General features: G+C 45.4%; 62 protein-coding genes (1 of these 62 cut by a window edge). 23 read left to right on the top strand and 39 right to left on the bottom strand.

Translation table 11 applies throughout. The features are described from left to right. The 17 genes from rpsE to rplC all read right to left on the bottom strand — a co-directional run. Positions 1–132, bottom strand: the start of a protein-coding gene (gene rpsE, locus NG796_RS21100; RefSeq protein WP_261209067.1) for a 30S ribosomal protein S5. It extends 393 nt beyond the left edge of the window; 132 of the gene's 525 nt are visible here — the first part of the coding sequence; the start codon lies at positions 130–132; its stop codon lies off the left edge, out of view. A 147-nt stretch (positions 133–279) separates the two neighbouring features. Next, positions 280–642: a 50S ribosomal protein L18 gene (gene rplR, locus NG796_RS21095; RefSeq protein WP_261200417.1), complete on the bottom strand. Its 363-nt coding sequence runs from the start codon at positions 640–642 to the stop codon at positions 280–282. A gap of 3 nt (positions 643–645) precedes the next feature. After that, a complete protein-coding gene (gene rplF / locus NG796_RS21090; RefSeq protein WP_261200418.1) occupies positions 646–1,185 on the bottom strand; it encodes a 50S ribosomal protein L6 in 540 nt (179 codons plus the stop codon). Between the two features lie 116 nt (positions 1,186–1,301). Then, on the bottom strand, positions 1,302–1,703 hold the full coding sequence (rpsH, locus tag NG796_RS21085; RefSeq protein WP_015148983.1) for a 30S ribosomal protein S8: 402 nt from the start codon (positions 1,701–1,703) through the stop codon (positions 1,302–1,304). A gap of 25 nt (positions 1,704–1,728) precedes the next feature. Then, entirely contained in the window at positions 1,729–2,274 is a 546-nt protein-coding gene (rplE, locus tag NG796_RS21080; RefSeq protein ID WP_261209066.1) for a 50S ribosomal protein L5, read from the bottom strand. Positions 2,275–2,377: 103 nt separating this feature from the next. Beyond that, entirely contained in the window at positions 2,378–2,728 is a 351-nt protein-coding gene (gene rplX, locus NG796_RS21075) for a 50S ribosomal protein L24 (RefSeq protein WP_261209065.1), read from the bottom strand. Continuing rightward, a complete protein-coding gene (rplN, locus tag NG796_RS21070; protein ID WP_015148980.1) occupies positions 2,729–3,094 on the bottom strand; it encodes a 50S ribosomal protein L14 in 366 nt (121 codons plus the stop codon). An 18-nt stretch (positions 3,095–3,112) separates the two neighbouring features. Beyond that, entirely contained in the window at positions 3,113–3,364 is a 252-nt protein-coding gene (gene rpsQ / locus NG796_RS21065) for a 30S ribosomal protein S17 (RefSeq protein ID WP_261209064.1), read from the bottom strand. A 13-nt stretch (positions 3,365–3,377) separates the two neighbouring features. Continuing rightward, a complete protein-coding gene (gene rpmC, locus NG796_RS21060; RefSeq protein WP_261209063.1) occupies positions 3,378–3,599 on the bottom strand; it encodes a 50S ribosomal protein L29 in 222 nt (73 codons plus the stop codon). Between the two features lie 4 nt (positions 3,600–3,603). Continuing rightward, the gene (rplP, locus tag NG796_RS21055; protein ID WP_261200424.1) at positions 3,604–4,017 is read right to left on the bottom strand and encodes a 50S ribosomal protein L16; all 414 of its coding nucleotides are present in this window, start codon (positions 4,015–4,017) and stop codon (positions 3,604–3,606) included. Positions 4,018–4,127: 110 nt separating this feature from the next. After that, entirely contained in the window at positions 4,128–4,862 is a 735-nt protein-coding gene (gene rpsC / locus NG796_RS21050) for a 30S ribosomal protein S3 (RefSeq protein ID WP_261209062.1), read from the bottom strand. Between the two features lie 97 nt (positions 4,863–4,959). Beyond that, a complete protein-coding gene (gene rplV, locus NG796_RS21045; protein WP_015148975.1) occupies positions 4,960–5,322 on the bottom strand; it encodes a 50S ribosomal protein L22 in 363 nt (120 codons plus the stop codon). Positions 5,323–5,424: 102 nt separating this feature from the next. Further along, on the bottom strand, positions 5,425–5,706 hold the full coding sequence (gene rpsS / locus NG796_RS21040) for a 30S ribosomal protein S19 (RefSeq protein ID WP_261200427.1): 282 nt from the start codon (positions 5,704–5,706) through the stop codon (positions 5,425–5,427). 89 nt (positions 5,707–5,795) lie between these two features. Next, positions 5,796–6,659 carry a 50S ribosomal protein L2 gene (rplB, locus tag NG796_RS21035; RefSeq protein ID WP_261209060.1) on the bottom strand — a complete coding sequence of 288 codons (864 nt, stop codon included), beginning with the start codon at positions 6,657–6,659 and terminating at the stop codon, positions 5,796–5,798. A 109-nt stretch (positions 6,660–6,768) separates the two neighbouring features. Next, complete coding sequence (locus NG796_RS21030; RefSeq protein WP_015148972.1) at positions 6,769–7,077, bottom strand: 50S ribosomal protein L23; 309 nt, start codon at positions 7,075–7,077, stop codon at positions 6,769–6,771. Further along, the gene (gene rplD, locus NG796_RS21025) at positions 7,070–7,702 is read right to left on the bottom strand and encodes a 50S ribosomal protein L4 (protein ID WP_261209058.1); all 633 of its coding nucleotides are present in this window, start codon (positions 7,700–7,702) and stop codon (positions 7,070–7,072) included. The genes NG796_RS21030 and rplD overlap by 8 nt, the downstream gene beginning before the upstream one ends. A 63-nt stretch (positions 7,703–7,765) precedes the next feature. Then, entirely contained in the window at positions 7,766–8,407 is a 642-nt protein-coding gene (rplC, locus tag NG796_RS21020; protein ID WP_261209056.1) for a 50S ribosomal protein L3, read from the bottom strand. 800 nt (positions 8,408–9,207) lie between these two features. Here rplC and NG796_RS21015 point away from each other — a divergent pair. The 4 genes from NG796_RS21015 (at position 9,208) to NG796_RS21000 (ending at position 11,956) form a co-directional block, all read left to right on the top strand. Next, positions 9,208–9,672, top strand: a complete 465-nt coding sequence (locus NG796_RS21015) for an NAD(P)H-quinone oxidoreductase subunit N (RefSeq protein ID WP_261209054.1) — start codon at positions 9,208–9,210, stop codon at positions 9,670–9,672. A gap of 197 nt (positions 9,673–9,869) precedes the next feature. Continuing rightward, positions 9,870–10,475: a vWA domain-containing protein gene (locus tag NG796_RS21010; RefSeq protein WP_261209053.1), complete on the top strand. Its 606-nt coding sequence runs from the start codon at positions 9,870–9,872 to the stop codon at positions 10,473–10,475. Between the two features lie 200 nt (positions 10,476–10,675). Continuing rightward, positions 10,676–11,281: a vWA domain-containing protein gene (locus tag NG796_RS21005; RefSeq protein ID WP_261209050.1), complete on the top strand. Its 606-nt coding sequence runs from the start codon at positions 10,676–10,678 to the stop codon at positions 11,279–11,281. Between the two features lie 72 nt (positions 11,282–11,353). Next, positions 11,354–11,956, top strand: coding sequence for a vWA domain-containing protein (locus NG796_RS21000; RefSeq protein ID WP_261209049.1), 603 nt, complete (start codon positions 11,354–11,356; stop codon positions 11,954–11,956). Between the two features lie 103 nt (positions 11,957–12,059). On the opposite strand, the gene NG796_RS20995 is transcribed toward NG796_RS21000, so the two are convergent. Continuing rightward, the gene (locus tag NG796_RS20995; RefSeq protein ID WP_261209047.1) at positions 12,060–12,599 is read right to left on the bottom strand and encodes a GUN4 domain-containing protein; all 540 of its coding nucleotides are present in this window, start codon (positions 12,597–12,599) and stop codon (positions 12,060–12,062) included. Positions 12,600–12,757: 158 nt separating this feature from the next. On the opposite strand from NG796_RS20995, the gene NG796_RS20990 reads away from it, so the two are divergent. From NG796_RS20990 to NG796_RS20980, 3 genes are all read left to right on the top strand, one after another. Continuing rightward, positions 12,758–13,303, top strand: coding sequence for a salt stress protein, Slr1339 family (locus NG796_RS20990; RefSeq protein ID WP_261209046.1), 546 nt, complete (start codon positions 12,758–12,760; stop codon positions 13,301–13,303). A 209-nt stretch (positions 13,304–13,512) separates the two neighbouring features. Continuing rightward, positions 13,513–14,736, top strand: coding sequence for a circadian clock protein LdpA (ldpA, locus tag NG796_RS20985; RefSeq protein ID WP_261209045.1), 1,224 nt, complete (start codon positions 13,513–13,515; stop codon positions 14,734–14,736). Positions 14,737–14,825: 89 nt separating this feature from the next. Then, positions 14,826–16,676: a R3H domain-containing nucleic acid-binding protein gene (locus NG796_RS20980; RefSeq protein WP_261209044.1), complete on the top strand. Its 1,851-nt coding sequence runs from the start codon at positions 14,826–14,828 to the stop codon at positions 16,674–16,676. A 154-nt stretch (positions 16,677–16,830) separates the two neighbouring features. On the opposite strand, the gene NG796_RS20975 is transcribed toward NG796_RS20980, so the two are convergent. Beyond that, positions 16,831–17,073, bottom strand: coding sequence for a hypothetical protein (locus NG796_RS20975; RefSeq protein ID WP_261209043.1), 243 nt, complete (start codon positions 17,071–17,073; stop codon positions 16,831–16,833). A gap of 292 nt (positions 17,074–17,365) precedes the next feature. Here NG796_RS20975 and NG796_RS20970 point away from each other — a divergent pair, with 292 nt between their 5' ends. Then, a complete protein-coding gene (locus NG796_RS20970) occupies positions 17,366–20,530 on the top strand; it encodes a PAS domain S-box protein (RefSeq protein WP_261209042.1) in 3,165 nt (1,054 codons plus the stop codon). Positions 20,531–20,539: 9 nt separating this feature from the next. Here NG796_RS20970 and NG796_RS20965 read toward each other — a convergent pair whose 3' ends face one another. Next, on the bottom strand, positions 20,540–20,986 hold the full coding sequence (locus NG796_RS20965; RefSeq protein ID WP_261209041.1) for an SRPBCC family protein: 447 nt from the start codon (positions 20,984–20,986) through the stop codon (positions 20,540–20,542). Positions 20,987–21,005: 19 nt separating this feature from the next. After that, positions 21,006–21,194, bottom strand: a complete 189-nt coding sequence (locus tag NG796_RS20960; protein WP_261209084.1) for a CPXCG motif-containing cysteine-rich protein — start codon at positions 21,192–21,194, stop codon at positions 21,006–21,008. Positions 21,195–21,382: 188 nt separating this feature from the next. Between NG796_RS20960 and tsaB the strand changes: the two genes are divergently transcribed. Next, positions 21,383–22,027, top strand: a complete 645-nt coding sequence (tsaB, locus tag NG796_RS20955; protein ID WP_261209083.1) for a tRNA (adenosine(37)-N6)-threonylcarbamoyltransferase complex dimerization subunit type 1 TsaB — start codon at positions 21,383–21,385, stop codon at positions 22,025–22,027. Positions 22,028–22,151: 124 nt separating this feature from the next. Here the strand turns inward: tsaB and NG796_RS20950 are convergent, their stop codons facing one another. Together NG796_RS20950 and psb29 are read right to left on the bottom strand one after the other, a co-directional pair. Further along, positions 22,152–22,724, bottom strand: coding sequence for a phosphoribosyltransferase (locus NG796_RS20950; RefSeq protein ID WP_261209040.1), 573 nt, complete (start codon positions 22,722–22,724; stop codon positions 22,152–22,154). Between the two features lie 243 nt (positions 22,725–22,967). Beyond that, entirely contained in the window at positions 22,968–23,675 is a 708-nt protein-coding gene (psb29, locus tag NG796_RS20945) for a photosystem II biogenesis protein Psp29 (RefSeq protein WP_261209039.1), read from the bottom strand. Positions 23,676–23,782: 107 nt separating this feature from the next. Here psb29 and NG796_RS20940 point away from each other — a divergent pair, with 107 nt between their 5' ends. After that, positions 23,783–24,484, top strand: coding sequence for a chromophore lyase CpcT/CpeT (locus NG796_RS20940; RefSeq protein ID WP_317619336.1), 702 nt, complete (start codon positions 23,783–23,785; stop codon positions 24,482–24,484). An 83-nt stretch (positions 24,485–24,567) separates the two neighbouring features. Here NG796_RS20940 and NG796_RS20935 read toward each other — a convergent pair whose 3' ends face one another. Further along, the gene (locus tag NG796_RS20935) at positions 24,568–24,936 is read right to left on the bottom strand and encodes an STAS domain-containing protein (RefSeq protein WP_015148893.1); all 369 of its coding nucleotides are present in this window, start codon (positions 24,934–24,936) and stop codon (positions 24,568–24,570) included. 264 nt (positions 24,937–25,200) lie between these two features. After that, complete coding sequence (gene hemF, locus NG796_RS20930) at positions 25,201–26,232, bottom strand: oxygen-dependent coproporphyrinogen oxidase (RefSeq protein WP_261209038.1); 1,032 nt, start codon at positions 26,230–26,232, stop codon at positions 25,201–25,203. Positions 26,233–26,318: 86 nt separating this feature from the next. On the opposite strand from hemF, the gene NG796_RS20925 reads away from it, so the two are divergent. From NG796_RS20925 to NG796_RS20905, 5 genes are all read left to right on the top strand, one after another. Next, complete coding sequence (locus NG796_RS20925) at positions 26,319–26,588, top strand: hypothetical protein (RefSeq protein ID WP_261209036.1); 270 nt, start codon at positions 26,319–26,321, stop codon at positions 26,586–26,588. Between the two features lie 46 nt (positions 26,589–26,634). After that, positions 26,635–27,705, top strand: coding sequence for an Mrp/NBP35 family ATP-binding protein (locus NG796_RS20920; RefSeq protein WP_261209035.1), 1,071 nt, complete (start codon positions 26,635–26,637; stop codon positions 27,703–27,705). A gap of 117 nt (positions 27,706–27,822) precedes the next feature. Next, the gene (gene rodA, locus NG796_RS20915) at positions 27,823–29,082 is read left to right on the top strand and encodes a rod shape-determining protein RodA (RefSeq protein ID WP_261209034.1); all 1,260 of its coding nucleotides are present in this window, start codon (positions 27,823–27,825) and stop codon (positions 29,080–29,082) included. Between the two features lie 122 nt (positions 29,083–29,204). After that, positions 29,205–29,402: an NAD(P)H dehydrogenase subunit NdhS gene (locus NG796_RS20910; RefSeq protein WP_261209033.1), complete on the top strand. Its 198-nt coding sequence runs from the start codon at positions 29,205–29,207 to the stop codon at positions 29,400–29,402. 90 nt (positions 29,403–29,492) lie between these two features. Beyond that, on the top strand, positions 29,493–30,161 hold the full coding sequence (locus NG796_RS20905; RefSeq protein WP_261209032.1) for an HAS-barrel domain-containing protein: 669 nt from the start codon (positions 29,493–29,495) through the stop codon (positions 30,159–30,161). Between the two features lie 109 nt (positions 30,162–30,270). On the opposite strand, the gene NG796_RS20900 is transcribed toward NG796_RS20905, so the two are convergent. Then, entirely contained in the window at positions 30,271–31,161 is an 891-nt protein-coding gene (locus tag NG796_RS20900; RefSeq protein ID WP_261209031.1) for a LysR family transcriptional regulator, read from the bottom strand. Positions 31,162–31,338: 177 nt separating this feature from the next. Between NG796_RS20900 and NG796_RS20895 the strand changes: the two genes are divergently transcribed. The 6 genes from NG796_RS20895 to NG796_RS20870 all read left to right on the top strand — a co-directional run bounded on the left by NG796_RS20895 (position 31,339) and on the right by NG796_RS20870 (position 38,876). Then, positions 31,339–32,097, top strand: a complete 759-nt coding sequence (locus NG796_RS20895; RefSeq protein ID WP_261209030.1) for a MinD/ParA family protein — start codon at positions 31,339–31,341, stop codon at positions 32,095–32,097. Positions 32,098–32,102: 5 nt separating this feature from the next. After that, positions 32,103–33,134 carry a glutaminase A gene (gene glsA / locus NG796_RS20890; protein WP_261209028.1) on the top strand — a complete coding sequence of 344 codons (1,032 nt, stop codon included), beginning with the start codon at positions 32,103–32,105 and terminating at the stop codon, positions 33,132–33,134. A gap of 60 nt (positions 33,135–33,194) precedes the next feature. After that, on the top strand, positions 33,195–33,584 hold the full coding sequence (locus NG796_RS20885) for a PAS domain-containing protein (protein ID WP_261209026.1): 390 nt from the start codon (positions 33,195–33,197) through the stop codon (positions 33,582–33,584). Between the two features lie 2 nt (positions 33,585–33,586). Further along, positions 33,587–35,110: a PAS domain S-box protein gene (locus NG796_RS20880; protein WP_261209024.1), complete on the top strand. Its 1,524-nt coding sequence runs from the start codon at positions 33,587–33,589 to the stop codon at positions 35,108–35,110. A gap of 632 nt (positions 35,111–35,742) precedes the next feature. Next, positions 35,743–37,587 carry an adenylate/guanylate cyclase domain-containing protein gene (locus tag NG796_RS20875; protein ID WP_261209022.1) on the top strand — a complete coding sequence of 615 codons (1,845 nt, stop codon included), beginning with the start codon at positions 35,743–35,745 and terminating at the stop codon, positions 37,585–37,587. A 164-nt stretch (positions 37,588–37,751) separates the two neighbouring features. Continuing rightward, a complete protein-coding gene (locus NG796_RS20870) occupies positions 37,752–38,876 on the top strand; it encodes a YheT family hydrolase (RefSeq protein WP_261209021.1) in 1,125 nt (374 codons plus the stop codon). 115 nt (positions 38,877–38,991) lie between these two features. Here NG796_RS20870 and NG796_RS20865 read toward each other — a convergent pair whose 3' ends face one another. Next, positions 38,992–39,447 carry a YbjN domain-containing protein gene (locus NG796_RS20865; RefSeq protein ID WP_261209019.1) on the bottom strand — a complete coding sequence of 152 codons (456 nt, stop codon included), beginning with the start codon at positions 39,445–39,447 and terminating at the stop codon, positions 38,992–38,994. Between the two features lie 291 nt (positions 39,448–39,738). Here NG796_RS20865 and NG796_RS20860 point away from each other — a divergent pair, with 291 nt between their 5' ends. Continuing rightward, complete coding sequence (locus NG796_RS20860; RefSeq protein ID WP_261209018.1) at positions 39,739–39,999, top strand: hypothetical protein; 261 nt, start codon at positions 39,739–39,741, stop codon at positions 39,997–39,999. Positions 40,000–40,127: 128 nt separating this feature from the next. On the opposite strand, the gene NG796_RS20855 is transcribed toward NG796_RS20860, so the two are convergent. From NG796_RS20855 to NG796_RS20800, 12 genes are all read right to left on the bottom strand, one after another. Further along, positions 40,128–40,934: a WecB/TagA/CpsF family glycosyltransferase gene (locus NG796_RS20855; protein WP_261209017.1), complete on the bottom strand. Its 807-nt coding sequence runs from the start codon at positions 40,932–40,934 to the stop codon at positions 40,128–40,130. 139 nt (positions 40,935–41,073) lie between these two features. Beyond that, on the bottom strand, positions 41,074–42,144 hold the full coding sequence (locus NG796_RS20850; RefSeq protein WP_261209016.1) for an NAD-dependent epimerase/dehydratase family protein: 1,071 nt from the start codon (positions 42,142–42,144) through the stop codon (positions 41,074–41,076). A 109-nt stretch (positions 42,145–42,253) separates the two neighbouring features. Continuing rightward, positions 42,254–43,420, bottom strand: a complete 1,167-nt coding sequence (locus tag NG796_RS20845; RefSeq protein WP_261209015.1) for a glycosyltransferase family 4 protein — start codon at positions 43,418–43,420, stop codon at positions 42,254–42,256. Between the two features lie 57 nt (positions 43,421–43,477). After that, positions 43,478–44,611, bottom strand: a complete 1,134-nt coding sequence (locus tag NG796_RS20840) for a glycosyltransferase (protein ID WP_261209014.1) — start codon at positions 44,609–44,611, stop codon at positions 43,478–43,480. Positions 44,612–45,125: 514 nt separating this feature from the next. Then, positions 45,126–46,355 carry a glycosyltransferase family 4 protein gene (locus NG796_RS20835; RefSeq protein WP_261209013.1) on the bottom strand — a complete coding sequence of 410 codons (1,230 nt, stop codon included), beginning with the start codon at positions 46,353–46,355 and terminating at the stop codon, positions 45,126–45,128. Between the two features lie 812 nt (positions 46,356–47,167). Further along, entirely contained in the window at positions 47,168–48,046 is an 879-nt protein-coding gene (locus tag NG796_RS20830) for a glycosyltransferase family 2 protein (RefSeq protein ID WP_261209012.1), read from the bottom strand. An 88-nt stretch (positions 48,047–48,134) separates the two neighbouring features. Beyond that, the gene (locus NG796_RS20825; RefSeq protein WP_261209011.1) at positions 48,135–49,859 is read right to left on the bottom strand and encodes a right-handed parallel beta-helix repeat-containing protein; all 1,725 of its coding nucleotides are present in this window, start codon (positions 49,857–49,859) and stop codon (positions 48,135–48,137) included. A gap of 96 nt (positions 49,860–49,955) precedes the next feature. Next, positions 49,956–50,876 (bottom strand): glycosyltransferase, encoded by a 921-nt coding sequence (locus tag NG796_RS20820; RefSeq protein WP_261209010.1) that lies wholly within the window; start codon positions 50,874–50,876, stop codon positions 49,956–49,958. A 74-nt stretch (positions 50,877–50,950) separates the two neighbouring features. Further along, the gene (locus tag NG796_RS20815) at positions 50,951–52,207 is read right to left on the bottom strand and encodes a glycosyltransferase (RefSeq protein WP_261209009.1); all 1,257 of its coding nucleotides are present in this window, start codon (positions 52,205–52,207) and stop codon (positions 50,951–50,953) included. Between the two features lie 58 nt (positions 52,208–52,265). Further along, positions 52,266–53,177: a glycosyltransferase gene (locus tag NG796_RS20810; protein WP_261209007.1), complete on the bottom strand. Its 912-nt coding sequence runs from the start codon at positions 53,175–53,177 to the stop codon at positions 52,266–52,268. 371 nt (positions 53,178–53,548) lie between these two features. Next, the gene (locus NG796_RS20805) at positions 53,549–54,400 is read right to left on the bottom strand and encodes a sulfotransferase family protein (protein WP_261209005.1); all 852 of its coding nucleotides are present in this window, start codon (positions 54,398–54,400) and stop codon (positions 53,549–53,551) included. Positions 54,401–54,433: 33 nt separating this feature from the next. Further along, positions 54,434–55,900: an MOP flippase family protein gene (locus NG796_RS20800; protein WP_261208995.1), complete on the bottom strand. Its 1,467-nt coding sequence runs from the start codon at positions 55,898–55,900 to the stop codon at positions 54,434–54,436. 35 nt (positions 55,901–55,935) lie between these two features. Here NG796_RS20800 and NG796_RS20795 point away from each other — a divergent pair, with 35 nt between their 5' ends. After that, a complete protein-coding gene (locus NG796_RS20795; protein WP_261208992.1) occupies positions 55,936–57,210 on the top strand; it encodes a hypothetical protein in 1,275 nt (424 codons plus the stop codon). The last annotated feature ends 79 nt before the right edge of the window (positions 57,211–57,289 follow it).

Genomic DNA, 57,289 nt, shown 5'->3' with positions numbered 1-57,289 from the left:
AACGATCGCCCGGAAGCTGAGTTTTTTACCGCCTTTGACGACTTTAGTAACTCGGCGAATCTGAACGACCCGCTCTTGCCAGTCTGTTTCTTTTTCCCGAGTGCGGGCGTTTTTTTTACGACGTTCTGCCATAGTTTTTTGTCAGGAATGATTGTTGCTATTCGTTCGGTGTTGGTGCGTTGGCCGATTCGCTCGGTTTGAATCGCTCTTGTGGGACGAGATTATCCCGGGCTATAGGGCAACGCGCAACTGCCGACACTTAGGCGACTTTAGAACTTTTTAGAACTCTAAACCCGCTTCACGAGCCGCTTCTGCTAGGGCTTTTACCCGACCGTGGTACAGGTTACCGCCGCGATCAAAGACGACTTTTTGAATACCTTTTTCCCGGGCGCGATCGGCGATCAGTTTGCCGACTTTGGCTGATGCATCACAAGTGGCTCCTGTCTCTAATTCGGCTTTCAATGCCGGGTCGAGGGTGGATGCCGCCGCTAGGGTTTGGTGTTGGGTATCGTCAATCACTTGCGCATAAATATGCTGGTGAGAGCGAAATACAGATAACCGAGGACGTTCTGGGGTGCCGACGACCCGACGTCGCACGCGCCGATGACGGCGTTCAATAGATTCACTGCGAGTCAGCTTCATAGTTTATTTCTTACCTGTCTTCCCTGCCTTGCGTCTGACTTGTTCGCCTGCATAGCGAATTCCCTTACCTTTATAGGGTTCGGGGGGACGGACGTCCCTAATTTTGGCAGCGGTATTGCCAACGATTTCTTTGTTGATGCCGCTGACAATCACGTTGGTGTTGTTTTCAACGGCGACTGAAATGCCTTCGGGGGGATTAATTTCCACGGGGTTGCTATAACCAACGTTGAGAATTAGGTTGCGCCCTTGGACTTGAGCGCGATAGCCCACCCCTTGAATTTCCAGTCGTTTTTGAAATCCTTCAGAGACCCCTTGAACCATGTTGGCGACCAAGGTGCGGCACAATCCATGACGTTGACGGGCGGCCCGAGACTCGTCCCGACGGGTGATTTGGATGGTTTCGCCTTCTTGTTCAACGATGACTTCGGCGGGTAGCTCTCGGGAAAGTTCGCCTTTTGGCCCCTTAACGGAGACCTTTTGCCCATCAATGGATATAACGACTTTGGCCGGTATATTAATGGGTCGCTTACCAATACGAGACATAGTTTTCCTCTTTCTTTACTTGTCGAGATTTAAGCCGTAAGGTCAGAATTGAAGGGGGCAGGGTGCTGCTTCCCCTTGCAGTGGATTCAAGACCAATTCACGGGAAAAATCTCAAACTACCAGACATAGCAAAGCACTTCACCGCCTACACCTTGACGACGGGCGTCGCGGTCGGTCATGATGCCCGATGAGGTGGAAATGATGGCAATTCCAATGCCGCCTAAAACGCGAGGGAGTTCTTTCCGATTGGAATAGACTCGCAGACCGGGTTTACTGACCCGTTTTAAGGCTTTGATAATAGGTTGACGATTTTTGCCTTTGTATTTCAAGGCGATCGCCAGTTTTTTATCGACCCCTTCCCCAACTTCTTCAAATTCGGCAATAAAGCCTTCTTCTTGAAGAACTTTGGCGATGGAACGGGTCATGTTTGTGGATAGAACTTCTGTTTTTTGGTGCCGTGCTAGGCTTGCATTGCGGATGCGTGTAAGCATGTCTGCAATCGTGTCGTTAGCCGCCATTTTTCGCTCCTTATTCCCCTGTTAATTATCCTTCTTTGAAGGGCATTCCCATTTCTTTGAGTAAGGCGCGGCCCTCTTCATCCGTTGTTGCCGTTGTGATGATGGATATGTCCATACCCCGAATTTGGTCAATCCGGTCGTACTCTACTTCTGGAAAAATTAATTGTTCTCTGACGCCCAAGGTGTAATTACCTCGTCCGTCAAAGCTTTTGGGACTAATGCCGCGAAAGTCCCGAATCCGAGGTAGTGCTAAACTTATGAGGCGATCGAGGAAAGAATACATCCGATCGCCCCGGAGGGTGACCATCATTCCTACAGGCATTCCTTGACGAATTTTAAAGCCTGCGATCGCTTTCTTCGCCCGAGTCACCACGGGTTTTTGTCCCGCAATTGTAGCGATTTCGGCCAAAGATGATTCTAGCGCTTTCGCATTGCTAGACGCTTCCCCTAAGCCTCGGTTAATGGTGATTTTCACTACCTTTGGCACCTGATGGATATTGGTGTACTTAAACTGTTCCATCAGTTTGGGGACGATCGTTTCTTGGTACCGCGTTTTGAGTTGAGTGGTCATGAGTTTTTACATCCTTAATCCCTGGTCTTGGTCAGGGCATCCTTATGTTTGAAGATATAGAGCGGTGGGGTAGGGCAAGAATCCCTTACCCTTCGTCCCTTGCCTAATCAATAATTTCCCCGGTTTTCTTGAGCATTCTCACCTTCCGTCCATCTTCGGTAAAGGTGTAACAAATGCGGCTTGCCACTTTTTCTTTGGAAGAATAAAGCATGACATTTGAGCTATGAATTGGAGATTCAAAAGTCTCAATCCGACCTGATTCTCCTTCTTGCTGAGGTTTAACGTGCTTTGTTTTCACGTTAACGCCTTTCACAATCACTTGGCTCTTGGTCGGAAAGGTTTTCATGATTTCTCCAACCTTTCCTTTTTCTTTCCCGGCAATAATCTGCACCGTATCGCCGGTTTTGACGTGCATTTTATAGCGCGTCAGTGCAGTGTTCCGTTGTTTAGCCATTTACAGCACCTCCGGCGCTAAGGATACGATTTTGGTGTAATTTTTATCGCGCAATTCGCGAGCAACGGGGCCAAAAACGCGGGTTCCCTTGGGGTTACCGTCGGGGTTAACAATCACGGCGGCATTGTCATCAAAGCGAATGCTCATCCCACTATCGCGACGTAATCCTTTGCGGGTGCGCACCACAACAGCACGCACAACATCAGATTTTTTAATCGGCATATTGGGAATAGCATCCTTGACAACGGCAATGATCACGTCACCAACACCGGCATAGCGTCGGTTGCCCCCGAGGACGCGAATACACATTAACCGCTTAGCACCGCTATTATCGGCAACGTTGAGATACGACTCTTGTTGAATCACCTTCAGTCTCCGTGGTTCTTAGATTTGGGCGGCACTATTGAGAATCTCAATCACTTGCCAATGTTTTGTGCGACTGAGGGGGCGTGTTTCCTGGATGCGGACGCGATCGCCCTCTTGGCATTGATTCTCCTCATCATGCGCTTTGTAGCGCTTGGTTTTGACGACAATTTTGCCGTACTTGGGATGAGGGCTTCTATTTTCGATCGCCACAACAACGGTTTTATCCATCTTGTTGCTGACGACTACACCAACTCTTTCTTTAACTGCCATGTCACTTAGTTTGTTATTCGGCGGTGGATTCGGCGTTAGCCCGTTTGCGTGCGCCTTCCAGTGTGAGCAACTGAGACAGTTGGTGTCTCTTGTGCTTGAACAGGTGGGTTTTTTCCAACCGGCGCGTAGCTTTTTGCAGTCTGAGCGTAAATAATTCCCGCTTCAGGCTCAAAATCTGCTCGTTGATTTCCTCATCGCTCAAGTTGGCGATGTCTGCCATTTTGGGAAAAGCCATTTTCTTACTCCCCTTCTCGCGAAATGAACTTGGTTTTAATCGGCAGCTTATAATCCGCCAACCGCATGGCTTCCCGGGCGGTTGCTTCCGGAACGCCACCAATTTCAAACATAATGCGACCGGGTTTGACCACAGCCACCCAAAATTCGGGAGACCCCTTACCAGAACCCATCCGGGTTTCTGCTGGACGCATGGTCACGGGTTTATCTGGGAAGATGCGAATCCAGATCTTGCCACCCCGACGGATATACCGGGTCATGGCTCGACGGCTGGCTTCAATTTGGCGGGAGGTAATCCAACAAGGTTCTAACGCTTGTAGGGCGAATTCACCGAAGTTAATTTCATTACCCCGAGTTGCGAGTCCTCGCATCCGCCCGCGCTGTTGCTTGCGAAATTTCGTTCTTCTAGGACTTAACATGATGTGGTAATCGGTAATGGTTCATAGAGCGGCTAAGGGAGGCGATAGCGTGCGTTCTAGCGGTGGGATACCGCTGGGTCAAGCGTTCGCTCCCTACCCTTGCTGATCTCTTACCCTTCATTGGAGCGGTCTTCAAATTGCTGACGGCGTTTTTTGCCGCCTCGGGGCCGAGGACCTGCACCCGCTGCTGCGGTGACTTCCAGTTCTTGTCCGGGGATGATTTCTCCCTTGAAGGTCCACACTTTAACGCCGAGAATCCCATAAATGGTACTGGCGGTGCGGTAGGAGTAATCAATATCGGCGCGTAAGGTATGCAGAGGTACTCTGCCTTCGCGAGTCCATTCGGTCCGAGCAATTTCTGCCCCGTTGAGGCGTCCGCTGACTTGGACTTTGATGCCTTCAACCCCTGCTTTTTGAGCCCGTTGAATGGCTTGCCGCACGACCCGACGGAAGGAAACCCGGCGTTCGAGTTGGCTGGCGATGTATTCGGCAATCAAGGTTGCATCAGCATCCACTCGGGCCACTTCCACAACATTGATGCGGATTTGACGGTTACTGCCTAGCATTTCTTGCAGTCCGGTCCGTAAGGACTCGATGCCACTGCCACCCCGACCCACAACCACACCCGGGCGGGCGGTGCGAACTTCCAGGTCGATCTGGTCGGCTTTACGCTCGACCCGAACATCGGAAATGCCCGCGTTGTTTAAGGTGCTGTGGACATATTGGCGAATTTTGTAGTCTTCTTCTAAAAGTTCGGGGTAGCGATTGCTATCCGCGAACCACCGGGAGCGGTGTTCTTTGGTCACACCAAGCCGGAAACCCGTTGGGTGTATTTTCTGTCCCACGTTCTGTGCGTCCTCTACTTACCGTAAAAACTAACCCGTGTTTCGTAAACCGTAAAGTCAAGACTTGGGCTTACTTAGCACGTTTACGTTTGCTGTTCTATTCGTCGTCAAGCTCGGGAGCGACGGCAACGGTGATGTGACAGGTCGGCTTGCGAATCATGTAAGCCCGTCCCTGCGCCCGAGGCCGGAATCGCTTGAGAACCGGGCCACCATCGGCATAAGCTTGAGAAACCCATAAGGTAGCTGGATCAAGTCCGCTGTTATGCTCTGCGTTGGCTGCTGCCGATCGCAGAACTTTACGAATCGGATCGCAAGCACGATAGGGCATGAATTCGAGGATGATCAGCGCTTCGCGATAGGAGCGACCTCGAATTTGGTCCAGGACTCGCCGTACTTTGTACGGAGACATCCGAATATAACGCGCGATCGCTTTGACTTCTGTTGAGGTATCAATAGCCATAGTTTTCTCCGTTGTCCAAAGTCCTTTGTCGTTTGTCGTTTGTCCTTTGTTGTTATTAAAGAACGTTTAACATTAGACTCCGAACTAGCGATGCAGCTCTACTTATCGCCGTTGACTTTTTTTATCGCCTTTGGCGTGTCCCCGGAAGGTCCGAGTCGGGGCAAATTCCCCTAATTTATGTCCGATCATCTGTTCGTTGATATAGACCGGCACGTGCTGACGTCCGTTATGGACGGCGATCGTATGACCGAGCATATCAGGAATGATGGTCGAAGCTCGTGACCAAGTTTTAATGACCTGTTTGTCGCCTTTGGCATTCAATGCTTCGATTTTACTCAGCAAATGATCGGCTACAAAAGGTCCTTTTTTCAGTGAACGACTCATAAGTCAGTGATAGTTTCTCAAAAATGAACCCAGAAGAATTAAAGAATAAAGTTTTAATTCGTTTATTCTCAACTCTCTTGTCTTGATGATTAAGACTGCCGACCGCCCTTGCCGCGCTTGGAGGTTTTCCGACGCTTGCGGACGATTAAGGCGTTACTTAATTTTTTCTTCTTGCGAGTCTTCCCACCTAAAGCAGGTTTACCCCAAGGTGAAACTGGCCCACTTCTACCAATCGGTGCTCGTCCTTCACCCCCACCATGTGGGTGGTCTACCGGGTTCATGACGCTCCCTCTAACTTCGGGACGGCGACCGGACCACCGTTTACGGCCCGCTTTACCGAGGCTGATGTTTCTAACATCGATGTTGCCGACTTGTCCGATAGTGGCGTAGCACTCTTTCCGGAACATCCGAACTTCACCAGAGGGTAACTTCAGGGTGACAAAATCCCCTTCTTTGGCTTGCACCTGAGCCCCTGCACCGGCTGACCGCACGACTTGCGCTCCACGACCGGGGGTCATTTCGACGTTATGAACGACTGTACCCAAGGGCATTTTTTCCAAGGGGAGGGCGTTGCCAACTTCGATGGGCGAGTCAGGTCCGGAGACGATATGAGTACCCACTTGTAATCCTACGGGGTGTAGGATGTACCGCTTTTCACCATCCTGATAGAAGAGGAGGGCGATCCGGGCGTTACGGTTGGGGTCATATTCGATTTCAGCGACTTTGGCGGGAATATTATGTTTATCCCGACGAAAGTCGATTTGCCGATAGAGGCGTTTATGTCCGCCCCCACGATGACGGCAGGTAATTACCCCGCGATTGTTCCGTCCTTTTTTCCGGTGCTTTGACTTGGTTAGGGATTTTTCGGGAGTGTCGCGGGTGATTTCGTCAAACTCGGAGACACTGTACTGGCGTGTGCCAGGTGTGTAGGGCCGATAAGTACGGATACCCATAATTTAAAGTTTTGGTAACACTGCTTGATTTGCCATTGAATCCCAGAGGCACTTGGCGGAGTTCGAGTGGAGAGGGTGGCGATACCGCCCACTCCTAACCGGGCATCCGTTACACTTCTGGGAAGAAAATGTTTTGCAGGGAATCACCCTCGGCTAAGGTCACGATCGCTCTCTTGTAATGAGGCTTATACCCGACAAACTTCCCGACTCTGCGCTTTTTCGGGGGTCTGTGCATGGTATTGACGCTGACTACCTTAACCTCAAAGAGGTGTTCGATCGCCGCTTTGATTTGGGGTTTGGTGGATTTGGCATCCACATCAAAGACGTATTTGTTCTGCTCCATCAGCAGGGTCGCTTTTTCGGTGACGATTGGGGTCCGCACCAAATCGGCCAGCTTTCTGAGATTATCTTCAGCCACCGTAGACCTCCTGAACTTTGGCTAGTGCTGCTGCTGTGGTTATGATTTTGTCAGCGGCAACGAGGTCGTACACATTTAACTGGTTGACGGCAATCAGTTTGATGTTCTCGACGTTGCGTGCTGATAAATAAACGTTGTCGTCTCGTTGGTCAACGATTAACAATACTTTCGAGTCTGGCTCGACACCCCACCGGGCGATCGCACTGAGGAGATCTTTGGTCTTAGGACGGGGCAGCTTATCTGCAAATTCCTCGACGACGATCAGGTCTTGGCTGCGGCTGATGAGCGCGGTTCTCAGGGCGAGTCTCCGCTCTTTCCGATTCATCTTGACTTCATAATCTCTGGGTTTGGGTCCAAAGATGACGCCGCCGCCTCTCCATAAGGGAGAACGAATTGAACCAGCCCGCGCTCGGCCTGTTCCTTTTTGTCTCCAGGGCTTTCTACCCCCGCCTCTGACTTCCGCCCGGGTTTTGGTCGATGCCGTTCCCTGACGCGCCTGGGTTAGTTGCCGAGTTACCGCTCTATGAACGATATGCGAGGCGTTCTCTTCAGAGGCTACTCGCAAATCGATCGTCGCTTCGGAAACTTGTTCGCCTTCCCAGTTTCTGACTACACAATTAACCATATCTCTCTATTCCCGTTTTCTATGCTTTATGAATGGGGAATTCATTCTTTTCTCGCCGGGCTGCTATTTAGCTCGGCCTACATAATTGGCTGGCTTAATATTAAGCAGGGCACCGGGTTTTCCCGGAAGCGCTCCCTTAATCAGCAGCAGGTTCTTTTCTGCATCCACTCGCACAATTTGCAATTGACGAGTTGTGACTTGGGTTCCGCCTAAACGACCGGCCATACGCTTCCCTGGATACACGCGACCTGGAGTGGTCCCTGCACCTGTAGAACCGGGTGCACGATGGTTTTTTGAACCGTGGGACATGGGTCCGCGTTTGAAGTTATGCCGTTTTTGATATCCGGCAAACCCCCGACCGATGCTGATGCCGGTCACATCGACAATCTGGTTAGCAGTGAATCCTTCTACGGTCATTTGCTGTCCCAGTTCAAAGCTGCTGACATCATCAATACGATATTCACGCAGGTGACGCAGCGGAGGCGCTGATGATTTGACGAGATGTCCCAGTTCTGGCTTATTGATGGCCTTGGTGGTGGTTTCGCCGTATCCGACCTGAATGGCGGTGTAGCCATCGGTCTGTTTCGATTTGATCTGTGTTACGGTGCATGGTCCAGCTTGGACGACGGTGACGGGAATTGCTCTCCCTTCTTCGTCAAAGACTTGGGTCATGCCGAGTTTTGTGCCCAGAATACCGACAGCCACGGGTTTATGGTCTCCCCTTACTTAAGCACTACAAGTTTCTCGGATCGTGATGAGTTCAATTAAGAGCTCGGATCCGAATCGGGTTTCGACGCCAAACCAGTCCAAAGGTTGCCTCCAACAGCACAGCAGGAGACGGTCAGGCTTCTTTCTAGGAAGCCTTTAACTACCTTCGGGCTAGTTTGATGAGTTGGTCCGTTAGGGTGAGCGGTTGCTCGTTTGTGTTGCCTTTGACCGCACAGACTTAAGCAATGGTTTACTCAGTATCTCTGCGAGGCACTCGATCGCTTTAGCTGGTCAGACATCGTTTCGGACTGCGGACTGGCTAGGGGCGATCGCAACTAAATTTAGCTTTTCTCAACTTTCCGCTAAGGAGCAGTTGTCACTCTGTTGGTCTGGACTAACCACTATAGCGCAAAATCGGCTTTTGGGCCGCACTGGGTTTCCAATTTGAGAGCTTGGGCTTAAATTTAGCGACAATTTAATACTATAGCCGATGTTAAATACCTTGTCTAGTCCGAATTGAATAAAAATTGCCTAAAATTTTTATTTTTTTTGCAGGATCTCTGAGCCAGGGGCTGAGGGTTCTGAATCAGGGACCTATAAGAGCCCAACCCCTCACCGAATCTAATTCTAATCCCTTCTAGGCATTAAACTATACTTGGCAAAGCCTGATTGCGGTACAAAGAGAAAGTGTGGCCCGAATTTCGCCTATCGTGGCGAAGTTTCAAGGGTGCATAATCCTCGATACTCTAGGAGCGGATCACTAATCAGTCAGTATGCAGTATTAGGAGTGAATCATTATGGCATTGATTATCACGGGCAAAAAATTCATTCGCGATCTGGAACAAAATGGGTCCTTAGCGCTGTATGTGCCTTTGGAAGGGGGGTTTGAGGGTCGCTATCAACGGCGAGTTAGAGCCTCCGGTTATATCAACATTACCCTATCGGCCCGAGGATTAGGAGATTTAGCGGCCTATTTAACTGGGGTGCATGGGGTTCGTCCACCCCACCTGGGCAAAAAAGACATCCGAACTTATTTTATTCCGCCGATCGTGACGTCGCAATTGGAGGAGTTACCCCCTAAATCTAAAGGGTTGGTTGTGTGGTTGATTGATGGAATCGTTCTGTCTAATCAGGAGTTGTCCTATTTGACGGAGTTGCCGAAGATTGAACCCCGGGTGAAAGTGGTGGTGGAAGTGGGTGGCGATCGCACGGTAACTTGGAATCCCCTGAAGGATCTGTTGGTTCCGGCTCGCGCCAGCTAAGATCAGGAATCATTCACCTTGTCTTAAAAGACGCGAGCGATCGCGTCTTTTTTTTAATCCTGGGCTATTTCACCCTTTTGAAGGCTTTGAGTTAAGCTATCAACAGGAGGGGACGAGAGCGATCGCCTTGGATAACTAAGCCGATCGCAGCACTCCCAACTTAATTATCTGTTTTGCACAGACTTAGGGCTATTCTGATGCTAGATAACCGCGACTATACACTGATTATTGACAAAAGTGGCAGTATGTCCACCCCAGACCAACGCGGGGGACGAACCCGATGGCAAGAAGCACAAGAGTCTACTCTAGCATTAGCCCGAAAATGCGAAGAGTTAGACCCCGATGGCATCACCATTTACGTTTTTTCAGGCCGGTTTAAGCGCTACGACAACGTAACCGCTGCTAAAGTTGAGCAGATTTTCCAGGAAAATGAGCCTGCGGGTCGCACCGACTTAGCTGGGGTTTTACAAGATGCGCTGAATAATTACTTTAAACGAAAATCTTCGGGTCAAGCCCAAGTGAATGGAGAAACTATTTTAGCCATTACTGATGGGGAACCCGACGATCGCAAAGCGGTGATGAAAGTAATTATTGAAGCATCTCGCCGAATTGATAAAGATGAAGAACTAGCAATTTCTTTCATTCAAATTGGCAATGATCGCACCGCTACTCAATTTCTGAAAGCCCTAGATGATGATTTAATCAATGCCGGGGCTAAATTTGATATCGTGGATACTTTAACGATTGATGACATGGAAGAAATGACCTTGACTGAAGTTTTGATGAATGCCATCATCGATTAATGGATGAGCAGCTAATCCTCTGGGAAGACGGCACGGCGATCAATACCCCTGACTTAGCAAACTTTAGAGACGGTGGGAAGAGGCCGTTCTTCATCAGCCTAGTTTCTGAAAGGTTGTTAAGGCTTAGTTATCAAAAGTGAGATGTATTCTTCAGCCCAAGTCCATTCGATGCAGTTTAATTGATTCAAGCGAAAAATATCATGGTAGACAATCGCGATTATACTCTAATTATCGATAAAAGTGGCAGTATGTCTATCCCGGATCAACCGGGGGGTAAAACTCGATGGCAAGTGGCTCAGGAGTCTACTCTAGCCTTAGCCCGAAAATGTGAAGAATTTGACCCCGATGGAATTACCGTTTATTTGTTTTCTGGCCGATTTCAACGGTACGATAACGTCACAGCAGCCAAAGTCGATCAGATTTATCAAGAAAATGAGCCGATGGGACGAACCAACTTAGCAGCAGTCCTTCAAGATGCGGTAAATCAGTATTTTCAACGCAAATCATCCGGTCAAACGAAACCCAATGGGGAAACCATTCTTGTGGTAACTGATGGAGAACCCGACGATCGCAAAGCCGTGATGGAAGTGATTATTAAAGCCACCCGCCAGATGGATCGAGATGAAGAATTAGCGATTTCCATGATTCAGGTGGGGAATGATGCCCAAGCGATGCGCTTTCTCAAGGCATTAGATGATGATTTGCAAGGCGTTGGAGCCAAATTTGATATTGTAGATACGATTACGATGGAGGATATGGAAGAAACGCCTTTGAAAGAGGTTTTGTTACGGGCAGTTATTGATTAAATTGTAGTCATTACCTGGTCTGGCCGCTACGGCGGAAATTTTATTCTTGTTGAATTTAAAACACCGAAAATTATGTTGGAAAATCGAGATTATACGCTGATTGTAGATAAAAGCGGGAGTATGATGACTCCTGATGCGACCGGGGGTAAAACACGCTGGTCTTCTGCGGAAGAATCTACCTTTGCTTTATCAGCGAAATGTGAACAATTGGATCAGGATGGGATTACCGTTTATCTATTTTCCGGGCGCTTTCAACGGTATGATAATGTTACTTCAGCGAAAGTCGCGCAAATTTTCCAAGAAAATGAACCTTCTGGGAGAACTGATTTAGCATCGGTTTTACAAGATGCGGTAAATCATTATTTTAAAAAGAAAGCTTCAGGCGCGGGTAAATCTGGTGAAACGATTTTGGTGATTACTGATGGAGAACCAGACGATCGCAAGGCGGTGATGCGGGTGATTGTTGAGGCAACTCGTCAGATGGAACGGGATGAAGAGTTAGCCATTTCTCTGATTCAAGTTGGAAATGATGCCCAAGCTACTCGCTTTTTAAAAGCTTTGGATAATGAGTTAGAAGGCGTGGGGGCAAAGTTTGATATCATCGATACGATTACGATTGATGAAATGGAGGATTACACATTGTCTGAGGTGTTACTGAAGGCGATCGGGGATTAGATTGTCCTTGGGGAGGGCGTTGGCGATTGAAGAGGGGAAAATGAGGGTTTTGGTCAACCCATTGACATCGGAAAGGTAAAGGAATTAAGGCGATCGCTGCACTCTATAACTTACATTCTCCCGTTCGTTCTAGGAGCAATCGCCATCCTGCCGAAGCGAACCGCGCCAACCAATAGGCGGAAAAAGTCGTGGGCACTAACCAAGTAATGGGAAGATGGCCCACTGGCGCTGTCCGAGTAAACTTGATTTGATCCGAGTTGATCCATTGATCGCCGTTGCGCCATCCTACAATATCAGCTAACTGAGCATAGTCCCGCTCAACATCTTGATAAATCTGGTGGATGACGCTAAACCCAAAACGACCTTGACTGTGACCCCTCCACAGTCGGTCTAGGATACGCAAATCTGTACAAGGGAAGCTACGAATATCGGTTTCCGTAAGCAAACAATCGGATCGGCGATCGGCACCGGCAATTGATAGCATTAACCGTCTTGTTTCCCAGTCAGCTTCCTGCCATCTTCCTTGAGCCAATAATGGCTCTAATGTCTTATATTTAGCCAAAACATTAGCGACAAAGGCTTCATGCTGTCTGGTACGGCGCGAAATCTCGTCATTGCGTCCTTGTTCTTGATTGGAGTTCATGCCCGCAGCGTCCCTAAGAAAAAGTTGCTTAATTTTGACTATTGTATCTATTTTTAGTCTTTTTATCGCGGGGTAAAAATGTCATAATTTGGCTAGGGTCGATTGCACAATCTGGCATCTCAAATCATTGATTGTTAGTAACTACTGAAGTCAAAAATATGGATTCAATTGAAAATTTATTAGCACAAATTAAGGCAGAAAATGAAAATCCCGGGCAAAAATCTCCGGAACAAGTGGCGGCAAAACCGACATCCAACGCCGCGAATTCGCAACCGGCTAATCCTGCCAAGTTGATGTATAATTTAGACAGTTTGTTAGAGAAAGTTGAGTCGGAAGCGAAAGCGCCGAGAGTGCAGCCTTCTGTGAATGTTGAGCCGATCGCATTGGAGTCCACGTCCCGGGGATTGGGTGGACCTTTAGATCAGTTATTTGGAGATGTCAAGCAGGAGTTGGAGGCGCAAGAACAGGCGGAACAACTCAAACGAGAACAAGAACGCCAGGAAGAGGCGAAAAAGCTAGAACGTCTCAAGCAGAAACAGCGTGAAGGATTAGCCAAGCGAGCACAGGAGTGGTTGAAGAAGCTAGATCCCTATTCCGATGAAGGGTTTTGGTTCGGACAATTTGCGGAACATTATTCATCAAAGTTGGAGGCGGCGATCGCCTATTTGGAGGCAACCCCATCCGAGAAAAGGGGGGAGGGATAGAGGCATTTTGCGGGCAGATCCAGGGAATTCCTACGCTAGATATAGAGTCAAAAGAGTGAGATTTCCCTAAATCTGGAAATAAAGGCCAAGTCGCCCTCAACCTTAAGCTGCAACTAGAACAGCCTGAACCCCTTCGTGCCAACTATTCCCCTAGAAATAAATTAGTGTAAGCTATCCCCATTTGTAACCGCTCGCATTAGCATAGAGGTGTGAGCAACTTGAATGACCCGTTAACATCCTTATCTGAAGGCCATTGGTTTAAGCTAATCTGCGGTGCCAGTTTTCAGCATTTGCAGTTTGTGCGAAATATTACTTTGGCCTATTGCCTAGCTGGTGCGGACTGTATTGATGTTGCCGCCGATCCAGCGGTGATTGCTGCTGCCAACGAGGCGATTGAAAAAGCTGTTACCCTCGGACAAGTGGCTCAAAAACGAGGAGATCGCCATCATTTCGCCAAGCGAGGAGTGTCTCGACCCTTACTCATGGTGAGTTTAAATGATGGGGAAGACCCGCATTTTAGAAAAGCAGAATTTAATCCCCAAAAGTGTCCTCCGGATTGTCCTCGACCTTGCGAAAGTATTTGTCCAGCGCAAGCGATCGCCTTTCCCCAGTCAGCCTTAACTATTCAACCCAAACCCGGTGACTTATCCTTTAAGACCACTCAAAATTCACCGGCGTTTCACCCATCTGCTGGGGTCATAGAAGACCGTTGCTATGGATGCGGACGATGCCTCCCGGTTTGTCCCATTGGACAAATTGTTACCCGTTCGTATGTCTCGACACCGACAGCAATCGCCCCAGCGGTGTTATCTAAAGGCGTCAACGCTGTAGAAATTCATACGCAAGTGGGTCGAATCGAGGATTTTAAACGTCTGTGGAGTGCGATCGCCCCCTCAGTCAACCAGCTAAAGGTCGTTGCCATTAGCTGTCCCGACGGGGAAAACCTAATTGATTACCTCTGGTCCATTTATCACGCCATCTCTCCGGTCCCCTGTGCCCTGATCTGGCAAACGGACGGACGTCCGATGAGTGGAGATATTGGTATCGGAACCACTCGCGCCGCCATCAAATTAGGTCAAAAAGTTTTAGCGGCGGGTTTACCGGGATTCGTCCAACTCGCCGGGGGTACAAATCAGCATACGGTTTCCAAACTCAAATCAATGGGATTATTGCGCCCGAGTTCAGTCAAGCCGAAAGAGGATCAAACCCACTCCTATCTATCTGGAGTCGCCTACGGCAGCTATGCTCGTGTCCTTTTATCCCCCATTTTAGAACGGGTGGAAGAACAGTGGGGAGAGACGTTTTCTGGGACTTATGCCCTAGAAGACTGCCCGGATTTACTCTGGGAAGCGGTAGATTTAGCTGCTTCCCTTGTTTCTGAGATCAAATTTGGCTTACAATTACAGAATAATACAAATAATACACTGCCATGATAGACCACCCTTAATAGATTTCTACCGTTTGACTCCTCCATTTTCTGTTTTTACCTTTTTGTCCTGCTCAGTTATCGACGCCAGAATATATGGTTAATTCCCAGGGAAATCAACCGATTGACAACCCGATCCAACCCCAAGCGCAGAATGGAGTGGAAAACGTTGATCTCGGCAGAACGCAGATCACCGACGATCTCAGCCAGTTGCTGGAAATTCTGCCCCACCCCATTCGTGAACACTTAGAAACCCACTCCTCCCTTTCGAGCTTAGTTGAGGTGGTGATGGATTTGGGACGGCTTCCCGAAGCGCGTTTTCCCAATAAAGCCGAATATATCAGCGATATCCCCGTCACTCGTTCGGACCTCAAATATGCGATCGAGCGAGTTGGTCATTTTAGCGGAGATAATCGCGCCGGTATCGAGCAAACCCTGCACCGAATCAGCGCCATTCGCAATCGGACGGGGGAAATCATCGGCTTAACTTGCCGGGTGGGGCGGTCTGTCTTCGGCACGATTCACATGATCCGCGATTTAGTCGAAAGCGGACAATCCATTTTAATGTTAGGCCGTCCGGGGGTGGGGAAAACGACGGCATTGCGTGAAATCGCCCGGGTGTTGGCGGATGAACTGCACAAACGGGTGGTGATTATCGATACCTCCAACGAAATTGCCGGGGATGGGGATATTCCTCATCCGGCGATCGGGCGGGCACGACGGATGCAAGTGGCGGCCCCGGAATTTCAACATAAGGTGATGATTGAGGCCGTGGAAAACCATATGCCGGAAGTGATTGTCATTGATGAAATCGGTACCGAATTGGAAGCATTGGCAGCCCGAACCATTGCCGAACGTGGGGTGCAGTTGGTGGGTACGGCCCACGGTAACCAGATTGAAAACTTGATTAAAAACCCCACCCTGTGCGATTTGGTAGGGGGAATTCAGTCTGTAACCCTCGGTGATGAAGAGGCGCGGCGTCGGGGGTCTCAGAAAACGGTTTTAGAACGCAAAGCACCCCCGACTTTTGAAATTGCCGTGGAAATGAGCGAACGGAAGCGCTGGGTCGTTCATGAACGGGTGGCAGAAACCGTGGATAGTTTACTGCGGGGACGCCAGCCGGATCTCCAAGTGCGGACGGTGAGCGAAAGTGGGAAAGTGACGGTTACGAATGAGTTGCAGCCCCAAAATTCGACCACAAGCACGAAGACGACAGCAGCGGTCCGTCCTTTTGGAAGTGCCGGATTGCGCGCTAGTGGGAAGATGCAGCCGTTACCCGTGCAAACCTTGCCAGAGTTGGGACGCCGCCCCAAGGCGGTGCCGGAGGAAAAGTCCTTTGAGCAGATGCTGAATGAGTCGTTGTATCCCAGCGATCGCATTGCTTCTGCGGCAGATTATGGGTTTGAGGAAATCTCACCCTTGGCGGGTCCGAATGGGGAAGATTTGCCGTTGCACGTCTATCCTTATGGCGTCAGTCGTCATCAGTTGGATCAGGTGATTCGCACTCTGGCCCTGCCGGTGGTGGTGACGAAGGATATTGATAGTGCTGATGTGGTGTTGGCGGTGCGATCGCACGTTAAAAACCATTCTAAGTTGCGGCAAATGTCGAAAAACCGCCAAGTTCCCATTTTCACGATTAATTCCAGTAGTGTTCCGAAGATTGCTCATTCCTTACGCCGGATGTTGCATTTGGAGGAAGGCAGTACGCCGGAAATTTCTGATGTGTCTCTGTTTGCCCACAGTGGTAGCGATGATGAAATCGAGGCCCTGGAAGAAGCACGTCTGGCAGTAGAACAGATTGTGATTCCCAAAGGACAGCCGGTGGAACTGTTACCCCGTGGGGGTCAAGTCCGCAAGATGCAGCATGAGTTAGTAGAACATTATCGGTTAAAGTCTTGCAGTTTTGGAGACGAACCCAATCGCCGTTTGCGGATTTATCCGGCGTAAACCCTTGTGGATACTCCCGCTAAATTCTGGTTGTCAGGACTCATCATCAAAAATGCCTCCCCTGTTCTCAAGGAGGCATTTTTGAGGGTCTTGTTGAATCCGAATCCAACAAAAAGCCCAGTACCTTGGAAGATACTGGGCTTTGGCGTTTCATTTAGCCGATATTGTTAAAATTTAAGGCCCAGACAATCCCACTGACGGCGATCGCCAGGAGTAGGTTTGTGAAAAATCTACCCGTCTCTGTATTGAATCCTAATGCTTTGTCTTCTTGTCCTGCGGTGAAAAATAAGGACCAGGCTTGATTGCCGTTAATCTCTTCGGATTGTTCGTTAAAGCTGGGTCGGAAGACGACGGGACCCATGAGATACTTGCCGGGAAAGTTAAAGTCGGTTTTCATGAATTTTGTCCTGTTGTTTCTTTTCCTTATGTAAATAACTGTAACAAATCGTAAATAATTGTTACAAGGGGGTTGACAAAGAATCCGGTTGTAATAACCGAACAGGTACAGGGGTGTTGTCTGTAAAGCGGTGGGTTTGGGGCCGATCGCGCGCTGAGGCCCCTTTACAGGCGGGGTTCTGGGACCTTCCTCAAGGTCTCTTGTGTTAAAGTTCGCAACAATCAATGACTCTTCCCGATGAAATCGCTTTAATAGAGACAGAACCTCAAGCCCGTTGTACCCCAGGTAAATCATGACGACTTGCTCCATTAATTTACAACTGTGCGAAGAAAATTTATTCAATTGGAAGTCGGCGATCAATCATGCAGCGATCGTGATGGAAACCGATGCCCTTGGACGAATTACCGATGTCAACGATAAATTTATAGAAATCTCTGGATATAGTCGAGAGGAAAGTCTCACTCGCACCCCGGCCCTTGTTGATTCGGGATTGCACCCGACAGAATTTTTTACCCAATTGTGGGAAACAATCTCCCAAGGTCAAGTGTGGCGCGGTGAAATTAAAAACAAACGTAAAGATGGATCAGTTTATTGGGTCGATACAACTATTACTCCAATTCTGAATCCAGATGGAATTCCCTGCAAATATATTGCTCTGCAATTTGACATCACTTCCCAGAAGCAAACCGAGGAAAAACTTACCCTTTCTCAGCGGAAATTTCGGCAGTTAGCGGCTAATTTACCCGGCGTTATTTATCAATTTTTGATGCGTTCGGATGGATCGGTATCTTTGCCTTATGTCAGTCCAGGATGTCGGGAAATTTTTGAAATTGAGGCCGAGTTAATTGAAGAGAATGTCCAGGTTTTAGTAAATCTAGTTCACCCCGACGATCAGGCGAGTCATTCCCGTTCCATTGCTATTTCTGCTGAAACCTTAGAACCTTGGCATTGGGAGGGACGATTTATCACTCCCTCGGGTAAAGTCGTGTGGATAGAGGGTCATTCTCGTCCGGAGAAGCAAGAGAATGGGGATATTTTGTGGGATGGATTGCTGATTGAAATTACGGAGCGCAAAATAGCCCAAGAAGCGCTCAGAAAGTCGGAACAAAAACTAGCGTTACATTTCCAACAAACGCCGCTGGCGGTAATTGAATGGGACTTGAATTTTGAGGTAATCGAGTGGAATCCATCGGCGGAAAAAATATTTGGCTATTCCAAAGATGAAGCCTTGAAGCATCATGCGGTGGAACTGATTGTTCCTGAGAGTGCCAGAACGCAAGTTGACCAAGTGTTTCATGCGTTATTACAACAAACTGGGGGAACGCGTAGCACGAATGAGAATTTTACTAAATCTGGGGAAATTATTGTCTGTGAATGGTACAATACGCCGCTAATTGACCCGGAGGGGACGGCAATTGGGGTGGCTTCTTTGGTTCAGGATATTACAGAGCGTCAGCACTATCAAGATGCCCTGAAAGCGGCGAATGAAGCGTTAGAACAGCGGGTGGAGGAGCGCACAGGACAATTACAGGAGGCGATCACTAAGTTGCAAGGGGAAATAGCATCGCGGGAGTTGGCAGAAGAGAAATATCGCAGCATTTTTGAAAATGCGATTATGGGGATTTTTCAGACGACTCAGGAGGGGAAATATATCAGTGCTAATCCTGCTTTAGCCCGTATTTATGGGTATGAGTCACCGGAGGAACTGATGCAGGAACTCCAGAATGTGGAGTATCAACTGTATGTAGAGAAAAATCGTCGGATTGAGTTTATTGAAGCGATCTCTCAACAGGGAAAAATTTCTGATTTTGAGTCTCAGGTTTACTGCAAAAATCGCGGAATTATTTGGATTGCCGAAAATGCTCGGGCGGTCCGAGATGAGACAGGAACGTTACTTTATTATGAGGGAACCGTAGAAGAGATTACAAAGCGCAAACAGACTGAGGCAGCTTTGCGCCGATCGGAAGAACGGTTACAAGAAAAAGCGTTGCGGGAAGCATTGCTAAATCAACTCACGGAACAGATTCGCCAATCTCTGGATTTAGAGATAATTTTAGCAACCACGGTACAAGAAATTCGCGAGTTGTTGCAAATTGAACTCTGTTATTTTAGTTGGTATCGACCCAATGGAATGCCGCCAGAAGGAGTGCGATCGCTGCTGCAACAGGAGGATTGCTCAGTTCTGAATTGGGAAACAGTGAAAGAAGCGCGATCGCCCGAGATAGTGAGTACCTTGGGTTTCTATTGTGTGAGTGAATCTTGGTCTGTTCAATGTTTGCAACTGCAACCGATTCGCATTGATGTGGTAGAATCGTATCCTGATAGGACAATGCTGCAGATTTTTCAAACCTGGGGGTTTAAATCGGTCCTTTCTCTGCCGTTACAGACGCATTCGGGTCAAGTGGGGGTATTAAGTTGCGTTCATTGTAGCGGGGAACGGGCTTGGAATGAGAGCGAAGTGGTGTTAATGCGCTCAATTAGCGATCGCCTCACCATTGCGATCGACCAAGCGCAACTTTACGCGCAATCTCGCACCGCTGCACAACAAGCGCGGGATCAAGCACAACGTCTCGAACAAGCTTTATATCAACTCAAAGAAACCCAAACTCAACTGATTCAAACGGAAAAAATGTCCAGTTTAGGCCAAATGGTGGCCGGAATTGCCCATGAAATTAATAACCCGATTACCTTCATTCATGGGAATGCCATTCACGCCTATAATTATTTTAAAGAACTTCTGCCCCTGATAGAACTTTATCAGCATTACTATCCCGAACCCGTTCCCGAAATCCGCGATTTACTGGAAGAACTAGATTTAGCCTTTATCTTAGATGATTTACCTAAAGCCCTCCATTCCATGAAGTTGGGAACCGAACGCATTCGCCAAATTGTTCTATCATTACGAAATTTTTCTCGGTTAGATGAATCCCAGAAAAAGCCAGTAGACATTCATGAAGGCATTGAGAACACTTTACTCATCTTGCAACATCGATTGCCGGAAATTCAGGTTGTAAAAGAATATGGAAAATTACCGTTAATTGAGTGTTATCCCGGTCAATTAAACCAAGTATTTATGAACATTCTCGCCAATGCGATCGATGCATTAGAAGAAGGCAAAGGGGTAGGGAGAAAAAGTGCAAAGGGTCAATTCCCCACTTCTAAATATTCGAGCTTAAATTCTTCCCCCACCATTAGTATTCATACTGAACTCAGCGAGGATAATTGGGTGATGATTCAGATTAGAGACAATGGTCCGGGACTGACAGAAGCCGTAAAAAATCGTTTATTTGACCCATTTTTTACCACCAAGCCAGTGGGTAAAGGCACTGGCTTGGGATTGTCGATTAGCTATCAAATTATTGTGGAAAAACATCGGGGGATTTTAGACTGTCAGTCGCAACCCGGATGGGGTACAGAGTTTGTGATTAAGATTCCCATCAAAACAGGTACTCGATAAATTTTAAGACTACTGCCTGCACTCTCGCTGAGTCACTTCATGGCGATAACGAAACATATCCCGCAGACGTGCATCTACAAACCAACCTACCATCAAATCAGGAATCCACCCACCCGGTATGGCATAATCGATCGCATCAATTAAACGAGTGTTACCATTTTCCGCGATAAATTCATGGCGATGAATCCATTGCTCCATTGGTCCTTCTACTTGTTCATCAATAAACAATTGATAGGGTTCACAGACTGTATGCCGCGCCAGCCAAGGTACAGGAATCGGCCCTAAAAAAATTTTAAACTCGGAAATTGCCCCCACTTCTAAACCCCCTTCCCGACGGATAATTTCCACTGGCTGCCAGGGGGGAGTTAGCTGTTGTAAAATATCCGGTCTTTCATGAAAGTTCCAAACCACTTCTACCGGAGCATTGATGAGACTAGAATACTTGAAATGTAGCATAAATCACGTTGGGTTTTGGTTAACTTTCGGGTTCGCTGCTGATATCCACATCTAGGGTCTCTTCATCCACCTGCAAGTATAAAATATTGGGTCGGCAGCAAATTTGACAATCTTCGACATAAGACTGATAACTTCCGGCACTCAAATCGACAAATATTACATTATCTTCGCCGCAATAAGCACAATAATATTCGGCTGTAGTTTGCATAAATTGTAATTGTGATAAAAATCCTGAATGATTTAATGTTAACATCAATTATTTCATTCAGTTCAGATAGAGATGCATCGCAAATTTTGCCAGCGATGCACTCTTATAAAGCGATCGCTTTTCTGATTTGCTTTATTTTTCCCCGGCAACTGCTGTACTCTAGGGAGATCATTCTAAACTATTTTCTGATGGTGCCATTGGACTCTAACCCTTACGCGATCGCCTTGCATACCAGCAGTCCCCAATTGGGTCTAGCGTTGAGCAATTTTGCTGAAACCCAGCGCTGCCAAACCTGGGAGATGGGGCGATCGCTTGCCACCCACTTACACACCTATCTTGCCGAGTTTATCTCCCCTCAGACTTGGCAGGATTTCGCCTTTCTTGCCGTTGCCAAAGGACCGGGTAGCTTTACCGGGACCCGGATTGGGGTCGTCACCGCCCGGATTCTCGCCCAGCAACTCTCTATTCCCTTGTTTGCCATTTCTAGTTTAGCCGCCGTCGCTTGGTCCCAACCTCGTCATCAGACGGACAAGCAACCCCAGGCGATCGCCCTGCAAATGCCCGCTCAACGGGGTCACCTCTTCACTGCCATCTATGAAATCACACCCACCGCCGCCATTCCTCTGCTTCCCGATACCGTCCTCACCCCAGAACAATGGGAAGAGACTCTCGCCACTTTTACTCGTCCCTATCAACTCATCCAAGTCCCAGAAAATTTAGGGTTTACCGTCTCCAGTCTTCTGGAACTTGCCCATTTGGAGTGGGAACAGGGCAAACGTCCGCTGAGTTCGGAGGCCCTCCCATTTTATGGACAGCATCCGGTAGATCAGTAAAGGCGATCGGCATAAAAAAAGTGCCTGTTGCTTTAACTGGAGGGAAACAGCACTACCCTGTCTTTGTTTCTACTATTGAGCCGTCTTATTTAACTCAGAAAGCTCAATCACCTTTCGGGCAATTTCAACTTTGCTCTGCCTGAGTAATTTTATCTCGGATTCGTTCAGCCGTCGGGGTTTTGAGCAAGTAACGTGCTTCAGACTCTGTAAGGCAGGCAAAGTTGAAGCTGAATCGGTTTTGCCACCAGTTTTCAAGTTCGGATCCATATTTTGCTCTCAGTGCATCAAGAGTGGTGTTTGTTAAAGTGATATGGGCCGAATACGGTTTACCCGTGAGGACAGTTGCCCCAATGACTCGTCCTCGACCACGAATAATATGAGATCGCAGGTTGGCGAGAGTTCCACCTTGTCCTACGAAGTCATCAACTAAAAGATAACATTGGTTTGGGGTGACATCTCCCTCAAACTCCGCTTGTCGCGCAAGGCGAGAAAATCCATCAGCCCCTGTATGTCCAACAATATTGGTTTGAACAATTCCACTGTCCGTAGGCCAATGTAATTGCTGGGCTAGGGAACTAGCCAATGCTTCAGGAATCGCATTCACCCCGATAGACTCGATCGCATGGGCTGAAACTAATGTCACCTGGGTTCCCTCGAAGGTAGATGCTAACTGCGCTACTACTTGTGCTGAAAGCATCTCATTTACCAACTGATATGCAGCTTCAGGGTCTCCTGATTTGGCCTAACGGTAGGCAAAATGCTTTTTCACTTCTAATTCTTGGGCATGAATCCACACCGATGGAAATTCATCCCAAGGAAATCGCACAATAGTCATTTAAGCAATTTTAAAACCCAAATACTGTAAATTTAGCCCGCCTGCGCGGGCTTTGTTCGCTTTTATTCCCCGCCCTTGAGGGTGCGGGGCCAGGGCCGTTATCTCTTACTCTGGAGAACCAGGAGGTACAGTTGCTGCGCCTTTCTGCTTCGCCCGATCTTCGCGTTTTTTGCGGTCTGCCGCTAAAATGTCGTCCATGACACTGCGGGCTTGAATCATTTTCTCTAAATTGCTTCGGTAGAGGTCGAGGTCTTTAGAGAGTTTATCGGGAGGCAGATTCAGCGCTGTGCAAATCTTCTGGACTGCCTCTTGACGGGATTTTTCGTTTTTCACCAGTTCCAAGTCAGCTTGTTCGAGGAGGGTAAACAGACCCACCGCAAACAATCGGCTGTATTTGAAATTGGGTTTAGCCGCGATCGCCCCGAGGATACCTTGGAAATCTCCTTCCATTTCTGCCCCTGCGGAACGACTGAGTAAAGACACCATCTCCTCTCCGGAATGGCGACTAGCAATTTCCTCTAACCATTGGGCATCTTGCCGATACTTCTGGGGATCAGCTTCTAACCCCTTACAAATGCCATTAAAAATCGAGATTTTATCATCTTCGGGTCGATATCCTTGCATAAATCGGTCAAAGGTGGTTACGACTCCGAGGGCATAAATGGGGTCATAATTAAAATCCACATTCACCGACAGCAAGTGCATTTCCACCATCAATTCTTCGACGACCCGTCGATAAATCGAGTTAATCGGACGGGTGTGAATGGTATAGAAGGCTCGCTTGGTATCTGATACGGTGCGGACGTTATTCACGGGGTGCGTTTTTAAGGAGAACTTCCTTTCATTTTCTCTCGTAAACGCACTTTTGCCAAGCAGCATCCGGGGGATCGCCCTCGGGATCTGGCCCACCATGCTTTAAAATGCGAAATCAACCGGAGATTTCCGGTGGGATTTTTCCTGAAATCGTTGCAATTTTTAAATTAAAGATGACCCTGACATCGGAGTTAATCGCCCTAGGGCAATACTTAGCGGGAGAATTTGACAATCAAGAACAGGCGATCGCGGATCCAGCATGGTATGTCCATCTGCGCCTTTGGCACCGTCCGGTCCCGGTCCAGTTATTTTCCGAGCCCTGTTTGACCCTATTTGCCGAACAAGCCAACATTGTCAATCTCGATCGCCCCTATCGGCCTCGAATCATGCAGCTTCGACAAGTGCTTAACGGTGACGGTCCACCGCAGTTAGAAGTCCAGTATTTCATGTTCAAGGACCCCAATCAATGCCGGGGGGCCGGTCGCCAACCCCATTTACTCCAACAGCTAAATCCGGCACAAGTAGAATGCTTGCCCGGATGTACCCTGACCGTCAACCAAAAACGCTTAACTGACGGCACTTATCATTTTGCCGCATCCTTGCCCTCGGGAGCAAGATGCTGTTTTCCCTATCAAGGAGAAACTCGCCAAGTCGATCTCGGTTTCGAGGCATCCCCGACTGAACTGTTCAGCTTTGACAAAGGCATCGATCCCAATACAGGTAAAGCCTTGTGGGGGGCCGTGTTAGGGCCATTCCACTTCACCAAGCGTCACGATTTTTCGGGGGAACTGGTCGGACTCGTAAGATGAAAGCCGGTGAGCGTTGAGAAGTGCCGGGGATGCCAAACTGGGTTAGAACGGGTCAGGCCCGTTTCTCCAATCCCCTTTAAACATTAAGTCGCCATGCTTCGGGGACCCGCTTCCAGCGCTTCTTCTTCGGTTTCGTAGATTTCAAAGACTGAATCCATCATCGTGACTTCAAAAACCAATTTGGCCTCTGGATGCACGTTACAAATACGGAAACTGCCTTTAACCTTGTCCGCATCTCGCATCCCTGCTACTAGCGACGTCAGGCCAGAACTATCAATAAAGTTAACCTGCCCTAAATTAACGACAATATGACGACTCAGTTTAGAAATGCACTCCTGTAATTTGAGGCGAAATTGCCACGCGGTGGTAATGTCTAGGCGACCCGTTGGGGCCAATACAATCACCGTTGTTCCATCCTGGGTCGTATGGGTTTTTTGCTCGATATGAATCACAGGCCCTCCCTCAATACGCTACTTGCCTACCTCGCTTTCGTAGTTTAGCAAAATCGGAGCCATTGCCCCGATTGAGCTTGACCGAAATTAGCCAAACTTGCTGCTAGAAAAATAGCACAGTGCGTCATCCCTTGACGAAGGAAATGCCGGATATGTTGACTCCATCGCCTGCATTGAGCAGAAATTTAGGTAAATTTGCCCTATTTTTCCAGGCTGTCCCAAGCGATGAAGCCAAAACTGACATTTTCAAGGGTGTGGGGGCCTTTAATGCGCGGTCCAATCCGCCCAGTTTTGGGGTTTCAAGAAGGTGTCGTAGAGTTCAGCTTCTGGGGTGTTGGGTTCGGGTTGATAGCCATATTCCCAACGAACCAAGGGCGGCAGAGACATTAAAATCGACTCGGTACGGCCATTGGTCTGGAGTCCAAAAATGGTGCCGCGATCGTACACGAGGTTGAATTCTACATACCGTCCCCGGCGATACAGTTGGAAATTCCGTTCGCGATCGCCATATTCCATCCCGGAACGACGCTCAACAATGGGCTGATAAGCGGGTAAGAACGATCGCCCGCAATCTTGAGCAAACGCAAACAACGCTTCCCAATTGCGTTGAGGAGGGATGCCAATTTTCCGACTATATTCCGCTGCGGGTCCCGTGGGGTCTGGACCGCGATAGAGTTCGCTTTGACCATCTTGGTAGTCAAAAAATAGACCCCCCACCCCTCGGGTTTCGTCGCGATGCTTCAGGTAAAAATATTCGTCACACCAGAGTTTGAAGACCTTGTAATACTCATCATGGTGGCGATCGCAAGTGGCTTTCAAGGTTTGGTGAAAATGGGCGGCATCTTCGGCAAAGGGATAATACGGTGTCAAATCTGCGCCGCCTCCAAACCACCACACCGGCCCTGCTTCAAAGTAGCGATAGTTTAAATGGACCGTGGGAACATAAGGATTGCGCGGGTGCAACACCATAGAAGTACCCGTCGCATAGAAGCGATGACCCTCCGCCTCAGGACGTTGTTTTAAAATAGAAGGCGGCAGATGATCTCCCCACACTTCAGAAAAATTCACGCCCCCTTGTTCAAAGACATTGCCCTCGCGCATCACCCGAGAACGGCCCCCGCCCCCTTCTGGGCGGTCCCAAGAATCTTCTTGAAACGTGCCAAGGCCATCAAGTTCTGCCAACCCTTGACAAATTTCATCTTGTAGCGATCGCATAAACTGACTGACTCGTTCTTTCGAGTCATCCGGTGGCAAATTCTGGGTAGAGGTGGCCTCAAAAGTCGAAGAAACTGTCATAATGTCAAATTATTTTCTGCTGCGGGATAGAGATCTGCCTGTCAAGAGCGATCGAAATCTCAGCGGTGGATAACGCGATCGCACCCTTGATGAAATCTTTAAGCCCTTGTCTCGATCAAGCTGACCGACTCTTCAAAAAATCCTATCTTAATCTCTGCCCTTATCCACTGCCTTTAAAAATTCTACATATTACTACAAAAAAAGATACATTAGGAAAACACTTAGAAATCAGCAGGCAACTCGTTGAAGGGGAAGCAACAAAACCAGGCGATCGGGCAACAATTTGCGCCTTCCCAACCGGGAAACCCCAGCCACTTAAAGGGCCAAACCTCAACCCCAACCTTCCCCTAAAATAACGACTGTCTTCCTGATCCGTCCGAGAGAGGAGAAACAGGCAAACCGATGACTCAACCCCTAACGTCCCAAGCCGTCTTAGAAGTCTTGCAACCCGTGCAAGACCCCGAACTCCAAAAGAGCTTGGTAGACCTGAACATGATTCGTAACGTCAAAATTGACCAAGGCAACGTCAGCTTTACCTTAGTCCTGACTACCCCCGCCTGTCCCTTGCGAGAATTTATCGTCGAAGACTGCCAAAAAGCCGTCCGCACCTTACCTGGAGTCGAAGAAGTCAGCATCGAAGTCACCGCTGAAACCCCCCAACAGAAATCCCTCCCCGATCGCCAAGGCATCGCCGGAGTTAAAAATATCCTCGCCATCTCCAGTGGTAAAGGTGGTGTCGGCAAAAGCACGATCGCCGTTAATGTCGCCGTCTCCCTCGCCCAATCGGGGGCCAAAGTCGGACTCCTGGATGCTGATATCTATGGTCCCAACGACCCCGCCATGCTTGGACTGGGTGATGCCCAAGTCATGGTCCGCCAAGGTCCCCAAGGCGATGTCCTTGAACCCGCCTTTAATCACGGCGTGAAATTAGTCTCAATGGCCTTTTTAATCGACAAAGACCAACCTGTCGTCTGGCGCGGTCCCATGTTAAACGGCGTGATTCGGCAGTTTCTCTATCAAGTCGATTGGGGAGAACTCGACTACCTGATCGTAGATATGCCCCCTGGAACCGGCGATGCTCAACTAACAATGGCCCAATCCGTACCAATGGCAGGTGTTGTCATTGTCACGACTCCCCAAACTGTCGCCTTGTTGGATTCTCGTAAAGGGTTAAAAATGTTCCAACAATTAAACGTGCCGGTCCTGGGAATTGTTGAAAATATGAGCTATTTCATCCCGCCAGATATGCCCGACAAAAAATACGATATCTTTGGCTCCGGAGGCGGACAAAAAACCGCAGACGAACTCGGCGTCCCCTTCTTAGGCTGCGTCCCCTTAGAAATTCCCCTGCGCGAGGGTGGGGATAGCGGTGTCCCGATCTCCATTTCTGCCCCAGATTCCCCCTCTGCTAAAGCCTTACGAGAAATTGCAAACCGAATTGCTGGTAAAGTCTCTGTCGTAGCCCTAGCCTAACTGTAAATAGAACAAACCCTATCTCCCCTATCTCCCCTATCTTCCCCATCTCCCCTATCTCCCCCATCTCCCCTATCTCCCCCATCTCCCCCATCTCCCCCATTACCTCCTTGAAGTATGTTTCAAAAGACCGTAAGTCGATCGCGTTGGAGAGCTTGGATACAACCCTGGCTAGAGTCTGACTGGCTCTTATTTGTCTTGCCTGTCGCCTTAACTCTATTTGGCGGGATTATGATCCGCAGTACCGAACTCAACCTCGGGTGGACCGACTGGTGGCAACACTGGTTGGTGGGTGGGATTGGACTGGTGATGGCCGTCATCATCTCGCGATGGCAGTACGATAACTTGATTCAATTAAAGTGGGTGGTTTATGGTGCCACCAATCTCTCCCTACTGGCGGTTATGTTTATCGGGACCACTGCCCTCGGTGCACAGCGGTGGATTACCATTGGTGGATTTAATATTCAACCGTCAGAATTTGCCAAAATAGGGATGATTATTACCCTGGCGGCACTCCTGCATGAACGGCCCCCCGATACTCTGGGTTCTATGTTCAAAACCCTGGCTATTACTGCCGTACCCTGGGGCTTAGTTTTCATCCAACCCGACTTAGGGACCTCCCTAGTCTTTGGGGCGATCACTCTAGGAATGCTGTATTGGGGTAACACCAATCCGGGTTGGATCATCCTCATGATATCCCCCCTCGTAGCCGCGTTTCTGTTTAGCCTTTATTTACCCGGATGGTTTGCGTGGGCTGGCTTAATGGCTTTAATTGGCTGGCGTACCTTACCCTGGCCTTTTTTGGGGGCGTTGGGAACTGTCGTGATGAACCTGATTGTTGGTCGAATCGGGAGCCTTTTATGGAACATCCTCAAAGATTATCAAAAAGAACGGTTGACCACCTTCCTCACCCCAGAAAAAGACCCCCTCGGCGCTGGATATCACCTGATCCAATCTCGGATCGCGATTGGGTCCGGGGGACTGCATGGGCGCGGGCTCTATAATGGAACCCAAACCCAGCTTAACTTTATCCCGGAACAGCATACTGACTTTATCTTTTCGGCGATCGGTGAAGAATTTGGGTTTATCGGGTCGATGGTGATCCTCCTGTCCTTTTGGTTGATTTGCCTGCGCCTCGTCTTGATTGCCCAAAACTCTAAAGATACCTTTGGCGCATTGTTGGCGATCGGGGTTTTATCAATGCTTGTGTTTCAGGTGGTCGTCAATATTGGGATGACTATTGGACTGGCCCCCGTGACGGGGATTCCCCTCCCTTGGCTGAGTTATGGTCGGTCCGCCATGCTGACCAATTTTATCGCCCTGGGTTTGGTTGAATCTGTCGCCTATCACCGGGAAAAAGTGAAGAAAAAGTTTTAGCCTCTAGCTATCTTGAGGAAACCTTGACGAATGACTCCCAAACGATTCACCATAACGGATGATGACTCAGGTTTCCTGACTTGTCAGCAGCATCCCTTAACTCTAAGCATCTGGAAAACATTATGATTTTGCCTGGATCGGCTGTTCGTGTTAAAAATCCCGATGATACTTATTACGACTTTCAAGGACAAGTTCAACGCCTGACCGATGGGAAGGCGGCTGTCCTGTTTGAGGGTGGAAATTGGGATAAATTAGTCACATTTCGACTCTCGGAACTTGAACCTGTAGATGCCACTGCAGGTCGCAAGAAAAGCAAATAGTTCACGAGGAATCACCGTTCAGGGTTGATGAGATTTAACTCTTCAACCCTGTATTTTTCTTTTATTTAAAGAGATGTTTAAGCGTTAATTATGCGTCTACCTTTACCCCAATTTGCCAATGAACATCGTCACCCGGACCATATTGCTGAGGTGATTGAGACGGCAACGACTGAGTTTTTAGCCCAATGTTTAGATCCCGAAGAGTTAAATTTTCCCCTGATGCCGCCCTTTGGTAGCTGGGTGAAGTCTTTGGATGAAGAGTCAGGAAATCAGATTTATGGGGTGGTTTATTTTGCCACCACCAGTCCGATTGATTCGGTACATCGGGCGAGGGCGCTGGGTTTATCTTTAGAGGGGTTAAGGGAACAGCAACCCCAGATTTTTGCGATGCTTAAAACTGAATTTCGGGCGGCGATCGCCGGATTTTGTCCCCATCTTGACAACCAAAATGGATCACGCCTTCCCACCGGCGTTGTCTATCAATATATCCCCCCCCGTCCCCCTCAAATTCACCAAGCGGTCTATCGCTGTCAACCCTCAGAAATTGTCCACTTTACCCAACAATTTGATTTCCTCCGCACTCTCTTGCAAGTTCCTGGCGCACCTGTAGACGCCTTGACTGCGGCAGCTATTCGCGAGGTGTACCAATTACGCGGGGCCGATCGCGATTGGTTAGTCCAAGCTGGACGCACTCTGAGCGTTTTGCTCAAGGATGATTACGATCGCCTCCGCTTGATTTTAAGTCAAATTCATCCCTAGGAATGTTTAATAATTGAGAGATTTTAATGGGTAAAAATTACAGATTTAAAATAACAATTTTAACTTTATTGTTTCAGAAAAAATTGAAGTTATTTATAACGCTTATTGTTTAAATTTGAATCTGCTCAAACAGAATTTTAAGAAATTTATCTAAAGAGTGATCCGGCATTTCTTTTCTCCATACGGCTGTTGAGCGGGCATAGTAGATGGGATGGTGAAGGGAAATAAACCGAACTTGGGGATGAGGGAGTGCTTCTGCTTCGTTGGGCATGATGGCGACCCCTTGCCCTGCGGCAACGAGGGCAATCATTGACGCATGACTATCAGCAAATAAATGTAGATTGGGGATGAAACCAGCACAGCGGCAAGTGTCTCGGATGCGATCGTTCCGTCCTGGAAAGGTGACTTCAGAGATTCCGATAAATTTTTCAGCCGCTAGTTCCGCTAGATTAATAGAGGATTGGTATGCCAAGGGATGGGTATTCCATACCAGGGCAACAATGGGGACTTTTTTAATACATTTAACGGTAAATTCTGTCTCTAATTCATCCGGTGGATTGCCCATAAAGGCAATATCGATCGCCCCCTCTCTGAGCGCTTTTACTTGCTGACTGGGCAACATCTCGTGAAAACGCACGGCAATTTGAGGATAAGTTCGTCCAAATTGGTGTAAGGTTTGACCCAAAAAACTCTGGAGAATCGTCGGGATATAGCCAACCATTAAAGGCTCTTCAGTTTGGGTATAATGAGTCTTAATCGTTTCAACGGCTATTTGACTCCGGTTCAAAATATCTTGGGCTTGTTCCAGGAAAAAATGCCCTGCCTCGGTGAGTTTTAATCCATTAGATTGCCTCAAAAAAAGCATTGCACCCAGTTCATTTTCCAGGTATTTGATTTGACGGCTTAACGCCGGTTGGGAGATGTACAGTCGTTTTGCAGCAAGGCTAAAGCTGAGGTCTTGTGCAACGGCCACAAAATATTTAAGATGCCGTAATTCCATAATTGCCTATGCCATGCCTAAAAGTTATAAGCATTATGATTATAAGGCATTCGACTTTACTTCTGGACTACCCTAGGATAGAGTCAATCGTTCAGAGTCGGGCAAAAGCTAGAAAGGCTGCCTCAAAAAGTATTCCTACTCACCTAACAAGTCTGATAATTTTAGTATTTACAAAAGATGCCTAAGGTTGTTTCTATTCACTCTTATCGAGGTGGGACAGGTAAGTCTAACTTTACTGCCAACTTAGCAACTACCGTTGCGTTACAAGGGTATCGGGTTGGAGTTGTAGATACCGATGTTCCGTCACCAGGGATTCATAATCTGTTTTGTTTAGAACCAGAACAGATGGATAAAACGCTGAATAATTACCTGTGGGGTGATAGTCCCATTGAAGATTCAGCTTATGATGTGGGGACCATGATTGGGGTCACTGAACCGGGCAAACTCTATCTAGTTCCCTCTAGTGTGAAACCGGATCATATTGCCCGCATTCTCAGGGATGGCTATGATGTCAAGCTGATGAATGATGGATTTCGCAGCTTAGTCAAAACCCTGAAATTAGACTACTTATTTATTGATACTCACCCTGGGTTATCTAAAGAAACATTTTTATCCATTGCCATCTCTCATATTTTGCTGTTAATTCTGCGTCCGGACAAGCAAGACTATCAAGGAACGGCGGTAACGGTGGATGTCGCACGGCAATTAAAAGTCCGTAAAATGCTGTTGGCAATTAATAAAGCTCATAGTAAGCTTAACCTCGATGTATTGAAACAGAAAGTTGAAGAAACTTACGGTGAAACCGTTGCCGGGGTTTTTCCCCTTTCAGAAGATTTGATTCAACTGGCGAGTGAAGGAGTGTTTTGCGTGAAATATCCCGAACACCCACTCAGCCAGGAGTTCCGCAAGGTGGCCCAGCAAATTATGGAAGGGTAAGGATTATGTCGAATATCGGAGATTTACAATCTTTTGCTAATTCTATCACTTCTGTTACTTCACCTTTTCGCAATTATTTGACGGACCTTTACGAAAAATATAAATTGCTGAATGAGGGGGCGATCGCTGACTACATTCCTGAATTGGCCCTGGCTGAACCTGAGTGGTTTGGCATTTGTGTCATCACAGCAGAGGGAGAGGTATTTGAAGTCGGGGATTGTGACAAATTATTTACGATTCAATCTATTTCTAAAGCTTTTGTATTTGGCTTGGCCCTAGAGGATCATGGGCGCGAGTATGTCAATAGCAAAGTCAGTGTAGAACCGACGGGGGAAGCCTTTAATTCTATTGTCCTGGATGAAGCAACTAATCGTCCCTATAACCCGATGGTGAATGCCGGGGCGATCGCAACTGCTGACCTGATTAAAGGCAAAAATGGCACAGAACGCCTGAAGCGATTGCTAGAAATGTTTAAACGTTATACGGGACGGGAGCATGATATTAATGTCCCAGTCTTTTTGTCAGAAAGAGCCACGGGCTACCGTAACCGAGCAATGGCATACTTAATGCTAAATTTTGGCATGGTCAATGAAAAAATTGACGAAACCCTGGACCTTTATTTTCAACAATGTTCGATTTTGGTTACTGCCAAAGATTTAGCTATGTTAGCAGCAACTTTGGCAAATGGAGGGGTGAATCCAATCACTCAGGAACGGGCGATCGATGAACATTATGTGCAGGATGTTATCAGCGTTATGCTCACCTGTGGAATGTATGATGCCTCGGGGGAATGGTGTTACCGAGTGGGAATGCCTGCTAAGAGTGGCGTAGGAGGAGGAATTACCGCAGTGGTTCCCAATTTATTGGGAATTGGCACTTTTTCACCCCCTTTAGATGCAAAAGGAAATAGCCTGCGAGGGATCAAAGTCTGCGAAGACCTCTCCCATGATTTTGGGTTGCATCTGTTTAATGTGGCAAAACCTGAACGGGATTTAAAACAATGGATTGCGGGTGGTGAAGGGATAAATGATTGGTAAAAAGGGTCCCTAAAACCTGTAGAAAAATAAAATTCCTCGGTTTAGAAGAAGGAAATGGACATGACTGATGAACAATTCGTAAGAAACTTTTCCGATTTGCGATCGGAAGCTCGGCAACCCGTGGTGATTGCAGATGATGAAGGGTTTGTTGTCTATATCAATCCTCAGTTTAGTGAAATTTATCACTGGGGTTCTGAACTGATTGGTCAAACTTTAGCAGATATTATTCCCTTGAATTTTCATGATTCCCATAACTTGGGCTTTTCTCGATTTAGCATGACCGAAATTTCCCATGTAGCGAACCACCCGATTAATGCGATGGTGATTGATAAACATGGGGATTCGGTTTTATCGGAGCATTACATTACAGCGGAAAAAATTGAGGGCCGGTGGTATTTTGCGGCTCAACTTCGTCCTTTAAATCCGAGTTATTCTAATCCCGAAGATTGAGTATGAGTAATCCATTAGAAAACTTAGAATTAGGTAGTCGAGATTTAGCCGTTGTCATTAAGGAGTTGCGGGCAACTCTGGGGAAGATGGAATTGGCACTGGGGTCGATTGATGAGGCGATCGTCTGGACGGGAGAGGATGGGCTGATTCAATGGTGTAACACCACGTTTGATTGCCTGGTGAATCGCAGTCATCTTTCAGTTCTGGGTTGCCCTCTCTCCACGCTAGTTCCGCTGACTCAAGGGGGAATTTCCTTATTAGAAACAGCATACCCCGTTGAGCAGGTCCTCTCTCAAAAGTTTGAAACGGGGGAATATGAATTTCACCAGGAGGGGAGTCTCTTAATATTAGAAATTGCGGGTTCTTTTGTGGAACTTAAAAATGGCGATCGCACGGCGGTTTTAACCATTCGAGATGTTACTGAACGCAAAGCAATGGAGGAAGCATTAATTTCGGCAAACCGAGAAATGTCTATCTATTTGCAAGAAGTTGATAAAGTAATTCGGGCTGCAATTTCTGTTGAAGATAATAGCTTTCAACCCGAATCTTTAGATCTAGTCGCCTCTCGCCCAGATGAGTTAGGAAGACTCGCCCGGGTTTTTACTCAAATGGTTTTGCAATTAAAAGCCCGTGAACAAGAACTTGCAGAAGCAAAAGAGCAACTAGAGGCGGTTTTAAATGCCGTCCCCGGTTCTATTTCCTGGGTTGATTCCGGTGGCTTATTTGTGGGTGTCAATCGTCATTTGGCTGAAAACTTCAACTTGTCTCAAGAAGCTTTTATTGGTCGCGAAGTGGGATTTTTACAAGAAAATGCTAAATTAGCCAGCTTCTTAGGTGAATTTATTTCTAGTAATGAAGCGGCGGCCTCTTGTATCCTTGATTTTAACATCAATGAAGAAAAGCGACATTATTTAATTGCCTCTCAAAAATATCAGCAAGGGAGTGCTACGGTATCGGTTGGCATTGATATCACCGATCGCAAACGAGCAGAAGAATCCCTGCGAATTGCTGAAGAGAACTATCGCAGCATCTTTGAAAATGCTTTAGAAGGGATTTTTCAATCGTCACCGGAAGGACGATTTATCACCGTAAATCCCGCCTTAGCCAAAATTTATGGCTATGATTCCCCAAACGAGATGATTGAAAGTATTACCAATATTGGTGAGCAACTCTATGTCGATGCTGAAAAACGACTTGAATTCAAAGAAGTGGCAAAGCAGCAAGGGGCAGCTAAGAATTTTCAATACCGTTCTTATTGTAAAGATGGCCGGATAATTTGGATTCAGATTGATGCACGGATTGTCAAAGATAGTAGTGGAAAAACGCTCTACTATGAAGGCATCGTTCAGGATATTACCGAACAAAAACGTCGGGAGGAGCAACTGAAACAACAATTGGCAGAATTAAAGATTGAAATCGACCATCAGAAGCGGGAAAAAGATGTGGCTATGCTAACGGAAAGCAGCTATTTTCAAGAGGTGAAGCAAGAGATGTCAGAAGTCAACCTTGATGAATTTTGGGGGTAAGTCTTATCTTACAAAAACTGAACTGTTGAATCTTTGTTTACGGCGAAGTTAGGCAGAAATTTCCCTCTGATGTTCACGGATTTTGAGGCAATGGCTTTACACCTATTTTGAGAGAGACAGACCCTCGTTCCAGTAAAATTAAGATTTTCTTGTCTAAAAAGAGAGCAAAATATTTAAAAGTTCGTTATTCTCTAACTTGCCTGAAATATGCCTAAAAGTTATAAGGATTATAATTATAAAGTATTAGACTTTCCGGATTCACTGTCTTACCCTAAGACTTAGGGGTTAGAAGTGGGCAATATCATGATAAATTAATCAGCAAGGGATTTGTTCTGAGCCAGTATTTTTCATAATTAGTTTATCCGTCCCCGTTGCCTAATATGGTTTAGATTTATTCAAGGAGAGGGGGTGCTAGAAAGTCCAACTTTACTGTAAAATTAGCAATTAAGGTTCACGATGAAAGAACTTTCCCCGGTTATAAATCCTCCGATTAATCGGATAATCCTGGCTCCCGATGGAAGTTATATTCTATCAAATCATTATATTACTATTCAAAAAATTGCAAAAAAATGGCATTTTATCGCCCAACTAAGCCCTCTTAATCTTAGTAACTCTAATACCCCAGATTGACTATGAGTAATCAATTAACCGGCTTAGAACTCGGTCAAAGAGATTTAGCCATTGTGATTAAAGAGTTGCGGGCAACTCTGGGCAAGATGGAACTGGCCCTGGGATCAATTGATGAGGCGATCGTCTGGACGGGAGAAGATGGAGTAATTCAATGGTGCAATACTACCTTCGATCGCCTGGTGAATCTGAGTCATCTTTCGGTTCTCGGTTGTCCTCTCTCCACCCTAATTCCGCTAACTCAAGGGGGGACTGTACTGTTAGAAACAGAGCATCCTGTTTATCAGGTCCTCTCCCAACATTATTCAACAGGGGAATATGAATTTCAACAGGAGGGGCATTTACTCATTCTGGAAATTTCTGGTTCTTTTGTGGAACTTAAAAATGGCGATCGCACGGCGGTTTTGACCATCCGAGATGTCACTAAACGCAAAGCAATGGAGGAAGCATTAATTTCGGCAAATCGAGAAATGTCGAGCTATTTGCAAGAAGTTGATAAAGTGATTCAAGCTGCTATTGCTGTTGAAAACAACACTTTCCAACCGAACTCCTTACATGAAGTAGCTAATCGCGAGGATGAGTTAGGACGACTCGCTAATATATTTACCCAAATGGTTCTACAATTAAAAGCCCGTGAACAAGAACTCGCCGAAGCAAAAGAGCAACTAGAGGCGGTGTTAAATGCGGTTCCCGGTTCAATTTCCTGGATTGATTCCGGTGGGGTATTCGTGGGGGTAAATCGTCATTTAGCCGAAAACTTTAACCTCTCGCAAGAAGCTTTTATTGGTCAAGAAGTTGGATTTTTAAAAGAAAATGCTAAGTTAGCTATTTTTTTGAGTGAATTCATTTCTAGTCCTGAAACATCAGCTTCTGCTATCATTGATTATCAGATCCATGAAGAAAAGCGACATTATCTCATTGCCGCCCAAAAATACCAACAAGGGACGGCTACCGTATCGGTGGGAATTGATGTCACCGATCGCCAACGGGCTGAGGCAGAACGAGAACGATTTACCCATGAGCTTTTTCAACTCAATCAAGCCTATGCACGGTTTGTTCCCAATCAATTTCTGCAATTTTTAGATAAATCCAGTATTGTCGAAGTGGAATTAGGGGACCAAGTTCAGTTAGAAATGTCGGTGCTCTTCTCCGATATTCGAGAGTTTACGACCCTCAGTGAAATGATGGACCCCTCGGATAATTTTAAGTTTATTAATGCTTATCTATCCCGGATGGAACCCGCCATTACTGAACATTCAGGCTTTATTGATAAATATATCGGTGATGCAATTATGGCCCTTTTTAGCGGAGAAGCCGATAATGCCGTAAAAGCGGGAATTTCTATGCTCCATCGCCTGGGTGAGTACAATCAAGAACGTAGTAAATCGGGATTTCCACCGATTAAAAATGGGATTGGGATTAATACAGGATTGTTAATGTTAGGAACCGTGGGCGGACAAAATCGCATGGATAGTACGGTGATTAGTAATGCGGTGAATGTCGCCTCCCGGGTGGAAGGATTAACTAAAAATTATGGAGTAGCCCTCTTAATTACGGAAGAGACTTATTCTCGGTTACAGCAGCGGGATAGTTATGCGATTCGGCGCATTGATCATGTCCAAGTTAAAGGCAAATCCGAAGCGGTGACAGTGTATGAAGTGTTTGATGCTGACTCCCCAGAAATGAGAGACAGAAAGCTGGCAACCCTAAACCGATTTACAGAAGCATTATCCCTTTACGATCGCCAGAGGTTTCGAGAGTCGGCGCAGTTGTTTGGGGAGTGTTTAGATCGGAATCCAGGCGATCGCGTGGCGCAGATTTATTGCGATCGCGCTCAACGTAACCTTTAGGATGAATCAAGCTGTATTGATTTCCTCAACTAGGCTGACGTTAGCCCTTTCGTTACATTTTGTTACAATTTCGTTACAATCGAGAGAGCAGATCCTGATTTCTGGTCCCGCAGAGTATGGTACGCGGCTTTCTTCACAATCCTCTCGATTATTGAGACTGAGTTATGTTTGATTCAAACTACAATCCACCATTTTTCTTAAAAAATGGGCTGGCGATGACCCTGCATACAGCCTTAGTCGCGAGTCGAGACTGGGAACAGACGATCGCTGATCCTGAAGCGCCTTATCAAGAAACCCTTTTTACTGGCGCAGGAGGAGTGCCGATTTATGGATGGATTGCCCGCAACCCACACTCTAAAGGAACTATTGTGGCTACTTACGGGGTTACGGGAGAACTTCCCCAACAATGGTTTTTGAAAATTCTGGGGCGGAAAGCTTTTGCCCGAGGGTATTCTGTGGTCCTTTTTGACTGGCGGGGTCATGGAAAAACTGCTGAATTATCTCCCACTGTGAGTTCCGATGGATTGTACGAGGGGGAAGATTTTGTACAGATTGCGGCAACAGCCAAATCAATGGGATGTCCAGGACCGTTTTGGTTTATGGGTTATTCTTTGGGAGGACAATTGGCGTTGTGGGGGATAAAAGCAGGGGAGTCGATCGCCGATTGGGGAAAAGATTTAGACTTACACCCCAAGGAAATAGGGGGTGGGGCAGTGATTTGTCCCAATCTGGATTCTAATCGGTCCATGTCCTATTTAGTGAAACAACCTTTGGGGCAATATCTGGAAAAGGCGATCACTAAAAACTTGAAAGAACTTGCCTGGAAATTGCATCAGCTTCATCCCAACCACTTCGACCCTTCGGCGATCGCCCGGGTTAATAGCATTTGGGGATTTGATCATGAGGTGGTGATTCCCCGTCTCGGGTTTGCCTCGGTAGAGGAGTATTATGCCGCTACCAATTCCCTGAAAATTTTGCCAGAGTTTACCAAACCTACCTTGATTTTGTATGCGGCAGATGACCCGATCTTTCACCCAGCGATCGTGCCGGAGTTAAAGGAAATTTGCGATCGCAACCCGGCGATCGAGCTTTTGCTGACTCGGTATGGGGGTCATGTAGGCTATGTCAGTAATTTAGCGACTCAGAAAAAAGCTGGAGATCGCGATCGCTGGTGGGGGTGGAATCGCGTCTTAGACTGGTGCGATCGCCAAAGGGAAGGATTTTCTGACCGGATTACTCATCAGCGATCGCCCCTCCACCTGAGTTTATCAGGGGTTAACAAGGGTTAGGGCCTCGGTCCCCGTTTCGATCTAAGGGACAAGAACCCCGGTTTCTGGCGCAGATTTGGTCCTAATGGGGATATTTCTCAAGAAACCGGGTTTTAACCGCTAGGGTACCGATGCTCTAGTTAGAGTTGCCGCAGATGCGATCGAGAGCACGTTTGCCGCCCCATCGTTCTACCAATTGATCATCGTACTCGTCGGAGACTTCCAGAACAGCATTCACCGAAGATTCCAGTTCTTTTTTATCGCAAGTGGAACCCACAATACTATGCTCGAACAGGATATCACCCTTCGAGTCAATGCCAAAAGCCCCGAAAATCATATTGCTATTCTGTTCCAGGAGAAAGCGCATCAGATCCGCAGTCAGTTCCGTCCCCGTCACCACATAAGCGCGGGTATTGATTACAGAATCCTCTTCTCCCCAAGGTAAAATCAGGACTTCCACCAGGGCGGAACCCATAAATAGCCCCAATCCAGGGATATCTTGGCGAGCACAGGGAAATTTGCCAAATAATTCTTGCATCCAGAGGGCGACTTTGTGATAACAGGCTTCTTGTGCTGAGGTTTGAAATTGCATTTGGATTCTCCTTCTTAATTTAGAGCCGCTGTTGAGTGCTTTTTACCATCTTCCCAGGTTGAGTGACTCAGTTTTTAGAATGAAGCCACCGTTAAGGGTAGGACAAGTGGAGTATCGCGTTAAAAAACATCGAATGCGATCGCAATCACAGGAGTAGAGTAAAGTATTTCACTTGCCTTGGAGGATAGCGATCGCACAGCAGAGGTTAAAATCCGCTGATAATACAACAAGTCAACCGGGAAATCACTGAATCTCCCTACTTTAATTCAAGTTTTAATCGAGGTTTTAATCATGAGTATATTTGCTCCCACTCATAAACTGATTGCCCCTGCTGGAGAAGAAACCCCTGTGATGCTTTTTTCTCAAAGTGAAAGCCACAAATACCGGGTAATGAGCGAAATTGAGTATCTTGAAGGTAGCGAAGCGATCTATGAGTGGCATCCCTGCCAAGGGGTGACATACCGTGGATTTGTACTCAATGGTTTAAAAATTCTGCCCTTAGAAGTTAGTCCAGGGTGGCACTATTCCCGAGTAAACTCGACGGCGAATTAGAGAGAAGGGGTTGGCAAGTAAGTGTAGAAGGGATGGGGCGATCGGTGATTCTCATAAAATAGCCCGCCTTTAAGCGGGCTTTGTTCCGTTAACAGCAGTTTGAAATCTGCCGCAACCGGATTCATAGCTTACCCATAAGACTCTTCCGGTTCCATTCCCGTTGGCTTCAAAACCGGCTGCTTAGAAATGGATAACATTTGTAAAAAAGTAAAGGTCAAATACATCGGATTCAATAACAAATAGCGCTTCCACAACCGTCCCGGTTCCTGAATCAATCGGTAGAACCATTCCAGTCCCCGTTTCTGCATCCAAGGCGGTGCCTGAGATACCGTACCCGCATGAAAATCAAAGGCAGCCCCCACTGCCATCAAGGGCATGGATAAATGATTGCGATACTCATAAACCCAGACTTCTTGACGAGGACAACCTAACCCCACAAAAGTAATGGTTGCACCGCTATTATTGATCCGATTAACTACTTCTTGCTTTTCTTCGGGAGTTAACCGGCGAAATTTAGAGGGTTCTGCACCAACGACTTTTAACCCGGGAAACTTAACCTCTAATTTCTTCAATAATAGGTCCAAGGTTTCCTGTTTGCTGCCGTAAAAATACACCGGCAATCCTTCTCTTGCAGCCGCTTCTAAGACTTTTAAAGTCAACGTTGGACCATAGACGCGATCGGGCAGTTTAATCCCATGAATCCAGTTAAGCGCCCAGCGCACTGGCTGTCCATCAGGAGTTACCAAGTCAAATGCGTTTAAGCGGCGACGATGAACGGGATCAGAAAAGCCCGTCATCACCCCATGAACCGCCAAAGCGGTCATGGCTAGAGGCGATCGCGCCTTGGCTGCATTAATAATCGCTTCCACACCATATTCATAATCAATGGCTGATATTTCCACTCCGAGTACGGAGTATTTCCCTCGATTAATCACCCCAATCACCTCTATTTAGAACTGGGTAAATTTTAATCCATAGCAATTAGCGCTGGGGCTAATTGCTGATTTTTTTAGTAGAACACCCTGGCAAGACTTGATAACTTTTCAAGAAGTTATGTCCAAGAAATTGGGCAACTCAACTCCCCCAGCGAGACTGATTAAAGTCATAGATTTCTTGAAAAATATCTCTGACACTAGGATAGCTTAATTTCCACTCGGGATAATGGGATTTGAACTTACTTAAATCACTGATATACCAGATATGATCCCCCATGCGGTTGGTCTCAGTGTAGCTGGTTTCCATCTTCTTGCCAGTAATCTCTTCGCACATTTGGATCCCTTCCATCACCGAAGTATTGCTCTCGCGACCCCCACCCAGGTTGTACACTTCAGCAATCCGAGGTTTTTTAAAAAAGGTATCCATCGCCAGAATCACATCAGTACAGTGGATGACGTCCCGGACTTGCTTGCCTTTATAACCGATCACGGTGTAAGGGGTTCCTGTCATGGCGCATCTCATCAAATAGGAAGGGAACCCATGTAATTGAGCACCGGAATGTTGGGGTCCACTGAGGACCCCGCCACGAAATACGGCACTTTTAATATTAAAATAGCGCCCATACTCTTGGACCAAGAGATCTCCGGCAGCTTTCGAGGCCCCAAACAGAGAATGCATACTTTGGTCAATGCTCATCTCTTCGGGGATCCCATTTTGGTAGGGGTGAGAGGGGTCTAATTCCCAACGGGTTTCCTGTTCAACCAGGGGTAATGTATTCGGGCGATCGCCATACACCTTATTGGTGGAACAATGGGCAAACACCGCCTCCGGACAAAACTCCCGGGTTGCCTCTAGCAAAACCAGGGTCCCATTGGCATTAATCGAGAAATCCGTAAACGGTTCCTTTGCTGCCCAATCATGAGAGGGTTGCGCCGCCGTATGGACAATTAGGACGATATCTGATTTGTACTTAGAAAAAATTGCATTAATGGCTTCGGGATTGCGGATATCAACTTCGTTATGTTCATACTGATCCCCGAGTTCTTTGCTGATTCGTTCACGGTTCCAACTCGTGGAAGCTTCCTGTCCAAAAAAGTATTGACGCATATCATTGTCAATCCCGACGACTTTGTACCCCGCTTTGCCATAGAATAGGGCGGCCTCGGAACCAATCAATCCACCGGATCCGGTTACGATAACTACAGACATTCTGTTCTCCTGCTGTGATGAGCTTTTGGGCGATCGGCCAGCAGCATTGCTGGCGTTTATTCCCCCCTAGATTATAAATACCATCGAGATCTCCAGCGCTTTTTATCCATTAATGCAACCCTTTAGCGCGGGAGTAAATCTCCCTGAGTAACTGATAATTGCGATCAGCTGTATATTTTTCTTCAAACTCAGCCCTTGCTTCCCGCCGCATCTGAGCCATTTGATCAGGATGATCTAAGGCAAACTCGACCTGCTCAATTAAGTCTTCGACATCCCCAGGACGAAAGAATCTCCCCGTGCGTCCCTGTTCCACCAACTCGGCGATCGCGCCAATATTCGCCGCAATCACAGGGGTTCCCTTCGCAAACGCTTCCACAGCAACCCGGCCAAAAGTTTCGTACCATTCCGATGGAAAAATAACAAATGAAGCGTTCCCCATCAGATCATAAACCTCGGGCAAGGGACGCCGACCCAACCATTCCACATTGGGCAGGTTTTGTGCTGCCTGTTCAACGAAGGGACCTAGTGGTCCATCTCCAACAATTTTGAGGGGAATCCGTTTTCCCAAACGTGACCAGGCCGTTAGCATCGTTTCTAATCCTTTTTCTGGGGAAAGTCTCCCAACAAAAAAAGCATACCCGCCTTTTCCCTCACCCACCCCCGGATCCGTAGAGACAAAATTGGGTTTTACCACAATTTTGTCAGCCGGTAAACCCGCTTCAATAAATTTATTCCGAGCAAAATCGGTTAAAGTCACGTAAACATCCACCATATTAGTCCAAGTCCGCAAAGCCCGATGGACCGTTTGCATGGCTACCACAGCTGCAGAACCCGCACGATTGTCCCGATAACAAGCGTGAACAACTCCCGGCCAAGGAATCACTTTTCCCATACAGTCTTCGCAAACTTGTCCTTGCCGGAAAAAGAAAGAATTCGCGCACAGCAAACGGTAATTCCGTAAACTTTGAACCACCGGAATCCCTTCCGCTTTAGCGGCATAGTAGACCGAAGGAGAGATTAAGGGGAAAAAATTTTGAACATGAATCAGATCGTAGGGATTTTGTTTGATCCGTTCTCTGACAATTTTATAGCTTTCCACAGACCAGACGGTTCGCAGGGCAACGCGCAATTTTCCCAGTTCTGCTACGCGATCATTATGATCTTCGTAAACATCTACTGTATGGTTGTTTTCCCGTAAGAGACGTTCTTCGGATTCTCGTGACTCATCTTCACCACCCCGAATTTGGTAGCGATTGTGTATGCTGAGGATATGCATCCTGTCAATCCCCTGTCCAGTTTACAAATGGGCAACACTTTGGTGCTTCCAACCATTCTACTGTTTAAGTAAGCGGTTATATTTTTCTAAAGCATCGGCAGCAATGGTTTTCCACTGTAAGTTTTCCTCCACATACCGCCGACCAGCAAGGCCCATTTCTTTCCAGTGCGATCGGCAAGCTAATAGTTCAACTAATCCATCTTTCACACTAGCTACGTTGGGTTGAACAACAACACCACAGCCACTTGCTTTAACGAAGGGGGATATGCCCGCAATTTCCGACACTAAAAGCACTCGTCCTGCTTGCATTGCTTCTAAGGCAGATAATCCAAATCCCTCAAACCGGGAAGGAAGACAAAAAATATCACACCCTGCAATAATAGAAGTAGGAGAAACATTAAAATCAGGCTCTTTACACCAAAAACTCCTAGAAACTCCTAGGCTTTCAGCTTTTTTTAAGAGCATTTTTTTATCTCCAAAATCAGGTCCTTGAAGGTTTAAATCGATTTCATTTGTATTAAGAACTTGGGCAAAACTATCCAGTAAAATATCTAAACCTTTATTGTAAGAATCAATTCGTCCTAAAAATAAAAGTTTTGCTGGACCCTGATCGGGCCATTTTAAACTTGATTCCGGGATAATATCATTAGAATCAAATCCATTGGGAATAGCAACACAGGGGGTTTCAATTTTTAGACTTTGTAATAAATCTCCATGACGAATATCTAAAAGCTGTATCAAGCTGGCTTCCTGCAAGAGTTTTCGTTCAAAGAAATACCAATACAGCCATTTAATCTGGGAGTTTTTCTTAAAAATATAAGGATGATAAGGATCGTGAGGTGCTACTATATAAGGATTACCCTTTTCTTTCAACAATCGAGATAAAGAATAAAGAGAAGGATGAAATATTCCATGTAAAACTACAATATCATAGGAATTTTGCAGCAAATGTTTTTTTAAATTGTCAGACAGAGAAAATTTGAATACATTAGGATAATTCTTGGCAAAGCATTTAACTTCATATCCTCCTTCAGTCAGGAAGGAACTATCCTGCTCCCCTTCACATAAAACACTTACATTAGCACCACAATCAACCAAACCAGCTGCCAGACCATCCACAGCTTTTTTGAGGCCCCGATTCAGGGGTTTACCTTTAGGCGGAAATACTTTTAGATAAAAGGCAATATTCATAATGGTAAATCAGACAAAAACTCTCATTTTCTGTTGACAGCTACAAACTCAAGATTTATTTTTTATTGAATCCTCCTAGAGGATAACTTTAAACCCTCAGACTTCTCATAATCCAACCTTTTTGATCAATCCTTGATATATTTTTTCCCGATTTAAGGAATACAAATAAAGAAATATTATCCAGGTTATAGTCTTATTATTTGAGCGGGAATTACGACAGCGTTTATAACCCCTGCTAAAATTGGTATTTTACCCTTGGCTAGAGGGACAATTTTAGAGGAGAACATCTACATAACTATAGCATTACCTCCCCAAAGTGTCCATCTTCTTATTATAACCCTAATGTTCACTCATTTTCAAGCGGGTTGTCAAAATTGCCTAAAGGTTAAGATAGGGTGACAGTCTTCACCCCCTTATTTCGACCAACAACAGAATATAAACTATTTAGTGACTGTTGAGTTTTATAACTGCTCAAAAAATGCGTGAACGATTAGATTAATATTCAAGGGCAGTCCTACCAAGAGACTGAATTAACAGTTTTTTCATAAAGTTGGGCCAAAAATAAACCTTTGACATCCCATTGATAGACCTCGTTCACCCTCCGATAGCCTTGATTTCCCATCTCCACCCGTAATTTTGGATCATTCGCCAAAAGCGTGAATGCATTTGCAAGGTTGTCGATAACTTCATCAAAACTGTCGGGAGAAATTTTCACCCCTGTCTCTTCAGTTACTTGAATCCCTGGTCCTCCAAGATCAAGACAAATAACCGGGCGTTGCGTTGCCATTGCCTCTAAGCAAACCCATCCTCCCGAGTCGTGTAAACTAGGGTGAACCAGAACGTGGCTTTCTGCAAGTCGGCGCAAAGTTTCTTCCCGTGGCAACTTTCCCCAAAACTTCACTTGATCGGCGATACCCAGTTGGGAAGCTAATGTTTGAAGCCGTAACTTTTCGGGACCGTCACCTACCAACCAGTATTGAGAACCTTCGATTTTAGCTTTTGCAAAAGCTTGAAGGCCCAAGTCAAACCCTTTCCAGTGTAAAAGTCGTCCAATGCTGATAAAGCATACTGGGGAAGAAGAGGGAGCTGGTAGATTATGTAGCTTCTCTATTTCATCAGAACTCATCCCACACTCTCCAACCACTTGCACATTTTTAGCCCCCAGTTTCCGCAACCGTGCTGCTGTTTGTTCCGTGGTCGCTAAGGCAATGACACTGCGTTGAGCACTCAGATGTACGAAAGGGTCTATCTCTCCTATCCCACGAGCCAAGTCCCGTAATGTTTCGTAAACTTTACCACGAGGGTTCAAGTGTCCGAGCAAAGATTTGGGTGCAGATTCTCCGCCACCAACAGGTCCCCAGATAAAGGGAATCGGAAGTAGGGCGATAAAGCTAGGAGTCCAATAACGCACATAAGTCACGTGGTGAATTAAGTCAAATTGGACTTCTTGGTGAAGCTTGCGGGCTAAAAAATAGGCCGCAATCTGCCATAAATAGTAATGAAATTGAACCCCTCGTTGGTTTTTATTCCACCAAGTTGCCCAATCCGGAAAATCATAGTAAATAAAGTGCAATCCCTTTACAGGATTTTGAGCTAGTTCTGCTTCAATACTAGGGCGATTGTCTTCTCGGGTAATCGCCCAAATTTCGTGATATTTGACCAATTGCTGAATAACGTTCCAACCCACTCCCGGTTCAGAGCCAACATGGGGTCTACAAGCATAGCTAGAAACAAGCACTCTCATAGGTAAACCATCCTCCTGGACATATTCATAGTTTACCCTATAGTACACAGGAAATTACTATTGGACCAACCCTAAATATGTATTTGAGAATCCCGTAGAGTCAGTGTCTGTTCGGCCTGGGGTTGAATGTGGAGTTTTAAATTTCATAAAGGCCCATTGCCTAAGATTTTGTCGTCGCGCATCTACTGCAAGGTGTCTATCCCAGTTGCGTAATAGATCAAGACTTCGATACTGAGATGGATCACGCTTCTGACGGGTAATCCGAGTACATTTCATAGGTTAGACTAAAACGTTCGACCAAATCTGAATCTTGAGTATTTTAATGAAAGGAATGAAGCGTTTTCTTAGATTTCCTCCATATTTCACCTACAAAATTATATGAAACCTATAGATTGTTACCCAAGATTTTACTGCCATTGACTAAGCTTTGATTTTTTCCTATTTCCCCATTGGACGCAATGGCGAGGTACAGTTTCCTAAGCTTCAATATAAATAAGCCGCTCAAAGGAAATAATGCTAGATTGAAATAAACCCCATTGCTTTCATTTTAATGAGCTTAAGATTGCTATTTAATTCTTACTCCTACTACATTATATAGGTCAGTCAATCATCCCCCTATGCTTTATGATTTAACCATTCATTATTGCCCGGAGAGTATTTCTTCATAGAAGTCGAGTTAGAGATATTTTTTGAAAACTGAGCAAGGGTCGAACTGTGATTGGTCAAATTCTGGCGATCGCTCAGACCCTCTCTAAATTTATTAACAATCGGTCAGAATTAATTAAAATTCATACTAACTCCCCATCAGCAGTTTACTTGACTTCAACTTGATCCATATTTTTAAGAAAAAATTCTTTCTGTAACCACTGAAGTACCCATAGTTTAAATTTAAGGGCAAACAGGAAAGCCCCCAAAATATATCCATATTTTTGTATATGATAAAAAAACCGGCTCCGTAAATAGTATGGAGATTTTTTACTCAAGAATAATGCCTTAAAAGTTTGGGTAATACTCTGGCTAGGATGAATATAGTGCTGAATATTATGAGTCACTCGAACTTTACCAACCAGAATAACCTTAGCGCTTCCGACAATACAAGCTTTAAATCCTGAACGAGTGGCTTTTAAAGTATAAGTATCATCTCCGGAATATTGAGGAAATTTATCTGCTTCAGGTGGCCCAATTTTTGCAAATACCGATTGAGGAATTACAACACAAAACCCAGACATTCCTTGAACAAATATAATTTCTTCGGGACTTACGATCAATGATTTTCTTCCGATAAATCCATTGCTAATGGGAGAATTAGAATCGGCGCTATAGCAAGCTGCACCGGTAATTGTATCGGGATTTTCTTGGGTAACCTTTAGAAGTAAAGGTAAAGTACCGGGTTCCGGTAAACAATCGTCATTGAGCCAAATAAAGTATTCTGCTCCTTTGCTGTTAGCATATTCCATCCCGGCGGCGATCGCACCAGTCCACCATAAGTCCCCATTTCCTGGTAACAGGGTTACATCTGGGTAGGAAGCAGCGATCTCCTTTGCCGTTCCATCGGTGGAACCATCATCCACCACAAGAATATGATAACGCTGGTAATCTCCCGTTTTTGTTAGGTGTTCTAGACAATTAAGGGTTAGGGCCTTACGGTTGTGTACTGGGATAATTACATAAACTGATTCTTTATTAATCATAGCAAATCTTTTTAAAAACTCCCCTCTAACTTAACTGTTGTTTAAGGCTCTGCTCTCACACCTTGACTACAGAAGAGTCAATGAGCGATTAAGAATCACACTGAAAGTCTAAACCTGTAGCCCCAAAAACGGAATGTTGATCTTGATTAGTCAAAATTTTCCATTCCTGAAAACTTTTTCGAGACAAGCGGGGTCTGTTTTCATCAACTTGAAAGACTCGCTTATTTTCAGGATTATACCACAAATTTCCGTCGGACAATAAAGTTCTTGAAAAATCCTCCAAATTTTGCTGCAAATAAATGAGCATTTGGTCTTTGTTGTTAGCAATAATTCGATTGTTTCTGACAATCCAATATTCAGATTTTAAAAAATATGTCTCTTCAGTTTCCCAATTAAAAACCTCGCGAAGCCCAGTAGGTTTAACCACTTGGATTTTGATTTGGGAGCGATCATTTCCACAAATTTTATTGTTTTCTAAAACAACATGGCTAGAAGTCGTTCCCAAGATGCCTGGATGATGAAAAGCAGATTTAGGATTCGCCCGATTGTTACAGATCGTCGTATTCGTTACGTGGATGTGACGACTTGCTTCAATATATAGACCTGCATGAAAATTATTGCAAATGTATGATTCATCTATCCTCACCCCAGCGTTATCAAAATCAAGCCAAAGTCCTGCTGCTCGATTACCCACTGCTCTATATCTACGGAAGGTTGCGTTCCGTAAGAACAAAAATTTTTGACCGGGAGCCCATTTATAAAACCCTCCCCAATCTCCTCGCCAATTATTGTACGAACTTTCAACCTCTTCATAAAGCACATTGGTTAATCTATTTCCCGTGATTCCAGCAATACCATTATTGTTTGCTTTAATATTTTTGACAATGACATTTTCACATTGAGCGATTTGCAGGCCAACTGTATTATTCCAAGAAAATTCATCATTTTCAATCAAGATGTTTTTTGCCTTGCGAATCGTAACACTCGGAATTTTAAAAAATTCCGAGCTTGCATGATGAAACTGAAATCCCCTTACCACTAAATTATTAACTCCTCTTGAAAAAAAAATAGTTTCACGAGTAGCCACTTCAATTTTAAGATTTTCTATATTTTTCTCTAGTTTTGATTCGGGATAGATATAAATTTTTTTATTTTCTTCTGATACATAAAAATCACCTTCGCTTACCTCTGATAATGAAGTTCTTTGCCTCAATAAATTATTATTGACAAATATCATTTCTCTACGAAGGACTATCGGTTCCAACTCAATAGTGGCAGGCCAAGGATTATCGGAAATTCCCCAATTATAAGGCCAATCATGCATATAAAGATTTGCATTAGGCAACGGCGTCCAATTTTGCCACAAATCTGAACCGGACAAAAGTACTGAACCAGATTCCTTAGCTTCAAAAACTATCAGCGCTTTTTGACTGGGTTTATCAACCGTTAAAGATATGCTTTCTCGATAAACCCCGGGGAAAACAATTATTTTTGTACTTTTTTCATTTTTGTAATTTTGTAGGGCTATATTGGCCGCTTTATGAATATTTTTTAGCGGCAATTTTTCAGTACCGGGGTTATCATCCGATGCATTAGTTCGATTGATATCAACATAAATAACTTGCGAAATTCTATTTTCATTAAATATATTTTCCGGCAGGGGTGTCCAACCTATATAATCATTTTGACCCCAGGATTCAGCAATAGTGTGTTGTGCGGGGTTGCGAGCTATCACTCCAAGCAAGACCACGATAATAATCAAACTAAAAAGCGCAACTTTATAAAAAATCTTATGTCTTTTTCTCCTTCTCATCTGCTTTTTTCGTCCTGTTGTACATTTACTGTTGATTTATAGTAAAGGTTTACCCTGACATATCTTAATCCGTTAATCTTTGGTTTCCTCCGGCTTTTATTTACTCCAGGGAATCAATCGACGCATTAATTTATTTTTGTACATCTTAAAATCTTCTATTTGTAACATCAACTCTGCTCTTAACCCTTGATAGCCCCAAGCATCCTGGATAAACTTCCGTCTAAAAAAATTCATCGGTTCTGAGTAAACAGTTGAGCGAGAAATAAAAGGCTTTTGACCCGACCAGTGAATGACTGTCGCATCATTTTCGATACAAATTGGTCCTGTTTTATCCATCGGAAACCGTTGGTTTAGTTCAGAAATAGAAAAATTAGAAATAATGACTTGCATCGACTCTTGTTTGAGTCTGATTTCTCCGCGATCAGCCGCCCGAAAAATCATTAAATTTAATAAACCTTGATCCATCCCATAAAACATTTTGGGATTAGCTAACCTTAACTCCAATAGCTTTTGATATTCTGTTAAATCAAAAATATTTCGCTTTGCAAAAAATACACCTGTACAAAAGTACGGACGTTGCTGCCACTGAAAATCAGGAAAATACTTTTCTATTTGAATTCCGTTGAAAAACCACTTGTTAATTGCCTCATTCGTAAATTCATAAGCCGGATGGTCAATAATCATGTCATAGTCTGTAAAATTTGCAAACTTTAGTAAGTCGCCCCATACAACAATATCCGCATCTAAATAAAGGAAATATTCCCAGGGGCTTTCCCAAAATGCCAGCATCTTGGTGGAAGATCGCCATTCTTTGTCCCTTAAACATTCATGAGCAGATTCAGGCCGGTAGAGTGCATGAACTCCATAGGCATTTTCTAATTCTTTTATCGAAAAATTACCATCTACAATTAAGGCAATTGGAACATCACCCAAAAAATATCTAATACTTGCACAGCAACCTTTAGCAAAGCTATAGTCTTTATCATAACAAGCAACGATAACCCCAAAATCTTTCATGACGCAGTTCTCTAATTTGGATTCAAGTGTTGGATGTCAACCCTCTCTACTTTACACTGTTTCAAGAGGCTATTTTACATTGATTTTTGTAAAATATCTTCATATATCTTGATGTAAGCCGCAGCTTGAATCGGAAGTGTAAATTCCTCCTCTACTTTCTGTCTTGCGCGATGGGAGAGCGTTTGCCAGCGTTCCTCATCCTCTAATACCCAGAGAATTCCCTGCGCTAAATCATCACTGCTAAAACAGTTTGCTCGATAACCGTTTCTTTGATGTTCGATAATATCTGTTAATCCTGTTGAATCAAACGACACCACAGGAGTCCCACAAGCTAATGATTCAATTGCAACTTTTCCAAAGGCTTCCTGAACGGAAGGCACTAAAGTTACATCGGCTGCTGCATAAATTTGAGCCAGTTTTGTTTCTTCATTGACTGTACCGAGATAAGTGGCTTTCATTCCAATATCCGGAGCATTTTCAGGCTGAGATGAGCCAAAAACAACTAACTCAGTATTTCCTGCTAAACTACTTTTCGCCAGCTCTTGCAAAGCGGGGGTGATATATTGGAAACCTTTTCGGGGATCTCCCGTTGCATTTAAGGCCCCAAAAAGTACAAGGTTATGGGTTAAATCTAAACCAAGTAATTCCCTAACTTGATTTTTAGGGAGGGGTTTAAATTTTGATGCATCTACTGCATTATGAACAATTTCTATTCTGGAATCTTTAAAGAGACTGCTCTTTCTGGCACAATCAGCTAGCCAATTGCTAATGACAATCAAAGTTAAATTGATACCCTGCCAAGATTTGGCTTTTCTTTCCCAAAGCTGCTTGGATATATCATTGTCATTTTGGGACCCCAAAATAGGACAGGCCCCACAAGACCTTTGATATTTATTACAATTTCTGTCATAATGACAGCCTCCTGTAAAAGCCCACATATCTCGGAGGGTCCAAACTAAAGGTTTATTCCATGTGGCTATTTGTTCGGGCTTGACAAAGCCTCCACAAACCCAATGTAAATTAATCACATCTGGATTAATCCGGTCAATTTCTTGTTTAATATTTTGAGAAATCCATGCTGGAGAAAAAGATGGATGTGAAACTTTATTACGATAAAACTTCAAGGGAAATTTATCTAACTTATATAATAGACGGCTCCATTTATAAGCCAAATTACTTTGAGGCTTTAAGCCATTTGGGTTAGCTACTGTTTGACCGGATACAAGCACATTAGATTCGACTCCAGCTTCTTTTAGAGCTTGATGAAGCCAAGCTACTCCTTTTCCAGAACCCGTTCCTCCATAGGAGGTATTTAAGTGTAAGACCTTCATTGTTTTCCGAGAGACGTTATGGGTTTAATATTAAACTGTTGAAAGGGTTAATTATCCTTTACCTTTCTCTAACTTTACTCACCTTAAATTGTAATTTAGCTCTTTCCCAGGCCCTGGTATATTTTACATACCACCTGACGGCTATAATTTTTATTTTTTTATCAAATTCGTTAACTTCTCCGCTAAATAATATAGACACAGAAAATTTAAAGGGAGGAATTAAATCTCTACCTAATAATTTAAGGAATTTATTAGAGGGATAAAGGGGACTGTTTTGACTTAAATCATACTGGCCTCCAATCACTCGTACAATTTTTTTGTAAAGCTCTTTAAATGAAGAACGGGCTGGGTGATCCACACAAACATCTGGTGCATAAATTAACTGATAACCAGCCGCAAATACTCGGCGACCCCAGTTATAATCCCCTCCCGATTTTACTTCCGTATCGAAAAGTCCAACTTTTTCAAAAATTGACCGAAACGTAAAAAGATTTGCAGACACAGCAAATTTATCTCCTTCTATATAATTTTTCTGGGGAAAAGCCATAACACTGTCGTAAAGCTCAACAGCCGTTGGATTTGTTGTGTCTTTAAAGAAAATATTGATTTTCCCTCCCACCAGACCACAATTATTAACACCCAACAAATTGTCCACTCCTTTTTCAATCCAATCAGCATGGGGGATGCAATCGGAATCGGTAAAAGCAAAAATATCCCCTTGCGCAAGAGAAATTCCCTTATTCCGAGCAGCATAAGAACCGGGAGCCTTTTCTTCAGTGACTACCACTTGACTAAATTGAAGAACTACACTTTTAATCTCTTCATCCGAGCCGTTATCAACAACAATAACTTCATATGATTTTTTCGAGTAAGTTTGGTTTTCTAGAGATTGTAAGCAAGCCACCAAACGTTTTGAATCATTAAAAACGGGAATAATGACGGACACAAAAGGAGTATCAAGGTTGCCCATGAGTTTATCTTAATCCTCTGTATATATATTGAGTCTAACACATTTTATAAGGGTTTAGACTATTTCTCTATTCAATCCATTACCTAAAGTTTTGGGCTTCTAGGAGTCTGGCTGCTCGGATTAGGGTAAAGAAGAAAGCACTAAGATATAAGGAGTGCTAGTAGGTTAATTTAGCTTAAGATTTTCTTCTTCCTTTAATCCTTTATTTGGGTCCCCTCCATAAACATGGATTTCACTGCTACATAGTCTCAGAGAGCAAAAGTCTTAATTCTCTGAGTTGGACTGAGAAGCCACCCCAAATTTGGGATTAAGAAGATGGGCCCCCCAGTTTAACTAATAAAGGTTGAGCTAGGAGGGGTGCTCCTTCCCGATTAAAGTAGCTGACTTAGAGTTTCGTCAACTGGAGATACTCGCTCAAGAATATGTTGCCTTTGATCATCATTGAAAAGTTGGTAGAACTTTTTGCCATTGGCATTGTGAATTGGGTCGCTGACGGATGCTTTCCATGACTCATCAGCGCGAACAACTCCCTTGGCCATTTTACCATATTGAGTGAGCATATTTTCATCAAATGATATATCCAAGAATTCGCATAAATCTATGAGAACCGACTTGGGCCTTTCCACCAGTTTTTCGTACCTGACTCCGGTATGATTGGGGTAGGGCAAATATCCCTGAGTAATTTGAGCATCTTCAATCCAGCGCTCAATACATTGATCAATATTTCTTGATCCCCCCCATTGTGAATGCTTTTGGGTTACTTCATACAAAGAGGCCACATTATCTGCACCCTGGCGGATGATATGAATGAACTTTACTTCTTTTACAAATTTTTGAATTTCCTCAATATGGTGCAAGTGGCCCGGGGTTTTTTCCACCCAGAGCGTTTTACCTTCCGCTTGGGTAAGACGATCCAAAATTTTTGTAAAGGCTGAGGTGTATTGGCTCATAAAAATAGCCCATTGTGGCAAGCACTGGTCTATCATTTTTTGTTGGCCTATGTTACCTAGAAACTCTTTAAGGCGATATCTGGCTCGGCGACGTGAAGCCAATCCTATTCCTAAAGCTCGAATCCAAGGTTGTGCAGGAGAAAGGCTTTGAAAAAAGTGTGATTCTGGGAACGATGCAATTTGGGGGTGGGCCGCGAGTAGGCTTTGTAGTAAAGTGGTCCCAGATCTAGGGCAGCCAACTAGAAAGATCCGTTTTTTAATGAGCTGTTCCATATATTTGTTGCTGACTTCTACAGATTTTTGAGGTTACAATGAACTTTTTTGTTTTTTGGATGAAATAGATAACTTTATCAAGTTTATAACCTGGTCAAATAATTTTGAATCAAGTTTCCAAATTGCCAGGACATAGGTTATAGCACTCACTAAAATACAAATCGCTAAGACAGCCTTGACCTCTAGGACATCATCCAGAAAATATCTAGCTCCATGAATCACTCCCACCATGACTAAAGTTGATAAGAAGGGAGTAGAGCATCTTTGAAGATATGTTTTCAGTTCGACCCTGATCAATTTTTGGGTCATGAGCCAAAAAATCGGTAAAGGAATTAAATAACCTCGAATGACATAGGCTGCAGCTACAGCGATTATTCCCCACCGCACGACTAGAATAAATGCCACCACATTCAATATAGCATTGAGAATATTGACTTTGAGGATCCAATCGGGTTTCCCCATTGCTTTAATAACGTTAATACTAATTCCATCTAGTGAATGAACTATTCCGATCAAGGAGAGAATTTGCATCACCGGAATACTGGGCAACCACTGTTCTCCAAATAAGCCATTAATTAGCTCTGGGGCTAAGACGGAAGCTCCAATAAAAACAGGAAAGGCAACTAAAGAAGTGAGTTGAGAAGCGGTATAAAATCCCCGTTGCATTCTTTCGTTATCATCCTGCACTCGAGACAACGTAGGGAGTACCACTTGAGAAAGGTTACGAATTAGATTAGTCATGGTGAGCAGTAGGCGATAGGCAATAGTATAATAGCCTAAAGCCTCAGTTCCTAGAAAGTAACCGATTAAAAAATCATCAGAATGCCGGTTGAAAAAATTGAGAATATTGAACCCTAGGATATTAGCGCTATAACTAAATAATTCTTGAAAGTGACGTTTAGAAACTTTAAAACCGGGTTGCCAATCCCCCGCCCACCAAAGAAGAAGGACCCCGACAGTTCCATTTACTAATTGTTGACCGACCAGGCTCCAGACTCCGAAGTTCAAGAAAGCCATGACCACTCCAGTAATGCCGCCACATATCATGGCCACAATGGATCTCATCGCTAAAGCGCGGAAGGCAAGTTTACGACGAAATAGACCTTGCTGAACACTATTTAATGCAGACAGTAAGAAGCCCAAGGATAACCAACAGATAAGCGGTGAAATTTCTGGACTCTTAAAGGCGATTGCAATAGGTTCAGCAGCAATTAGGGTAACCAATATCAGCACTCCGCTCATGCAGATACTTACCCAAAATGCCGTGTCCAAATGCTCTTTTTCTAAGTTTTGACGTTGCACGATCGCTTCCGCAAATCCTTGATCTACGAAAACTTGTACGAAAGATAAGTAAACCCCCGCTAAAGAAACTAAACCAAAATCTGTTGGATTTAGGAGACGGGCAAGAAGAAAGAAAATTCCTAATGAAATGATCTGACTGCCAACCGTTTGAAATGCTGACCAAATTATCCCTTTAACAGCCTGTTGTCGTAGGTTCATCGTATAATTTTTTCAGTGATACCCAACAATTTTGTATGACATTAGACTTATCGGCTCATTTTCCACAATATACTCAATTTAACCCCCTGGTTCCGGTTTGGTGTGTGACCCCAGACACAGGAGGAGTTATTCACCGCTTTTTCGATACTTCCCCCTTCAGTCCATCAGGTCGTTACCTAGCGTTAACTCGTTTTCCCTTTGAGGATCGTCTACCTAAACCGGCAGACATCGCACAGGTCCTTCTCGTTGATCTAGAAACAGGAGTTCAAAGCGTGGTCGCTGAAACTCGTGGATGGGACACCCAGCTCGGGGCTCAAGTGCAATGGGGTGTAGATGATACCCAGTTATTCTTTAATGATGTAGATCCTCAGACTTGGCAAGCATTTGGGATTCGTATAGATCCATTTTCAGGCACCCAGAAAAAACTTCAGGGATCTATCTATGCCCTATCCCCGGATGGTAAGTGGGGGGCGAGTCCTTGTCTGTTAAGGATTGGAAAGACCCAGAAGGGGTATGGTGTAATTATTCCCTCAGACTCTATTCCTTCTAACAAGGGAGCTTCCTCTGAAGATGGAGTATTTGTAACTAACACTTCCACCGGAGAATGCAAGCTACTGGTGTCTATAAAAGAGATTGTAGATCTCTGTGGGCAATTTTTTCCGGCTGCTGAATATAAAAATGGAGATTTTTATGGGTTTCATGTCAAATGGAACCCCCAAGGCGATCGCCTGATGTTCATCCTGCGATGGATCGCCCGCAAGCAGAGTTTGGTGCGCTGGCTTAAGAACAGACCGCCTCAAAGAAGGCTGAACTTAATTACCATGAAGGCTGATGCCTCAGATATCCATGTTGCGATTCCAGATTCTGAATGGTCTAAAGGGGGCCACCACCCTAATTGGTGTCCAGACGGAGAAACGATCATGATGAATTTGAATATTCATGGTGAGGGGTTGAGGTTCGTGAAAGCCAAATATGATGGAACTGATTATGGCACGATCATTGATCAGATACCAGGTTCTGGGCATCCTACCCTGCATCCCAACCGACGATATATCCTCACCGATGCTTATCCCTATGAGTCTGTAGCCTTTGGTGATGGGACCACCCCGCTCCGTTTAATCGATTTACAAACTGGGGAAGAAAAAACTTTAGTACGAATTCATGTAGACCCACTCTTTTCTGGTCCTAAAAGAGAACTCCGAGTGGATCCTCATCCGGCGTGGGATTCGGATTTTCGGCGAATTGCTTTCAATGCTTGTCCTGATGGCAGTCGAAAAGTTTACATTGCTGACTTATTCCACCTACTCTAAAATACTGGAGTTTAGACTAAGCCAGTGACACGAAAGCAATAAAGAGGGGAGCCCGACTTGCATCTAGGCTCCCCTTGGC

This window comes from Laspinema sp. D2d, assembly GCF_025370755.1.
Lineage (GTDB): Bacteria > Cyanobacteriota > Cyanobacteriia > Cyanobacteriales > Laspinemataceae > Laspinema.
This window is presented reverse-complemented; position numbering and strand designations above follow the sequence as displayed.

Excerpts from the sequence above, each read along its gene's own strand:
- rplR (WP_261200417.1), bottom strand. The coding sequence starts at position 642 with ATGAAGCTGACTCGCAGTGAATCTATTGAACGCCGTCATCGGCGCGTG.
- rplF (WP_261200418.1), bottom strand. The coding sequence starts at position 1,185 with ATGTCTCGTATTGGTAAGCGACCCATTAATATACCGGCCAAAGTCGTT.
- rpsH (WP_015148983.1), bottom strand. The coding sequence starts at position 1,703 with ATGGCGGCTAACGACACGATTGCAGACATGCTTACACGCATCCGCAAT.
- rplE (WP_261209066.1), bottom strand. The coding sequence starts at position 2,274 with ATGACCACTCAACTCAAAACGCGGTACCAAGAAACGATCGTCCCCAAA.
- rplX (WP_261209065.1), bottom strand. The coding sequence starts at position 2,728 with ATGGCTAAACAACGGAACACTGCACTGACGCGCTATAAAATGCACGTC.
- rpsQ (WP_261209064.1), bottom strand. The coding sequence starts at position 3,364 with ATGGCAGTTAAAGAAAGAGTTGGTGTAGTCGTCAGCAACAAGATGGAT.
- rpmC (WP_261209063.1), bottom strand. The coding sequence starts at position 3,599 with ATGGCTTTTCCCAAAATGGCAGACATCGCCAACTTGAGCGATGAGGAA.
- rplP (WP_261200424.1), bottom strand. The coding sequence starts at position 4,017 with ATGTTAAGTCCTAGAAGAACGAAATTTCGCAAGCAACAGCGCGGGCGG.
- rplV (WP_015148975.1), bottom strand. The coding sequence starts at position 5,322 with ATGGCTATTGATACCTCAACAGAAGTCAAAGCGATCGCGCGTTATATT.
- rpsS (WP_261200427.1), bottom strand. The coding sequence starts at position 5,706 with ATGAGTCGTTCACTGAAAAAAGGACCTTTTGTAGCCGATCATTTGCTG.
- rplB (WP_261209060.1), bottom strand. The coding sequence starts at position 6,659 with ATGGGTATCCGTACTTATCGGCCCTACACACCTGGCACACGCCAGTAC.
- rplD (WP_261209058.1), bottom strand. The coding sequence starts at position 7,702 with ATGGTTAATTGTGTAGTCAGAAACTGGGAAGGCGAACAAGTTTCCGAA.
- NG796_RS21015 (WP_261209054.1), top strand. The coding sequence starts at position 9,208 with ATGGCATTGATTATCACGGGCAAAAAATTCATTCGCGATCTGGAACAA.
- NG796_RS21010 (WP_261209053.1), top strand. The coding sequence starts at position 9,870 with ATGCTAGATAACCGCGACTATACACTGATTATTGACAAAAGTGGCAGT.
- NG796_RS21005 (WP_261209050.1), top strand. The coding sequence starts at position 10,676 with ATGGTAGACAATCGCGATTATACTCTAATTATCGATAAAAGTGGCAGT.
- NG796_RS21000 (WP_261209049.1), top strand. The coding sequence starts at position 11,354 with ATGTTGGAAAATCGAGATTATACGCTGATTGTAGATAAAAGCGGGAGT.
- NG796_RS20995 (WP_261209047.1), bottom strand. The coding sequence starts at position 12,599 with ATGAACTCCAATCAAGAACAAGGACGCAATGACGAGATTTCGCGCCGT.
- NG796_RS20990 (WP_261209046.1), top strand. The coding sequence starts at position 12,758 with ATGGATTCAATTGAAAATTTATTAGCACAAATTAAGGCAGAAAATGAA.
- NG796_RS20980 (WP_261209044.1), top strand. The coding sequence starts at position 14,826 with ATGGTTAATTCCCAGGGAAATCAACCGATTGACAACCCGATCCAACCC.
- NG796_RS20975 (WP_261209043.1), bottom strand. The coding sequence starts at position 17,073 with ATGAAAACCGACTTTAACTTTCCCGGCAAGTATCTCATGGGTCCCGTC.
- NG796_RS20970 (WP_261209042.1), top strand. The coding sequence starts at position 17,366 with ATGACGACTTGCTCCATTAATTTACAACTGTGCGAAGAAAATTTATTC.
- NG796_RS20965 (WP_261209041.1), bottom strand. The coding sequence starts at position 20,986 with ATGCTACATTTCAAGTATTCTAGTCTCATCAATGCTCCGGTAGAAGTG.
- NG796_RS20960 (WP_261209084.1), bottom strand. The coding sequence starts at position 21,194 with ATGCAAACTACAGCCGAATATTATTGTGCTTATTGCGGCGAAGATAAT.
- tsaB (WP_261209083.1), top strand. The coding sequence starts at position 21,383 with ATGGTGCCATTGGACTCTAACCCTTACGCGATCGCCTTGCATACCAGC.
- NG796_RS20950 (WP_261209040.1), bottom strand. The coding sequence starts at position 22,724 with ATGCTTTCAGCACAAGTAGTAGCGCAGTTAGCATCTACCTTCGAGGGA.
- NG796_RS20940 (WP_317619336.1), top strand. The coding sequence starts at position 23,783 with ATGCGAAATCAACCGGAGATTTCCGGTGGGATTTTTCCTGAAATCGTT.
- hemF (WP_261209038.1), bottom strand. The coding sequence starts at position 26,232 with ATGACAGTTTCTTCGACTTTTGAGGCCACCTCTACCCAGAATTTGCCA.
- NG796_RS20920 (WP_261209035.1), top strand. The coding sequence starts at position 26,635 with ATGACTCAACCCCTAACGTCCCAAGCCGTCTTAGAAGTCTTGCAACCC.
- rodA (WP_261209034.1), top strand. The coding sequence starts at position 27,823 with ATGTTTCAAAAGACCGTAAGTCGATCGCGTTGGAGAGCTTGGATACAA.
- NG796_RS20910 (WP_261209033.1), top strand. The coding sequence starts at position 29,205 with ATGATTTTGCCTGGATCGGCTGTTCGTGTTAAAAATCCCGATGATACT.
- NG796_RS20905 (WP_261209032.1), top strand. The coding sequence starts at position 29,493 with ATGCGTCTACCTTTACCCCAATTTGCCAATGAACATCGTCACCCGGAC.
- NG796_RS20900 (WP_261209031.1), bottom strand. The coding sequence starts at position 31,161 with ATGGAATTACGGCATCTTAAATATTTTGTGGCCGTTGCACAAGACCTC.
- NG796_RS20895 (WP_261209030.1), top strand. The coding sequence starts at position 31,339 with ATGCCTAAGGTTGTTTCTATTCACTCTTATCGAGGTGGGACAGGTAAG.
- glsA (WP_261209028.1), top strand. The coding sequence starts at position 32,103 with ATGTCGAATATCGGAGATTTACAATCTTTTGCTAATTCTATCACTTCT.
- NG796_RS20885 (WP_261209026.1), top strand. The coding sequence starts at position 33,195 with ATGACTGATGAACAATTCGTAAGAAACTTTTCCGATTTGCGATCGGAA.
- NG796_RS20880 (WP_261209024.1), top strand. The coding sequence starts at position 33,587 with ATGAGTAATCCATTAGAAAACTTAGAATTAGGTAGTCGAGATTTAGCC.
- NG796_RS20875 (WP_261209022.1), top strand. The coding sequence starts at position 35,743 with ATGAGTAATCAATTAACCGGCTTAGAACTCGGTCAAAGAGATTTAGCC.
- NG796_RS20870 (WP_261209021.1), top strand. The coding sequence starts at position 37,752 with ATGTTTGATTCAAACTACAATCCACCATTTTTCTTAAAAAATGGGCTG.
- NG796_RS20865 (WP_261209019.1), bottom strand. The coding sequence starts at position 39,447 with ATGCAATTTCAAACCTCAGCACAAGAAGCCTGTTATCACAAAGTCGCC.
- NG796_RS20860 (WP_261209018.1), top strand. The coding sequence starts at position 39,739 with ATGAGTATATTTGCTCCCACTCATAAACTGATTGCCCCTGCTGGAGAA.
- NG796_RS20850 (WP_261209016.1), bottom strand. The coding sequence starts at position 42,144 with ATGTCTGTAGTTATCGTAACCGGATCCGGTGGATTGATTGGTTCCGAG.
- NG796_RS20845 (WP_261209015.1), bottom strand. The coding sequence starts at position 43,420 with ATGCATATCCTCAGCATACACAATCGCTACCAAATTCGGGGTGGTGAA.
- NG796_RS20840 (WP_261209014.1), bottom strand. The coding sequence starts at position 44,611 with ATGAATATTGCCTTTTATCTAAAAGTATTTCCGCCTAAAGGTAAACCC.
- NG796_RS20835 (WP_261209013.1), bottom strand. The coding sequence starts at position 46,355 with ATGAGAGTGCTTGTTTCTAGCTATGCTTGTAGACCCCATGTTGGCTCT.
- NG796_RS20830 (WP_261209012.1), bottom strand. The coding sequence starts at position 48,046 with ATGATTAATAAAGAATCAGTTTATGTAATTATCCCAGTACACAACCGT.
- NG796_RS20825 (WP_261209011.1), bottom strand. The coding sequence starts at position 49,859 with ATGAGAAGGAGAAAAAGACATAAGATTTTTTATAAAGTTGCGCTTTTT.
- NG796_RS20820 (WP_261209010.1), bottom strand. The coding sequence starts at position 50,876 with ATGAAAGATTTTGGGGTTATCGTTGCTTGTTATGATAAAGACTATAGC.
- NG796_RS20815 (WP_261209009.1), bottom strand. The coding sequence starts at position 52,207 with ATGAAGGTCTTACACTTAAATACCTCCTATGGAGGAACGGGTTCTGGA.
- NG796_RS20810 (WP_261209007.1), bottom strand. The coding sequence starts at position 53,177 with ATGGGCAACCTTGATACTCCTTTTGTGTCCGTCATTATTCCCGTTTTT.
- NG796_RS20805 (WP_261209005.1), bottom strand. The coding sequence starts at position 54,400 with ATGGAACAGCTCATTAAAAAACGGATCTTTCTAGTTGGCTGCCCTAGA.
- NG796_RS20800 (WP_261208995.1), bottom strand. The coding sequence starts at position 55,900 with ATGAACCTACGACAACAGGCTGTTAAAGGGATAATTTGGTCAGCATTT.
- NG796_RS20795 (WP_261208992.1), top strand. The coding sequence starts at position 55,936 with ATGACATTAGACTTATCGGCTCATTTTCCACAATATACTCAATTTAAC.